This window comes from Roseibium salinum (assembly GCF_026240905.1).
In the GTDB taxonomy this organism is placed as follows: domain Bacteria; phylum Pseudomonadota; class Alphaproteobacteria; order Rhizobiales; family Stappiaceae; genus Roseibium; species Roseibium salinum.
In genome coordinates this window covers 2,004,546-2,060,613 of record NZ_JAPEVI010000003.1, presented here as the reverse complement: position 1 = coordinate 2,060,613, position 56,068 = coordinate 2,004,546, and the positions used below count along the sequence as shown (strand labels likewise).

Here is a 56,068-nt window from a genome sequence, read left to right as displayed (position 1 = left end):
AAGGTGACGGAATTTCCATCGAAGTCCGCCAGACGCAAAATCAACTGTGAGTTGGCACTTTATGTGTTCCCACCTCAGATGCCCCCTCAGACTGGTCGAGTTTCCCCAATCCTGCAGAACTCCGCGATTTTTGCCGAGGTGGGAACTCGCTTCAAGAATAGTGTTTCAGTTTCCACCTTGAAATTGCGCCCCTGTTTTCGCTTGGCTCTTTCAGAAACAGCAGAAAATCGCGAAATACCGCTCAATCCCACTTAATCCCGGAAAAGCCCTCAGTTCCAAGTGCTCTCGCGCTTCCGTATTGTTCGCGTCGTCAAGCCAACAGTCCGACGCGACACTGTTACGCAATATTGGGTAGTGGACGTGGGGTTTCAATTTCTGAGAGGGCTTTCAAAAGGTTCTTGGCATCTGCGAGACGGTTCCCAATAGCTTTTTCGGGCTTTCTACGGGCTGTTTCTGCCCAAGGGTCGTCAAATCCCTCTTTCGCGAGAAAGACGGCGGTAGCTGCGAGTTCAAGAACAATGGAATCCGACCTTGCAGCTGTGCTGGCAAATTGACGTCGGACATCAGAAGCAGGAGCGAGGTCGTGTGGTCTATCTGCTTCGAAGATTGAGTATGTTCCGCCCCACGTTGTCGGAGACTCAGTCTCCTTCAACTCGCCAAAAAGTGCTCCCAAGCTTGCTGCGCTAGCTAAGTCTTCACAGTAAGGACCGTAATGTTTGTAATAAAAAGACAATCCGTCTTCCATTCCGGTTACCGTGAGAAGATACGCGATTTTTTGCAGACGGGTCCGCCCAACAACGCGTCCACCGGCATCCGCAACAATAGCTGCAACTTTTTTGGAATCACTCAGTGACATGCTTGGACCTCCCCTTGAATAATTGCGTTGATAGTCGACAAGGCGTCAAGATCACCGGGGTCATGATACGCACGGAAAAGCTTGAATTCGTCGAGATTAGCGACAACGCGTGAACGTTGCTTCAAATCTACGAGTTTGCCTCCGTCGGTGCGTACATTAATTCGTTCAGTTGGCCCTATTGATCCGGCGCCATCCTTATACGGAGAGCGTTCGGCTTCATCGACAAGGATACGATGAATCTCCCCAGATTCACGCTGGTTCCATTCGGTTAATTTTTCGTTTACTTTTGCGCAGCAGGTTTCGATTTTTGCTTTTTTCTCAATATCGCCAGTGCTTTCAGGGTCGAATTCGTGACTAATACGAGCCCGAATATCAACACACTTGAAGAGTTTCCGGTCACGCAGTCGAAGTGCAAAGGATCTTATCAAATTGTCCTTCGCTTCTGCCATCAAGGAGAGCGCACCCCAAACAACAGAATCGTCTAGACAAAGAGCGATATCTAGATTTTCAGGGTCACGAGCAAATTGGACGAGAGGATGCTGAACTGGCAAGCCAATTTGTTCAATGCTCTCATCTCTTGTGAGGTGTACTATGCGGATCAATAGTTCTGTAAAAATTTTCTCTGCGCCACGCGTAGTTTTATGGAAATAAACCGTTGGATATAATTGAAATAGGCCAAGAACGTAGGCTTCCGCAGCGTGAATGGCTTTGGGGCCGATCACAAAAGTGTCAACAGTTCCTGTCTGTTCATCATCAACACCAGTGGGGATCGAAGCTATTTCTAAGTTAGCAATTAGCCACTCGAAGTCGATTGCCGCATGTTGGCTTCCTGACATCAAACGGTCTCGCCGCATATAGTCAAGCCGGTCAGCATCAAACTGACTCGAAACCACGGCATTGTGAACGGTAATTTTACCCTCTTTTTTGACCATATCAGCGACATCAATTGCGAAGCCGCTTCCCATCTCATTCAAGATGTCTGCAACTTCGCCGTCCCGAATAAGTAAATCGCTCACGTGTTCATGGTCAGCAAGTTTGAGGCTAAGCCTTTTTCCAACCGTTTCGAAGGCATGGCTAAAGGGGCCATGTCCTAGGTCGTGAACAAGTGCGGCTGCCAAGGCACAGTTCTCTCGGCTATCTTTTCGCGGGCCGGCGGACCTCACGACCTCCATCAATTGTCTAGCAGTATGGAATACACCGACGCTGTGCGCAAAACGGGTGTGGCTTGCCCCTGGGTACACGAGCTCAGAAAATCCAAGCTGTTTGACGCGACGTAAGCGTTGAAACGGTCGAGTTTGCAGGACGCGCCAAAGATTGTTTTCAAGTTCACTATCCGCCTTGAACTCGATCAAATTGTGTAAGGGATCACGAATGCGCTGAACTGTCATAGGAGACGAAATACGAGATTCGTTACGAGTCCACCACTTTTGATTTGCAGATTGTGAATTCAAGCAACAGTTGTCAGTGCTGAAATTGAGAGTGTGATAGCCAACATGTGCTTGAGTATGCCGGCGACATTTTATGAAGTCGGCGTTATTAGAAGATTCGGGTGGCAACAACTGTATGTCCTCATGGATGAGAACAAACATAGAACAAATTGTTCGGCTTTTCCAGTATGAGAAATTTGAAATTCTCCTGGCCTTTTCGATAGGCGGGCCATTTTACCCCAGGGGATGCGGCACTGGTTGTCCTAGCCAGAAACAACCCGTTAGAGTGTGCGCATCGGGAACGCGTATTAGTAACCCAACTCCCAGTCCATGATACCTCTAGAAGGCCGCGCACGACAAAGCAAAGGGAGACAACGGCAGTCTCTTGTCGCATATCATAAGGTGGCAGGGTCTCAGCTAAAATTGGAATTAGTTGCTAAATTGAAACTGCACGTTCTTGCGAGCTACGGGTCCGAAATGGAACGCCTGCAAAGCGGATCAACCGTTCATTCGCCAGGGGGTCGGGCCTCCATTGGTAGAATGAAACCCCATGGCGTCTCCCGTTCTACCCCTGCAATCCGAAATCCGAGCTTCGTGTAGACCGTGACGGCCCTTGTATTCGCCGGATGCGGATCGACGGCGATTACGGGAGCGCCGGCGGTAAACAATACGTGCATTCTTTGTCGAATGAAGGCTGTGCCATGGCCGCGGCCGATCATCGCCGGGTCACCGATATACTGGTCTATCCCGCGCGATCCAGGAGGAAGATGCCCGAAATGATGCTCTTCCCATCCATGAACCGAATAGTCCTGCATGTAGGCGAACGATTTGCCGTTCAGCTCTACGATCCATCTTGAAACGCGGGGATCGCGCAACTCCTCTTCGTCGAAAGGCTCGTCGCTGTTCCACCATTCCTGGACATGTGGAAGGCTTTGCCACGTCCGGAGCAGGGGCAGGTCGCTCATTGCTGCGGCTCGAAAAACATAATCTGCCAATGTCATGCTTTCACTCCGCTAACAAAGCCGACGAAAGGCGGCTTCGGGCTCATTGCCGTCAATTGATCATTTCACCGTTTTCGCCAAGGAGAGAACTCGATTCAAGTGCCGCGTTTCAGTCCCGTGCAATTGCGCAGCCGTTTCGCCTGGTCCGGCGGGAAACACCCGCGTTTCGTTAATCCATGCCGGCTGTTATCGTCGGCTCGTCAGGGAGCCGTCAACCTCATGAAACTTGCTCACATCAACCTGGTTGCCCGGGATGCAGACAAACTCGCAGCCTTTTACGTGAATGTGTTCAAATGCGAGAGCCTTGGCGAACCCTGGAGGTTGTCCGGCGAGAGGGTTTCGCGAGGCAACGGTCTTCCGAACTCTGATATCTACTCGATCTGGTTGAAGCTTCCCGGATGCGACATCCCGTTCCTGGAGATACATGAGCACAAGGTCACGCACGACATAAAGCCACCCAGGGTGAATGAACCCGGTTTCGGGCACCTCTGTTTTCAGATGGACGACCTTGATGCCGTGCTCTCGGCGGTCATTGATGCGGGCGGGGCACGGGTCGGGGAAGTGACGAACTTTGGATCGGCGGAAAAACCATTTCTGATTATCTATGCGCGCGATCCGGAGGGCAACATTCTTGAACTTGAGCAGCCCTGCAATGAGCCCGATTGAAATGCCTCTGGTCGGGCCACGGGGTTGACGGAGCGGCTCTGAGAACTGCGCGCAGGCAGTGACTGGGCAAAGGCGACATCGTCCGGGTTACACATCCGATCGCCCCGTCAAAGTGCTCCCAAATCTTCCCTGGAAAGTTTCGCCAGGCAGCGGAGTCTGGTCTCGGGGTGGCATTGGGCTATGCCGAGCAACTCGAGTTTGGTCTCGAGCAGGTAAAGCGGAAAAGCTCTTCCAAGTGCCTGAACGGACCTGTCCATTTCCAAAGCTTCGTTGCGGTTGCAGGTCCTGCAGTAGATGGCAATAGCGCAGCCTTTTTCCTGCAGATCTTCCAGGGTCGCGAAACGATCGAGCCGGGGGAGGGTGTCGCTACAGGCCATTGCTATCCGTTCCGCTCATGAGATGGGGCTGCGGGCCGGCACGAGATACAGGTGGCGCGGTTTTTCGCTCGCTGGTTGGGGTGTTGCCTTTCATCATGAAATCCTAGATTGAAGAGGCGGGAAGTTACAGTTGGGGGGAGTACGTAAGGTAAGTCTTGTGAAAAACCGTAAGGGGCTGAATTGGAGCGAATGGCAAATTCTTGTCTTCGGGCGCCGCGCCCGCGTTTTCTGCCCGCATTCAGCGATAGACCCGCGGAGGCATCATTCGCCGCGGCGGCACTGATCTGTTAGGATCATCTCATTGTCGGCGAAAGAACCACTGGCAGCCGACGACAGAGAGACTGCGATATCCCCTACAAACGGGTGTTTTCAGCGCTCCCGCCTATCGGCAGCAGGAGCATACCTATGTCCAGCATTACAGTGCGATGCCCGTCTTGCGGCGCATCCAACGTCCTGATCGTACAAGGCCTCATATCCGCGTCCGAACAGCTTGCGTGTTCTCAATGTCACGGCATCCTGGGCGAATGGAGTGACCTCCTAAGCAAGGCGTCTCGCGACTCGAGCGGAGACGACACTTCGCAAGATGATCCCCGTTCCGATCAACCGCCCACCTGACTTCACGATCTTCGCCCGTGCCCTGCAGGATCTTGCTGAAAAGCCCATGCCGCGGCTGAAGAGAGCTGTGGTTGCGGCCGAGCGCTGTTCCCCCCGGTGCGCCCTGCCAGACCCGCGCTCGCGCCACCGCCTTGCGGTTCCGGTGCTTTCAAGGATGCCACCATATGCGGCCCTCATGCGTTCAAGCGAAAGCGCGGCATCTGAACCCGGCCGCGTGCGAAACAGCGACCAGGGAGATGCTGATGGGGCAGGATGTGTTTTTTGGCGGCTGGGCCGGGCTGGGGCGGACGTTGCTCGTGGGGCCGCTCGCCTATGTGGCGCTGGTGTTCATGCTGCGGGCTTCAGGCAAGCGCACGCTGAGCAAGATGAACGCGTTCGACCTTATCGTCACGGTGGCGCTGGGCTCCACGCTCGCCACGGTTCTGCTGAACCGATCGGTGCCGCTTGCCGAAGGCGTGATGGCGCTGGGGCTGTTGATTTCGCTGCAATTCGTCATCACATGGCTCTCCGTCCGCTCGGAGCGCTTCCAGGGACTTGTGAAGGCGGAGCCGACTTTGATCATGCGGGAGGGTGCCTTCCTGGACGGGGCAATGCGGCGCCAGCGGATCACGCGTGAGGAGATCGAGGCGGCCATGCGCGAAAGCGGACTGGGCGACGTCGACGATGTGGCCTGCGCGGTGCTGGAGACCGACGGCAGCGTCAGCATCATCGGCAAGAGCTCAGATGGGTCATAATCAATGATGGTTGGTATGAGGCTCACCGGATAGCTCCGACGAGCTGCAATGATCGCCCCTACGCTTGCGGGCAGTTCTTGGTCGATGCGGCATGTGGCGTCTCTGGATCTGAAGCCGTCCGGTTTCGAAGGGCTCCAGCCCGTTTCGCGACGTTATCGCATCAGCATGAGGGCGAGGCTCCGGCCGGAGGGGCATGCGACGCGCTACGCCGACTGAGCTTGCATCACCTCACCCCCGCCGTCTCGCACCAGTCCTCCAGGGCCGTGCGTATGGCCGTTGCGGGCGAGGCGGTGCGGGTGAAGGCCCACCATATGAGGGCACCCTGCCAGACGCCGGCCATCTGCCATCCCAGCCTCTCCATGTGGTCTGGGTTGGCTGTCAGGCGGCGTCCGAGCGCGCTTGCCAGATAGTGACCCCAGGCGGCGCCGCGGGCGCGCAAGGTGGGGTTGCGGATATCCTCACGCAGGAGCAGCAGGCCGTCGGTGGTGTTGTGCTCGGCCGTTTCCTCGGGCATCAGGCGCAGGAGAAAGTCGATGGCCCCGGCTGGGGTGAGAGGCGCCTCGGCGTCGGCTGCCCGGGTCGCCTGGTCCAGGCGGTCCCAAGCGTGCAGAAGCGTCGCCTCCACCATCGTCTCCCGGCTGCCATAGCGCTGCACCAGTGTGGCCGCCGACAGGCCGACTCCGGCGGCAGCGCGCGCGAAGGTAAGGCCGTCCGGGCCGGTTTCAGAGAGTGTTTTCAGAAGCTTGTCGAGGACGAGCTCGTCCGACATCAATTTGGGTCTTGTCATCAACGAATTTATAAACATATGTTCATTTATAAATCAACTGGAGATTCACGCCATGGCACGCATCTTCGGCTATATCGCCGCAAGTCTGGATGGTTTCATCGCGGCGGAAGACGGCAGCCTGGACTGGCTGTTCAAATACGACACGATGGACCTGGGCGAGCACGACTACCGCCTGTTTCTCAAGCGCATGCGCACGATAGTCATGGGCCGCGGCACCTATGACTTCATCGCCGGCAGCCCTGATCCCTGGGCCTATGGCGATCAGCGTGTCATCGTCGTGACCTCCGGACCGATCGACAATCCGAAAGGCCCGCTCGAGACCCGGCACGATGTCGATGCGCTGATCGGCGAACTGAGGGCGCTTGACGACGGTGACGTGTGGATGCTTGGCGGCGGCCGGTTGCAGATGGCTTTCATGGAACGCGGCGCGCTGGACGAGATCGAGATCTATGTCATTCCCGAGCTGATCGGAGGAGGGCCGGTGCTTTTTCCGCCGACGGGCTTCAAGGCCAGCCCGAGGCTGATCGACGCCAGGGCGATCGACCGCGGCTGCGTTCGCCTGCATTATGCCTTCGATCGGTCGGTGGCCTGACCGGCGCGATTGAACCAGAAGGCGTTGAAGGGGCACGGCACAATGTTCCTCAACGCTGCGCCTGCGCATATTCCTTCCTTCGCTGTGCCACATAGTCCCGCAAAAGCCCCACGCGGCGGGGCCGGAAACTTTCTTCACCCCGGCTGAGCTGCTCGATCCGGTTGACGTGAAAGATCCGGAAATCCTGCCGCAGGCGGCAATGGGCCAGGAGCATCATTTTGTCCGCACCGTAGGAGAGGCCGAGCGGCCAGATCTTGCGCTCCGTGACTTGTTCGCGCAGATCGCGATAGGTGATCTGCAGGCTGAATTCCTCCCAGCAGGCCTCGCGCAGCAGGTCCATGTCGATCGTCACCGCCGGCCGGGCGTCGGGCCGGCGCCAGCTGCGCAGCACCGTGTGCATGGCCTGGCGCGCCTGGGCGTCCGGCAGGGTGGCGATGATACGGGCCATGGCGTTGCGGCCGGCCTGGGTCAGGCCGTCGTCGCCGATCTGCTCCAGGCCGCTCAGCGCCAGCATCAGGGCCTCGATCTCGATCCGGGAGAAGCTTTGCGGCGGCAGCGCCGGATCTTCGACCAGCGTGTAGCCGATGCCCGCGGCCCCGTCGATCAGCGCGCCGCCGGCGCGCAAGGTGGCGATGTCGCGATAGAGCTGGCGCAACGAGACGCCCGTCTCTTCGGAAAGCCGCGATGCGGTGACGGGCTGTGGAAGGCGCCGGAGCGTATCCATCAGGCGCATCAATCTGTCGGTGCGGGCCATTTGCTCCTGCCGTAAATTGTCAGCAGGGGGAAGCTATACCGTTCTTATTGCAACTGAAAGGAGCTTTCCATGCCCACTCTCTACCATGCCCCCAACAGCCGGTCCTCGGCCATCGTGTCACTGATTGACGAACTGGGTGCGGATGTCGACATCCGCGAAGTGACCATCCCGCGTCAGGACGGCTCCGGCGGGCCCGACGCGGCAAACCCCCATCCGGAAAAGAAGGTGCCGTTTCTCGTCGACGGCGAGGAGCAACTCCGCGAGCGCGGTGCGATCATCCTTTATCTCACCGACAAATACCCGGAAGCCGGGCTCGGGCCGATCGAAGGCCAGCCGGGGCGCGGCGCTTACCTGTCGTGGCTGTTCTACTATCAGGGCGTGATGGAGCCGGTGATCATACTCCACTGGGCCGAAATGTCCCATCCGGCCTTTCATGCGAGCCTGCGCGATTTCGACACGATGGTCGGGCGGCTTGCCGAAACCCTCGAAAAGCAGCCTTACCTCCTCGGCGACAAGTACTCCGCCGCCGACCTTCTGTGCAGCGGGCCATTCCACTGGTTCAAGGACCTCGTGCCGGACAACCAGGCAATCCGTGACTGGGTGAAACGCTGCGCCGACCGCCCCGCCGTCGCCCGCACCGCGGCGCGTGACGGCAACGGCGCCTGATCGGGTCGATGGATTTCCGACCAGAGCCCTCGGCTTCCATCCTCCTCCCGGCTTGCGCAGCGCGGGCCGGGAGGAAGATCTGTCGTCGCGGGAGGTTCAATTGCTTACGGATGCTGCAGGGGATTCATGTATATATTGAATAAAGTTTTATGAAGGCTTTAAACAACTTTGTGTCACGGCGATTTCACGCGTAGTGATAAAATTGACAATTGAAATAAACGTTTCTGTTGACGAACAGTTAACCGGGTTTGTGAAGGCGATGTTAAGTTGTGTAGGGTGAAGCTTCACAATGTCTGCGGGTTCGGTTTGAAGTGATATTTTCAAGGGGCCGGTGGCGACCCGGGCCCGCAGGTCGGCATCCGGTTGCCGACGCGGCGATACGGCGTTTTGGGGGCTAGACCAGAATATGCGGGCCGACAGTTCAAGGCTGAGGTTGGTCGCTGTTGCGTGGCCATTTGTTGCCATTATCGTCGCTCAGACCCTGCTTGCGTCCTTCAGCCTGCAGGTCGTCTCCTCGCTGAGGGCCTATGTGACCGGCGAAAGCCTCTGGTCCAAGGGGCAGCGCGAAGCGATCTATTATCTCGACCGTTATATCAACTCAGCCGATCCCGCTTTCCTTCAGCGCTATCGCCAGGCGATTGCCGTCCCCCTGGGCGACCGGGAGGCGAGGCTGGCGCTGGAAGCCGAGCCGCCGGACAGAAGTCGCGCTGTGGAAGGCTTTCTCAAGGGGGACTTCACCCGGACGACATTCCCGGGGTCATCATGCTCTTCGAGAATTTCAGGTGGTTCCCGCATATGGCGGACTCCATCGAGGCCTGGCGCAATGCCGAAGTCTACCTGCATGAACTTGAGAAGCTTGCCGGCAGCATTGGCGATCCGGCCGGGCTGACCCCGTCAAGGCGAGCGCATCTGTTGGCTACGCTGGACCGGCTCGACGTGCAGATTTCCCCGCTGGCGAGAGAATTCTCCGACAGCCTCGGCGAGGGCAGCCGGGTCGTCCAGGGGCTGCTGCTCGGGGCGAACCTGCTCCTGGCTGCGGTTTTCATCGCACTTACGATCTGGCGGCTCAACAGCTTCCTGAAACACCGTCGCTCGATCGAGGGCAAGCTCTCCTGGAGCGCCAATCACGATGCGCTCACCGGACTGCCCAATCGGCGTCTGTTCGAGCGAAGCCTGAGAGAAACGCTGAGATCCGGGGACACACAACACGCCGTGATCTTTCTCGATCTCGATCAGTTCAAGACGATCAACGATACCGGCGGCCATGCCGTGGGCGATCATCTGCTGAATGGTGTTGCCGGCGAGCTTACCGCCGCACTTCCGCCCACCGCCCTGCTTGCACGGCTCGGCGGCGATGAGTTCGGCCTGGTCCTGCCCGACTGCCCGCACGAGGAGGCTCAGGCGACCGCGCACAGGCTGCGCAAGATCGTGGAGACTTTCGATTTCTCGTGGGAGGGCCTGCGCTACGCGGTGACGGCCAGCATTGGCGTCGTGCTGCTCGGAGACCGGATTTTCTCGTTCACCGAAACGCTCCGCGCCGCCGACGTTGCCTGCTATATCGCCAAGGAAAAAGGGCGCAACCGGGTTCACGTCTATACGAGCGAGGACGCCCAGCAGTCTCATTTCGCCAACAGTCTGAGCTGGGTCCAGCGATTGCACCGGGCGCTTGAGCAGGACAGGTTCTGTCTGTTCGCCCAGGCAATCGCGCCCGCGGCGGCGCCGTCCGGGCGGTTCAGCCATTTCGAAATCCTGGTTCGCCTGAAGGAAGACGGTGCGCTGATTGCTCCGGGGGAATTCATCCCGGCCGCCGAGCGCTTCGGGCTAATGCCGCTGATCGACCGCTGGGTGGTGCGCAAGGCGCTCGAGATCATCCGGCGCAGAGATCCGCACGGCCGCGATACCTACGCGATCAATCTCAGCGGCCTGACCCTGACCGACGAGAGCTTTCTGGACTACGTGCGCCGCGAACTGACCCGCTCCGGCGTGCCGCCGTCCGCCCTGTGTTTCGAGCTTACCGAGACCAGCGCGATCGCCAATTTCGACGAGGCGATCGTCTTCATGGACACGCTGCGTGAACTCGGTTGCCGGTTTGCGCTGGACGACTTCGGCGTCGGCATGTCCTCGCTGTCCTATCTCAAGCGTCTGCCGGTCGATTTCGTCAAGATAGACGGCAGCTTCGTGCGCGGCATTCTGGACGACAAGTCCGACATGCTGACCATCGACATGATCAACAAGATCGCGCATCTGACGGGCAAGAAGACGATCGCGGAATTCGTCGAGACCTACGAACATCTCCTGGCGCTGCGCTCAATCGCGGTCGACTTTGTGCAGGGCTTCGCGATCGACCATCCGATGCCGTTCGACATCGACGTGGCGGTACAGGAGAACGCGAATGCGGAGATTCTCCCGGAGAGTGCGCTCGTCGGGTCGCGCTGAAGCTGTCCGCAGGACCGGCCGCTTCTACCGCCTCTTGCCGAATGTCGGCTTGCCGGAGCCCTCCGGCCGTGTGCGGCGCACCGGCTCACTGGGATGTGGGGCGTTTTCAGGGCGGATGCGGGCCAGGAAGGCGTCAGGGGCTTCCATGCGCTCGTTGGGGGCGTTCAGCAGGGGTTCTTCGGAGCTTTGCAGCACTTGCACGCGCTCTTTGCCGGTCGGGCGCTTTTCGCCGACAAACGCCACACCGCAGCGCAGGCCGTCTTCCCAGCGGCGCTCGCAGGTGACTTCGTAATCTTCCAGGTCGATATGCAGGTCGAATTCCTTCGGCAGCATGTAGGCCTGTTCGAATTCCAAAAGGGCGCCGCCGTCGGAAATGTTCCGGACAAGGCAGGGGATTGACCGGAGCCCGTCCTGGAAGACCATCTTTCCCTTCTTGAACACGCGTGCCCGGCGCGCGCGCTGTGCCGGGGCAGCGTCATCCGCTGTCTGGCGCTGCTCAGCGACTGGTTTGGTGTCCGGCATTGTCGTCTCGTCTCTTGCTATCGATCATAGGATGGCTGTCAAACATCCGCCGAACTTAGCAAGGAATGCCTTGCCAATCCGTGAATCCATGCCACAAGGCTGCGCCGCGTCCGGAAAAAAAGACTTGTGCTGCCAACAGACTGCCTCAACCGTTTTCATTTCCGAAGATTTCGTGGAACACCATTCCTTGAATTGACATATTTTTTTCTTTCTATTTAGCGGCATGCCCCGGAAGGGGAGCTGCAGGAAATTATTTCGAAAATTGAACGAGTTGGAGCGTTGATGACGGAAGACCAGATATCCTTTTTGAACCGGCTTGCAATTAAGGCCGGCGAGGAGATCATGAAAATTTACGCCGAACCGTTTGACGTCGAAAGCAAGGCGGACGGATCGCCTGTCACCCTGGCCGATGCCGCCGCGGAGAAAATCATCCTCGCAGGTCTGGCGGAGCTGTTTCCGGACGTGCCGGTTGTGGCGGAAGAATCCGTCGAAGCCGGGCATCTTCCGAATGTCGGCGACCGCTATTTTCTCGTCGACCCGCTCGACGGCACCAAGGAGTTCCTGAAGAAGAACGGCGAGTTCACGGTCAACATCGCCCTGATCGAAGACGGCGTCCCGGTGTTCGGCGTCGTGGCCGCGCCGGCGCTCGGCGAGATCTTCTGGGGCGGTGCCCTGGCCGGCGAGGGCGGGACGCGCCAGCAGGCCTTCAGGGGCCGGATTTCAAATGGTGACGTGGCCGACAGCGAGGCAATTGCCGTCAGGACGCCCCCGGCACAAGGGCTGAGCGTCCTTGCCAGCCGGTCCCACATGTCGGAGGAAACGGCAAACCTTATCGGCCGCCTGCAGGTGGCCGAGCAGTTGTCGGTCGGCTCGTCCCTGAAGCTTTGCTGGGTGGCTGCCGGCAAGGCGGACCTCTATCCGCGCCTTGCGCCGACCATGCAGTGGGACATCGCCGCCGGAGACGCCGTGGTGCGCGGTGCCGGCGGGTCGGTGGTCGTGGCCGGATCCTATGCGGATTTCGTCTACCGGGTGCCGGAAAATCCGCACAAGAACGATCTCCTCAACCCGCATTTCGTCGCAGTCAGCTCCAAGGCGCTGCTGCCCGATCTGGCTCCCGCTGCCTGAACGCGGATGGGCGGACGCCAGGAAACAGATCTCGGAAAGGGCCGGCAGCCGGCCGAAATGGAAAAAATGAACATGAATATTCAGTCTCATGGGATCACGCCGGAGCGCCTCAGCAATCTGAAGCGCCTTGAGGCGGAAAGCATCCACATCATCCGCGAAGTGGCGGCCGAATTCTCCAACCCGGTGATGCTCTATTCCATCGGCAAGGATTCCGGCGTCATGCTGCATCTGGCGATGAAGGCGTTCTATCCTTCAAAACCGCCGTTTCCGCTGCTGCATGTGGACACGACCTGGAAGTTCCGGGACATGATCAAGTTCCGCGACGAGACAGCCAGCCGCCTCGGGCTGGACCTGATCGTCTACACCAACCCCGAAGGGCTGGAGAAGAACATCAGTCCGTTCGAGCACGGGTCGTCCGTGCACACCCACATCATGAAGACCGAAGCGCTGAAACAGGCGCTCAACAAATACGGTTTCGACGCGGCCTTCGGCGGTGCGCGCCGCGACGAGGAGAAATCCCGTGCCAAGGAGCGCGTGTTCTCCTTCCGCAATGCCAATCACGGCTGGGACCCGAAGAACCAGCGTCCGGAACTGTGGAACCTCTTCAATGCCCGCGTGGCAAAGGGCGAGAGCATCCGCGCCTTTCCGCTGTCCAACTGGACCGAGCTCGACATCTGGCAGTACATCCTGACGGAAAACATTCCGATGGTGCCGCTGTATCTGGCCGCCAAGCGTCCGGTGGTGGAACGCGACGGCATGCTGATCATGGTCGACGACGACCGCATGAAGCTTAAGCCCGGCGAAGTGATTGAGGAAAAGATGGTTCGTTTCCGCACGCTCGGCTGCTATCCGCTCACCGGTGCGATCGAGTCGGATGCCGATACGCTGCCCTCCATTGTCCGCGAGATGCTTATAGCCCGCACGTCCGAACGTCAGGGCCGCCTGATCGACAGGGACGAAAGCGCCTCCATGGAAAAGAAAAAGCGCGAAGGATATTTCTAAGATGACGATCGCAAACGTCCAGGAAGCTGCCGAAACAGCCGTTACCGAATATATCCTTGCGCAGGAAACCAAGGACCAGCTGCGTTTTCTCACCTGTGGTTCCGTCGACGACGGCAAATCGACCCTGATCGGCCGCCTGCTCTTCGACACCAAACTGATTTTCGAGGATCAGCTGGCGGCGCTCGAGCGCGACTCCCGCAAGCATGGCACGGTCGGTGAGGACATGGACCTGGCGCTGCTCGTCGACGGTCTGGAAGCCGAGCGCGAGCAGGGCATCACCATCGATGTCGCCTATCGCTTTTTTGCGACCGACAAGCGCAAGTTCATCGTCGCCGACACGCCGGGCCACGAGCAGTATACCCGCAACATGGCCACGGGCGCTTCCACCGCCGATCTTGCCGTTCTGCTGGTCGACGCCCGCAACGGCCTGATGGTGCAGACCCGCCGTCACGCCTTCATCGCCTCGCTGCTCGGCATCCGCCACGTGGTGCTGGCGGTCAACAAGATCGACCTGGTGGACTATTCCGAAGAGCGGTTCGAACAGATCCGCACGGAGTTCGAGACCTTTGCCAACGGCTTCGACTTCGAAACCCTGCAGGCGATCCCGATGTCCGCCCGCTACGGCGACAACGTCACCGCCACCAGCGACAAGTTGACCTGGTATTCCGGCCCGACGCTCTTGGAGCATCTGGAAGGTGTCGAGGTCGGCGAACAGGAGCTCGAGGCTCCGTTCCGTTTCCCGGTGCAGTGGGTCAACCGGCCGAACCTCGATTTCCGCGGCTATTCGGGCACCGTGGCCAGCGGTCGGGTTTCGGTCGGCGAGGAGCTGGTTGTTGCCGGTCCCGCCAAGATGTCGAAGGTGAAATCCATCATCGGCACGAGCGGCGAAGTGCAGGACGCCTGCGCCGGAGAAGCGGTCACCATCACGCTGGAAGATGAGATCGACATCTCCCGCGGCGACCTCCTGTCGTCCACGGCGTCCCGTCCGGATGTTGCCGACCAGTTTGCCGCCCACGTCATCTGGATGTCCGACGAGCCGCTGCTGCCGGGCCGTCCGTATCTTCTGAAGATCGGCACCCGCACGGTCACTGCGACCGTTTCGGAGATCAAGCACAAGATCAACGTCAACACGTTCGAGCACATGGCCGGCAAGACTCTGGGCCTGAACGAAATCGCGTTCTGCAATTTTGCTCTGTCCTCCGCCGTGCCGTTCGATCCCTATGAGGCCAACCGGGCCACCGGTTCGTTCATCCTGATCGACCGCATGTCCAATGCCACCGTCGGGGCGGGCATGGTCTGGTTCGCGCTGCGCCGGGCGAGCAACATTCACTGGCAGGCGCTCGCTGTCGACAAGGCGGCGCGCTCGGAAAAGCTCGGCCAGAAGCCCGCGGTCCTCTGGTTCACCGGTCTTTCCGGCTCGGGCAAGTCGACCATTGCGTCGATCGTGGAAAAGAAGCTTCATATCGACGGTCGGCATACCTATGCGCTCGACGGCGACAACGTCCGGCATGGGCTCAACAGGGACCTCGGCTTCACCGACGCCGACCGGGTGGAGAATATCCGCCGGGTGGGCGAGGTCGCCAGGCTCTTCACGGATGCCGGCATGATCACGCTCGTGTCCTTCATCTCGCCGTTCAGGTCCGAACGCCGGCTGGCCCGGGATCTGCTGGGCGAAGGCGAGTTCATCGAGGTCTTTGTGGACACGCCGATCGAAGAATGCCGCAGGCGCGATCCCAAAGGCCTCTATGCCAAGGCCGACCGGGGCGAGATCAAGAACTTCACCGGCATCGACAGCCCCTACGAGGCACCGGAAAATCCGGAAATCCACATCCGGAACGTGGACCGGGACCCGCAGGAGATTGCCGATGAAATCATCGCCTACCTGCGCGAGCGCGGGTTCCTGGAAGGCTATTCTTCCCACGGAGAAGGCATCTGAGCCCCTTCCGGTATTGCGCAAGGCGGTGAGCTGACCGCCATGGCCTTGCAGGGCGTACGTCCCTGCAAGGCCATTTTTCTTACCGCCTCTCGAGCCGGCATGTCACCGCTGCCCGCTCGCGCCGCCGGGCGCCTGGAAAACCGCGTCGCCCGCTTCTTTGCCATTGCCCGTCCGCGCGAAGACTTCTAAGACCGTTCCTCGCAATTGAATCAGGGATTGAAAGGCTTCGGTACGTCATGAAAACCGTTCTGGTGACCGGCTCCGCAGGATTTATCGGCTACTTTCTTTGCACGCGTCTGTTGAAGGACGGGTTCCGGGTCATCGGCCTCGACGCGATGACGGACTATTACGATGTCCGCCTGAAGGAGCGCCGCCAGCAGATGCTGCTGCAGAACGAGCACTTCACGCCGGTGAACGACCGGGTGGAGGCGCCTGACCTGCTCATGTCGCTGTTCCGCTCCGAAAAGCCGGACTTCGTCATCCACTTAGCGGCGCAGGCGGGGGTGCGGTATTCGATCGAGGCGCCGCGTTCCTACCTGGAAAGCAACCTCTGCGGCACGTTCGAACTCCTGGAAGCCGCGCGCGCCTTTCCGCCGGAACACATGCTGCTTGCCTCCACGTCTTCCGCCTACGGCGCCAATACCGCCCTGCCGTACAAGGAGACGGACAAGGCCGACCATCAGATGTCCTTCTACGCCGCCACCAAGAAGGCGACGGAAACGATGGCGCATTCCTACGCCCATCTCTACGACCTGCCGGTGACCATGTTCCGCTTCTTCACCGTCTACGGACCGTGGGGACGGCCGGACATGGCGCTCTTCAAGTTCACCAAGGCGATCCTCGAAGGCCGGCCGATCGACGTCTATAATTACGGCGACATGAAGCGGGACTTCACCTATGTGGAAGACCTTGTCGAGGGCATCCGCCTGCTGATGGACGCCGTGCCGTTGCGCCCTGCCGAAGGCGAAGAAGTGCCAGATGGCGACAGCCTGTCTCCCGTTGCGCCCTGGCGGATCGTCAATATCGGTAATTCCACCTGCGTGCGGCTGACCGACTTCATCGAGGCGATCGAGACGGCGACCGGCAGGACCGCCGAACGCAACCTGATGCCCATGCAGCCGGGTGACGTGCCCGCAACCTGGGCCGATGCGGACCTGCTGCACAGCCTGACCGGCTACCGGCCAAAAACCACGGTTCAGGAAGGCGTTGCCAGGTTCGTGAAGTGGTACCGGGAGTACCATCAGGTCTGAGGCCGGACGCCGGACGCGGGAACCTTACTCCTCCTCCAGTGCGCTCAACGTGGCGAGGACCTTCGACGTGAGATCCAGGAACTGCTGACGTTCGGTTTCGTCGAGATCGGCCAGGGCCAGCTCGTTGACCGCCACGGCCTCGCCAAGCGCGATGTCGCGAAGCTGCCTGGCGCGGTCGGTTAGGTGCACATATTGCACTCGTGCGTCTCCTTCGCCGCGCCGCCGGGTTATCAGTCCGTCCCGTTCCATGCGCGAGAGCGTTGCCGCCATCGTCGGCTGTTCGATGTCGAGACGGTCCACGAGCTCCTTCTGGGTCAGGCCATCCTTTTCCCATAGATACAAGAGCGCCGGAAAGGCCCCCAGGGCGATTCCGTGCGGCTTGATCCTTCGCTCAAGCTGGCGGGCAAACAGCCGCGCCATGTGGTTTACCAGATAGCCCGCCGAAGTTTCGCGATCGAATTTCATGTCTGCACCATCGTTTCCATTCCGAACCGTTGCATAACATAGCAAGCTATGCAATATTATATAGCATACTATGTAAATGGAGGTGACATGATGCTCTCGACAATTCACAAGGTTTCCGCTGCACTTGCGACGGCGACGATCGCGACCTTCTGGCTGTCCACCGTGGTCGCCGAGGCCTTCCTGGACACCGGGGCGGTCGTCATGGTCAAGACCCTGATCCCCTATGGTTTCTGGGTGCTCATTCCAGCCCTTGCGGCAGCCGGAGGGACCGGATTTCGGATGGCAGGTGCGGTCAAGGGGGGCGCCGTCGGCGCAAAGCGCAGGCGCATGCCGGTCATCGCGGCCAACGGCATTGTGGTCCTGATACCCTCGGCGCTCTTTCTCGCCGCGAAGGCCCAGGCAGGGGAATTCGACGGCAGCTTCTATGCCGTCCAGGCCGCCGAACTGGTTGCCGGGACCGTCAACCTGTCGCTCATGGGGCTGAACATCCGTGACGGGCTGCGAATGACTGCCGGTCGCAGACGGCGCGTTCCCTCACATGCGGGCTGATTACTCGGCCTGCTGGCAGACATCCACCCACTTTGCCGCGGTGATTTGCGCCATGCGCTCCGGCGATACCTTCACCGCGGCATTGGTTGCCCCGGCCGCCGGAATGACGATGTCGAAGTCCTTCAGCGATACGTCGCAATAGACGGGAAGGGGCCGCACGAGCCCGAAGGGGCACACGCCGCCGACGGGATGTCCGGTCAGGGTTTCGACGTCGTCAAGGCCGACCATCTTCACCTTGCCGCCAAAGGCCGCCTTGGCCTTCTTGTTGTCCAGCCGCGCGTCGCCCCGGGTGACCACCAGGATCACCTGGTCCTTGATCTGAAAGGAAAGCGTCTTGGCGATCTGGCCCGGCACGACACCATGGGCCCTGGCGGCGAGGTCCACGGTGGCGGTGCTGTCTTCGGTGACGAGGACTTCCAGGTCGGGGGCTGCACTGGCGAGATGGTCACGGACGCTGTCGAGGCTCATGCCGGATTATTTTCCTCTGTCTGGCGGTGGTTGTTCAAGGAAATATGACGATGGAGAATTTGAATGACAACTTGTCATATCCCCAATTTCATCATGGGATAAATTAAGAAGGTGTTTAGGGTAAAATGTTAAACGGGTCTTAACCATTTCTGCCGTAAACGCAGCAGGTAGCGGATGTGGAACAGGGTTCCGGGAACTCCGCTGACAGTTCCACTCAAAGGATTGCCGAAATGGCAAAAGCCATTACAGCTGCTTCTGAAGCCAGCGTCCCTGAAGAGCACCGGGACGAGCGGGCTGGAAGGTCGACCCCTCGGGATGAGATGATGAACGTACCCGGCCAGATTGCGAAAAATCTACTTTTCTGGGGCTCCATCGTGCTCACCATCTATGCGCTTTATGCACTGGTTGCCGCCCTGTAACCGTTGGGAATCACGGGTTCCACCGGCGCCTGCTCTGCCTGCACACTGAAAACGGAAATATCAGCGGTCCGCGTCGAGGCGGCCGGCGCCGAAATGGTGTTCGGGCCGGAACGTTGCCGGAAGCGGGTGCGTGGCCGCGCGCCCGGTGATTTCCGCAACCAGGCAATCGGCCACCAGATGGGCAATGCCGAAGGAAATCTTGAAGCCGCCGGCTGCGGCATAGGTGGCGTCAAGGCCCGGGAGCTTGCCGACAAGCGGATCCCGCTTGTTGCACCGGGGCCGGATGCCGGCCCAGTCGGTAAGCACCTGCCGTCCCGTCAGCTTCGGGCAGAAGGCCGTGGCCCGCCGCAGCAGTTCGGCGGAGCGTGCCGGAGAAGGCGAATTGTCCGAAAAGTCCCTGTCCGAAGTGCTGCCGACGGCCACCGTGCCGTTGCCGTGCGGCACGACATAGAGCCCGTCGCAGTAGATCGCCGGCTTGTCCTCCAGGTCCGCACCCTCCAGGAGCAGTGCCTGGCCCTTTTCCCCGCGCCCGATCCGTTCGCCGGTGAACCGCTCGATCAGGTCAAAGGCCGAGAACCCGCCAGAGACCACGAGAGACCTTGCCCGGATCGGGGGCGTTTCCCCTGACACTTCCACGCTGCCGGTGGCTTCGTCGAAGCCGCTGACGGCGACGCCTTCGATAAGCGTGCCGCGGGCGCGGACGAAGGCGCCGAGAGCGGCAAGATAGGCGCGCGGCGAGACCCGGGCCGCAAGCGTCTCATAGACGATGCCGTGCGGGGCGGCGGCGGGGGCCAGCCAGTCCGCGCGGCTCCCCGCCGGTTCCACAATATAGGAAAAGCCGGTTTCCTGCGGGCGCCAGCGCAGTTTGCTCTCCTGCGCCCGCTCCAGGTGGTGGTCGAGCTTGTCGGTGGTCGTCAGCGGCAGAATGCGGCCGCAGCGGCGGTAGCCGCAGTCAAGGCCGGTCTCGGCCTCCAGTTGGCGGATATGGTCTTCGAGGCTCAGCAGGGCCTGAAACTGGTACTCCTTTTTCGGGTTCCACCGCGCCGGCATATGCGGCATCAGGGCCCCCAGCAGGCCGCCGCTCGACCCCGCACCCACACGGTCCTTCTCCAGGACGGCGACCCTCAACCCCGCCTTGATCGCCGCATGAGCGACCGAGAGGCCGAAAATTCCGGCTCCGGCAACGGCAAGGTCAAAAGGTTCGTCGGAGGGCTGCGCCATGGCGGAATCGATACCATCTGTCATTGATTGCTGTCGTGGGCTCTCTTATGAGAACGCAGCCGCGATGGCAAAGTCTTTGAGGCGCGGCGGACGCTCCGCCCGTTTGTCTCGCCAGGCGCAAAGAGCAGGGTACACGGATAACATGTCGACGAAAGCACCGGATCTGGAATGGCTCGAAGGCGACGTGCCCCGGGCGGAAGCCTTTGACGATACTTATTTTTCCAGGGCCGGAGGCCTTGAGGAAACCCGCCATGTGTTCCTGAAGGGCAATGGACTGCCCGCACGATTTTCGGGCCGGGACACTTTTACGATTGCCGAATTCGGCTTCGGCACCGGGCTCAATTTCCTGACGACTCTTGTTGCGCTGAAGGAACTGTCCCGCCCGCCTGCGCTGACATTCGTTTCCTTCGAGCTCTATCCGATGACGGCGGACCAGCTCGCACGCGCTCTGGGCGCCTTTCCGCAGCTCGGGTCTCTGGCCGCAGACCTGATCGCGGCCTGGAACCCGCATCCGGGCTGGAACCGGCTCTCGGTTTCCGGCGCGGACCTGTTGCTGGGCATCGGCGATGCCCGCGACCTGATCGGCAGGCTTCGGTTGGACGGGCGGGAGAGCGGGGAGGAGGAATGCGTCATCAGCGCCATCGACGCCTGGTACTTGGACGGTTTCAGCCCGGCCAGAAACCCGGAGCTCTGGGATGCGGATCTCATGAAGGCGGCCGCCGGCCTGACCGCACCGGGCGGCACCCTGGCGACCTATACGGCGGCCGGCTGGGTGCGCCGCAATCTCCAGTCGGCCGGCTTTACCATCGAAAAGACCGGCGGGTTCGCAGGCAAGCGCGAAATGGTCACTGGCCGAATGGCGTGAGATCGCCGTCTTCTTGGCTGACGGTCTGCCGCAGCCACAGCCGGAACTTCTGCATGGCGCTGTTTTCCTCACGGGACTTCAGCCATGTGAGCCAGTAGCTTCCCGTCAGGACGCTCGCCTCGAACGGCCGCACGAGCCGTCCCGATCGCAGGTCGTGAGGGAACATGGCAACCGGCACCAAGGCGACCCCGGCGCCCTGGGCGGCGGCTTCTACCATGGTCAGCGAACTGTCGAACATCCAGCCGCGCGCCCGCGGGGCGGGCAGGGCAACCGTCTGAAACCATCTGGCCCACTCATCCAGCCGATAGGACCTCAGGAGCGATCCCCTGAGCAGGTCTTCCGGCGTTTTCAGTCTGCCGGCCGTTTCGGGGCAGCAGAGCGGCGCAAGCGGGGCGTCCATCAGCTTCTCCGCATTGGTGCCGTGCCAGGCGCCGTCGCCGAAACGGATGAAACAGTCGAGCCCGTCGGCGAGCATATCCGCGCGGTTGTTGTTGGTCTTCAGACGCAGATCGATATGCGGGTGGACGAGCGAAAACGCAGGCAGCCGCGAGAGCAGCCAGCCTGTTGCAAAGGTGCCGACCACGCCCACGGTCAGCACCTCACGGAAATTGCCGGCCTCGAACCGGCTGAGCGCGGCACTCATCCGCCGGAAGGCATCCGTCAGCACGGGCAGCAGCGCATGCCCTTCATCGGTGAGCGCGACACCGCGCGGCAACCGCTCGAACAGAGATACGCCGAGCAGGTCTTCCAGGGCTTTCACCTGATGGCTGACGGCGGTCTGGGACACCCTGAGTTCCAGGCCGGCCCGGGTGAAGCTGCACAGCCGCGCCGAGGCCTCGAATGCCCTGAGCGCGTTCAGCGGCAATTTTGAAATGTCCATGATGCTCCTGCTTTGCTCCGGGCGGCCGAAATGGACATGCTTTAAGGCCAAGTTTCATTCATGTCTAACCCCATTATTCATCATTTGCGTAATATCTGCGGCAGCGGCAAGGTCGCTGTGTCTCGACGGGACGGTGAGGGGGGCAAACGCCGAATCGGCTGGGCGCGAACGTTGCTTCCGAGCATCCGGTGTTCCCGAAGGACCCACAGACGATGCTCTAGCCTTTGAAAACGCTTAACTTTTCAGGAGTTCATCATGAAATATTGGATCCGCCGCAGCGCCCTTGCGGTTGCCCTCGGCTTGTCTTCCGCGTTTACCCTGATGCCTGGCACAGCCGGTGCAGCCGGCTTCGACCCCGAACCGCTCGCCCGGACGGTCGCGAACCTGCAGGAGAGCCTTTCGGCCAGGATCGGCGTTGCCGTGCTCGACACGCAGACCGGCGCCACATGGACCCATCATGCCGACGAGCGCTTTCCCTTGAATAGCACTTTCAAGGCCTTTCTCTGTGCCGCGTTGCTGGACATGGGGGAGAAGGGCGAGACGGACCCGGCGCGGCGCGTCAGGATCCAGGAAGAGGATCTGGTGTCCTATTCACCGGTCACCGAAAAGAAGATCGGCACCAGCGGCATGACCCTCCTGGAGCTTTGCGCGGCGACCATCACCCTCAGCGACAACACGGCGGCCAATCTCGTGCTGGAAGACATCGGCGGCCCCGCCGCCCTCACCGGGTTTATGCGCGGCATCGGCGACACGATCACGCGGCTCGACCGCTACGAGACGAAGCTCAATTCCGGCATTCCGGGCGATGAGCGGGATACGACCACACCGGCGGCGGCCGTTGCCAGCCTGCACAAACTGGTGCTGGGCGATGCCCTGAGCGAAAAGGCGAGGGGCAACTGACCGAATGGCTGTTGGACAATCGGGTCGGCGGTTCCACCTTGCGGGCCGGGCTGCCGGCAGACTGGCGGATCGGCGACAAGACCGGTGCAGGCGACAATGGCTCGCGCAACAATATCGGCGTCATCTGGCCGACGGACCGCGAGCCGGTGGTGATCGCCGTCTACATCACGCAAACCGATGCCTCCTTCGACGCCAGGAACAAGGCAATCGCGGAGATCGGCAGCGCACTTGCCGACGTTCTGAAGCCTTGACGAGGAAGCGGGCAGGCAGAACCGCTCGCCCGGACGCGGAAACGCCCCTGCATTTGCAGGGGCGTTTCCTTCGAAGGCTGACCGGGATGGCAGGTCAGCCCGCGCGTGCTGTCGGAGGTTACGTCGACAGCAACACCGTCTGGCCACTGGGATCACACGCCATGCACGCGGGACAGGGGTCCCGGCTGTGCAACAGTTGGCGGATCGGCGACGAGCCGATCCGCCTGCAAGGCTGTCGTGAGGTGGTCCTCACTTGCAATTATCATTATCGTTTTCAGCCTTGCGGTGGATCGCCAGGCGCGGCTTTTGTGGTCGATGGGCCTGATTTCGCGCCTTGCGTGAACAACGCTCGAAGAGGCAATTGGTTTCAGGGAAATTCGTTTTTGTGAGGAGGCAGGGGCCGTCGGCCTTTGACGTCTCCCTCGAAGGTGTTCACCTCGCGCGCACTGCCGAAGCGAACATCCCTTTCAAACCGGGCACCAACCCGGGTCCGCCACCGCCAGATCGCTCACCGCATTTCGGGAACAGCCGTGACCGCCTTGCCCGTGGCAAACCAGCTCTTCAGGTTGTCGACCACCAGTTGACCCATGGCATTGCGGGTTGCCTGAGAGGCCGAGCCCACATGGGGCAGAAGCGTGACGCGGGGAAGCTGCATCAGCTTTTCCGGCACGTTCGGTTCGTCTTCGAACACATCCAGCCCGGCACCGTAGATCGTGCCGTTCTCCAGCGCCGCGATCAGCGCGGTTTCATCCACCACCGTGCCCCGGCCGATATTGATCACGATGCCCTCGGGTCCAAGCGCCTCCAGAACCTCCGCATTCACCGCGTGTTCGGTTTCCGGCCCGCCGGGTGCCACGACCATCAGCGTGTCGCAGGCCGCCGCGAGTTCCTTGAGCGTGGCGTGATAGGGATAGTCGACACCTTTCTGCTGGTGGCGGCCGTGGTAATGGATTTTCAGGCCAAAGGCCTCGGCACGCCGCGCAATTTCCTTGCCGATCCGGCCAAGCCCGAAAACTCCGAGCGTGCGGCCCTGGAGCGTCGCCCCGGTCAGCGGATAAGGGCCGTCCTTGACCCACTTGCCGTCCCGCAGCCATCGCTCGGCCTGTCCGAATTCACGAACCGTCATCAGCAAGAGGCCCATTGCTGTATCGGCGACCTCGTCGGTCAGCACATCCGGCGTATGGGTCACCATCACATTTGAGGCAAGGCAGTCCACGGTGTTGATCTGGTCGTAGCCGACGCCGAAGCTGGCGATGATCTCCGCATTGGGGATCTTCGACAGCAACTGCGCATTGACCTGCCCACCCGCCAGCGCCACGCCGCGGATCTTCGGCCCGATTTCCGCAAGCCGGCCATCCGGGTCGTCCGCCTCGAACAGCTTGTGAACGTTAAAGGCGGCATCCAGCTGCTCCTGAACGATCGGCAGCATCGGGCGGGGCATGAGAATGTCGACGGTTTTCATGGCGTGATCCGCTGGGATTGGGGATTGATGTCTCTAAGACCTGAACCTTACGGGGAACCACGCGCGGAAAAAAGGGCTGATTGGGCTGCAGTAGTACGGCGGCCCTTTTCGAGGCTCGGTCCATGGATGGGATGGGGCGCCTCCTGACCGGAAATCCTTATCTTCGGTCAGTCGGTTCATGCCATATGTCAATTCCCCCTCTGGCTTTCCTGTAGCCAGTTGTAGATCAGCTGCGATCCTGGCTACGCGTTTTCTCCAAAGCTGCACTTTCCTTCTTGAGGGGGCGTGAAACAGGACAGATCTCCTGCACATAGCCGTTCAGCGTGTTGGCGAGATTTGCCTGCACGATAGAATAGTGGATGTACTGACCTTTCTTCTCCTTGCGAACCAGGCCAGCGCCTTCAAGGATGCCGAGGTGCTGCGAGATCGAAGGCTTCGACATGTCGAAACGATCCGCGATTTCGCCGGCCGTCAGTGAACTGTTAGAGAGATAGGCCAGTATCTTTCTGCGTGGTGCTGAGGCCAGCGCTTCGAAAATCTTCTGAATGCTCCCGGCGTTGGCGGCGGACAGGGCGTCTTGCTGGTCGTTCATCGCGGCCTCGTACTGGACTTCCAGGATATACAGTTTCATCAATTAGGTAATTGCCTAATTATATAATCGATGGTAGTTAGCTTATTGCCTAATTAGTGGACGTCCCCTCGCAAGGCAAGTCCCTGCCGGTTGCGGCAGGAAAGTATTCAACATGCGAATTGAGCTCCCGGCACGGTCGTCCGGGACGCGAGATCGCTCGCCTTTTTTGAGGGAGTGAGCCAATGCGCTCGAATTCCGATACCTGTCTGAAAGCAGTCTCCACTGAAAGGGTCCGGTCCGAGGACGGCGCCAATCCGGTAGAGGGTACCGTGGTTCTCAAGCCGTTGAAGGCCGCCTGGATCGCCGCGATGACCTCCGTCGCTCTGGTCGCGGGTCCTCTTACTTTTTCTTTTCAGTCACTGGCGGTCTTTGTGGTTCTGACGGCAATCACGATCTGCGGCGGCCATTCGGTCGGTATGCACCGTTTGCTCATCCACCGCTCATTCGAGACGGTTCCCTGGATCGAAAGAACACTGGTGTACCTGGGCGTCCTCGTCGGCATGGCCGGTCCGCTCGGTATGATACGCCTGCACGACTTTCGCGACTGGGGACAGCGGCAATCCGATTGCCACGATTTCTTCGCCCATCGGTCCGGCTTCTGGAAAGACGCCTACTGGCAGCTCTGCTGCGGCATTGAGCTTGCAAATGAACCCGATTTTGTCGTTGAAGAGAGTGTCGCGCAGGACCTGTTCTATCGGGTCGTCGAAAGGACCTGGATCCTCCAGCAGGCAGTCGTAGCCGTGCCGCTGTATCTTGCAGGAGGTTTGTCTTTCGTGGTCTGGGGCATTTGCTGCAGGGTATCAGTGTCCCTGATCGGTCACTGGCTGGTCGGTTATTACGCGCACCAGCCGAAAGAGCACCTGCTTTACGTCGAAGGCGCCTGCGTACAGGGCTACAACCTGCCAGGGCTTGGCGCGATTACCTTCGGCGAAGCCTTTCACGAAAACCATCATGCCTTTCCGAAATCGGCCCGGCTGGGTTTCATGCCCGGCCAGGTGGACCCCGGCTGGTGGCTGGTGAAGATCCTGGAACGCTTCGGTCTGGCGTGGGGCATCAACACGCCCGAGACACTGGAACCACGGCCTGGTCTGGCGGTGAACGGGGCAAACCGCGACAAGCCGCAGACCGTTCCGGACTGGCTTTGCGCGCTGCCGAACGGCTAGGTGGTGCGCTGTACGGCCAGGGTCGTCCCCGCCCGCGAACACTCCCCCATTGCCCCGGCCGTCACTTTCCCCTAAAAGACCCCGCAGAATTCCTGAAATCCCATCAGTCTTTTCAAGTGGAGAAGCGGAGCCCCATGGCGCGCCAGTTCATCTATCACATGCATGGCCTCTCCAAGGCCTATAACGACAAGAAAGTCCTGGACAACATCAACCTCAGCTTCTACCCGGACGCCAAGATCGGCATCCTGGGTCCGAACGGGGCCGGCAAGTCGACGCTGCTGAAGATCATGGCCGGCATCGACAAGGAATATACCGGCGAAGCCTGGGCGGCCGAAGGCGCGAAGATCGGCTATCTGCCGCAGGAGCCTCAGCTCGACAATTCCAAGGACGTGATGGGCAACATCATGGAAGGTGTTGCCCACAAGCAGGCCAAGCTCGACCGTTACAACGAACTGATGATGGACTATTCGGACGAGACCGCCGACGAAGCCGCCCACCTTCAGGACGAGATCGACGCGCAGGACCTGTGGAACCTGGAAAGCCAGGTGGAAATGGCGATGGAAGCCCTGCGCTGCCCGCCGTCCGACGCCGACGTCGACAATCTCTCCGGTGGTGAGCGCCGCCGCGTGGCGCTGTGCAAGCTGCTCCTGTCCGAGCCGGACCTGCTGCTGCTCGACGAACCGACCAACCATCTGGACGCCGAAACCGTGCACTGGCTGGAACGCCACCTGCGCGAGTTCAAGGGCTCCGTCCTGATCATCACCCACGACCGCTACTTCCTCGACCACGTCACGGGCTGGATTCTCGAGCTCGACCGCGGCCAGGGCATTCCCTACGAAGGCAACTACTCCGTCTATCTGGAGAAGAAGGCCAAGCGCATGCAGCAGGAAGGCCGCGAGAACATGGCCCGCTCCAAGGCGATCTCCCGCGAGCGCGAGTGGATGGGCATGAGCCCCAAGGGCCGCCAGACCAAGTCGAAAGCCCGTATCCGCGCCTATGAAGACCTGGTCGCGATGCAGGAAGAGCGCCATCCGAGCATCGAGCAGATCCTCATTCCGGTGGGCGAGCGTCTCGGGGCCAATGTCATCGAGCTCAAGAAAGTTTCCAAGGGCTTCGAGGACCGCCTGCTGATCGACGATCTCACCTTCAAGCTGCCGCGCGGCGGCATTGTCGGCGTCATCGGCCCGAACGGCGCCGGCAAGTCCACGCTGTTCAAGATGCTGACCGGCCAGGAAAAGCCGGACAGCGGCGAGATCGTCATCGGCGACACCGTTCATCTCGGCTATGTCGACCAGTCCCGCGACGCGCTCAACCCGAACAATACCGTGTGGGAAGAGATTTCCGGCGGCGCCGAGGTGATCTATCTCGACGACAAGGAAATCAACTCCCGTGCCTACTGCTCGTCCTTCAACTTCAAGGGCCCGGCCCAGCAGGCGAAGGTGGGCGATCTTTCCGGCGGTCAGCGTAACCGCGTGCACCTGGCAAAGGTGCTGAAGAAGGGCTCCAACGTCCTGCTGCTCGATGAGCCGACCAACGATCTCGACACAGAGACCCTGGCCGCGCTTGAAGACGCGCTGGAAAACTACGCCGGTTGCGCCGTGGTCATCAGCCACGACCGCATGTTCCTCGACCGTCTGGCAACGCACATGCTGGCCTTCGAAGGCGACAGCCATGTGGAATGGTTCGAAGGCAACTTCGAGGACTACGAGAAAGACAAGGTCCGCCGCCTCGGCGCCCACGCCGCCGACCCGCGCCGGATCAAGTACAAGCCGCTGACCCGCTGAGCGGCGGGCACGGTCTGAAACAACCGAAAGGGCGGTCTGGCTGGCCGCCCTTTTTCGTTGTCTTCGACCGCAGGGTCCGGCGATTTCGGGGGCTGGCCGGCGGAGTGATCCATCGATAAAAACGATGGCGGATATAAAAGAGTTTCGCTGGTTTCGATGGGCCTTCCCGCATAGTGTTCGCCCGAATTCTTGACGGGAGATCTCAATGACGGATCAGCTTGCGCTATTGCCTGACGACTTGCGGGTGACGCCGAAATTCAAGGTGAGCGGCAGGGTGGACGGGCTGTTTGCGACGCTTTCGCCCGAAGACTTTCAGACCACGGCCCGCCAGGTGCTCGAACTGGGCCTTGAAGGCATCCCCGGCGACCGTCACGGAGGCTTCACGCGGAAGTCCGGTGGGCGGGAACCCTGGTACCCGCGTGGCACGGAAATGTGCAATGAAAGGCAGATTTCCCTTCTTTCGCCGCAGGAACTCTCCCTGGTCGCGGAGCGTATGGGGATTGCCGGGATCCGGCCCGAGTGGATCGGCGGCAATTTCCTGATCTCCGGGATTGCGAACCTGTCGAAGGTTCCGCCGCGCACCAGGCTGGTGTTCGAGGGCGGTGCCGTCATTCGCGTGGACGGTGACAACGTCCCCTGCCGCATTGCCGGCGCCTCGATCGCCGCGCACTATCCGGACCGTGACGGACTGGACCTCATGTTTCCCAAAGTGGCTCGAGGCGTGCGCGGTCTGGTCGGGTTTGTCGAAAAGCCGGGAACCGTCGAGATAGGTGAGACGATGACGGCGCACATTCCCGAACAGTGGATTTACGAACGCGCGTGAGCGGATACTCTGGGTCATCTTACAGACCACGGAGGTTCGCATGCTGCCCATCCATCACATGGTCGATCAGGCACCACAGCCGGTCGCACCGTTCTCACATGCCGCCGAAGCCGACGGCTGGGTATTCGTCACAGGACAGATGCCCACCGATCCCGACGCCCCGGACGCGCCCCTGCCGGACGGTATCCAAGCGCAGACCGTGCGCGTGATGGAAAACCTGAAACTCGTCCTGAGCGGACTGGGGCTCGGCCTGGAAAACGTAACCTTCGCAAGGGTCTATCTCACGGAGTTCAAGCGGGACTATCAGGCGATGAACGAGACCTACCGCCAATTCTTCCCGCCCGGAAAACTGCCGGGCCGGACCTGCATCGGCGTCTCCGGCCTTGCCGTCGACGCCCTGGTCGAGATCGACCTGATCGCGCGGCGGCCCTAGCCGTAGCCCTAGCCCTAGCTCTCTTCGTCCGGATCGAGCCGCTTCTGGGAGCCCCAGTCCTCGAGCACGGCGTTCATGTCGTCAAGGACGAAGAACCGCGCCGCATCACGTTCGTAGCCGTCCTCCAGCAGGACGTCGTAGTCGGTCAGTTCATGACGGATGTAGCTGGATGTGGCCTGCCACAGCGCAATGGACGGCGGCAAGTGGCGCAGGTGGCCGGCAAGCGCGGCGGCAAGGATTGCTTCCGCATGAACCATCGGCACGCGGGGCAGCAGGACTCTGAGAGCCTTGCGCATGTCTTTCTGCCGTTTGGTTCCACCGGTCATGCCTCTGCCTATCATCGGCGCGCGCGGATGTGGAGTGGCAATAGGCGCCGGACGGTTGCGCGAGGGGTGCCGACAATAAGGAAAGATAACTATTTTTTTATAAACGAATTGCATTATATCGGATGCATGGCTGATCGTACGCGAACCCGACTTCTGAATGCTCTTAAATCCTCCGGCCCGCAAACTGCGGCGGATCTGGCCGAACGATTGAACGTGACCTCGGTGGCGGTCCGGCAGCACCTGGACGGACTGCGCCAGGACGACCTGGTCGCCTTCGACGATATCAAGGGCTCGGTCGGACGGCCCAAGCGGATCTGGGACCTGACGGCGAGCGGCCACCGGCAATTCCCCGACAATCACGCAAATCTGGTCGTGGGCCTGCTGGGCGGCCTCAGCGACATCTATGGCCCGGAAGGCGTGGAAAAGCTGATTGCCCATCGCGAGGCCCAGAGCAGGCGCGCCTATTCCGATGCCTTGAACGGCGCGTCGGATCTTGCCGACAAGGTCCGGATCCTGGCGGATTTGCGCAGCCGGGAAGGCTATATGGCCGAGGTGGTGGAAGACGGGAAGGGATACTTCTTGATCGAGAACCACTGTTCCATCTGCGCGGCGGCCACCGCCTGCCAGGCGTTCTGCCAGTCGGAATTGAGCCTCTTCAAGGACGTCCTCGGACCTGATGCCGAGGTGAGGCGCACCGAGCACCAGCTTTCCGGCGACCGCCGTTGCGCCTACAGGATTGATCCCCAGATTCAGGCTATCGACTTCAGAAGTCCGAGCACAAAAGATCATTGAGGAGTTTTGGTGCGTGTCAGTCGCAAAGCCGGTTCTCGCACGCTTGATTGAAGGCTATTTCCGGCCCTTTGAAGTGCATTTGAAGCCGCTCGACCTGCCGGTCACGCCTTTGCCGGACAAGGGGCCGCTGCATCTCGTCTGGCATTTCGCCAAGATGTTCCGCAGCCAGCTCGTCATCGTCTCGGTGCTCGCGATGATATCCGCCGGGCTGGGCCTGGCGGGCATCTGGGCAATCGCCTATATCGTCGACGGCGTCACGGCCGAGGGCGTTCAGGCGTTCCTGCAGGCGAACGTACCTTTTCTGGCCGCCATCTTCGTGCTCTTCGTCATTCTCGACCCCCTTGCATTTCTCCTGCGGCAGACCTTTGCCTTCCAGACAGTACGCATCCTGTTGCCCGCCGCCATGCGCTGGCAGGCCCACAAGGCGGTGGAAGCGCAGGACATGGCCTTCTTCGAGGACACGTTCGCCGGGCAGGTCGCGACGCGCATTGCCCAGGTCACCATGTCGGTCCACCGCCAGATGATGCTGGCGATCGAAACCATTCCCTATCTCGTCATCCAATTCGGCGGCTCCTTCGTACTGCTTCTGGCGCTGGCCTGGCCGCTGGCGATCCCGGTCGTCGTCTGGATCGGCGCCAATATCCTGGTCGCCTGGGCCGCGATTCCGGCCTATCTGCAGCGTTCCGCTAAGGTGGCGGCGGCCAACAGCCGCGCGACCGGCGCGATGACGGATGTCTATTCCAACATTGCCATGGTGAAACTGTTTGCGGCCGAGGACACGGAAGCCGGCGCCATCCGCAAGGTGATCGGCGAGACCATCGACACGCGCCACAGCGAAAACCGCTCCTACATCCTGACGGACAGCAGCGTCTATTTCCTCAACGTGCTTATGATCCTGGCGGTCATTTCGATCGGCTTCTGGGGCATGGCCGGCGGCTGGGTCACCATCGGCGACTTTGTCGCCGGCATAACTGTCACCCGCTCCCTGGCACATGCTTCGGCGAGCTTCATCAATGTCGGCCAGTCGATCACAAGCACGCTTGGAACGATCACGGACGCCATGCCCATCATGACCAGCCGGCCGGAAATCACCGACCGGGCGAATGCGTCGGAGCTGAAAGTGACGTCGGGCGCTATCCGTTTTGAGAATGTCTCCTTCGCCTACCAGAAGGACCGCAAGCCCGTTCTGGAGAACTTCAGTCTGACCATCGAGCCGGGCGAGCGGGTCGGGCTGGTGGGGCTTTCGGGAGCGGGAAAATCGACCGTCATCTCGCTGCTCATGCGCCTGCGCGACGTTTCCGGCGGCCGCATCACCATCGACGGGCAGGATATCCGTGACGTCACCCAGGGATCGCTGCGCAGCCGGATCGGCGTGGTGACCCAGGACATTTCGCTTCTCAACCGGTCCATTCGCGACAACATCCGCTACGGCAAGCCGGACGCGAGCGATGAGGAAATCCACGAGATCGCCAGGGCGGCCCAGGCGCTGGATTTCATCGGGGAGCAGCGGGACAGCAAGGGCCGGACGGGCCTTGATGCCCATGTGGGCGACCGCGGGGTGAAACTCTCCGGCGGACAGCGCCAGCGCATCACCATCGCAAGGGTGCTGCTCAAGGATGCGCCGATCCTCATCCTCGACGAAGCAACCTCGGCGCTCGACAGCGAGGCGGAACTTGCGATCCAGCAGAATCTCGCCCGCATCATGGAAGGCCGGACGACCTTGGCGGTCGCCCACAGACTGTCGACCATCGCGGCCATGGACCGGCTCGTGGTGATGGATGGCGGCAGGATCGTCGAAGAAGGCACCCACCAGGAGCTGCTTGACGGCGGCGGGCTCTATGCAGCGCTCTGGGAACGGCAGTCGGGCGGCTTCCTGGCGCTGAACGCGGCCGAATGAAGCCATCCGCGATGACGCGGCCGGACAGCCGATCCGGCACGCCTCCTGTTGATTTTCCAAAACTCAGCTGACAATACTCCCGCATGGACAAGAGAGACCGCGCCGAACTGTTCCGTGAACGCCTTTCCGATGCCTTGCGCAGCCGGGAGATGAACCGCAGTGACCTGGCGCGCGGCGCCGGGCTGGACCGCTCGACGGTCTCGCAGCTCCTGTCGGAGGATGCGCCCCGCCTGCCGAACGGGCAGGCGCTTGCCGCGATTGCGACGGCCTTGAGCGTTTCGTCCGACTGGCTGCTGGGGCTTTCCACGCACAGGGCGCGGCTGCCGAGATTCTCGATCAGGCGGTGCGGGTGGCCGAAACCGATCGCCATCCGGTCGATGAGCACCTGCTGGCGTGGTACAGGGATGCGGCGGGGTCGAAGATCCGCCATGTCCCCGCCAACCTGCCGGACGTGCTCAAGACTGAAGCCGTGCTCGCCCACGAATATGCCGGCGAGACTTTGCGGACCGCCGATCAGGCGATTACCGGCACCCGCGACCAGCGGGCGCTCCTCAGCCGCGCGGAATCGGATACCGAAATCGCGCTGTCGAAGGAGGCGCTGGAGGGGTTTGCAAGCGGCGAGGGCATGTGGGCCACTCTGCCGGCGGCGACCCGGCGCGAGCAATTGCAGGTCATGGGCCGCACCCTGGACGAACTCTATCCGTCCCTGCGTCTCCATCTCTACGGCGCAAACGACCGGTTTTCAGCACCCTTCACCGTTTTCGGCCAGAAATGGGCCGCGCTCTATCTCGGCCAGCGTTATCTGGCTTTCTCCAACACCCGCCACGTCCAGCTCTTCGCCAGCCATTTCGACGACCTCGTCCGCCACGCGGTCATCCGCTCCCACGAGGTCGGAGAGTTCGCGACGGGCCTGGCGAGAGGTCTGGACTGACCGGCTCCACAGCCTTCAACAAGAGATCTGTCTAACTCAAGCCGCCGTTCAGGACTGACCGGCGTCAGCTGGCCGTGAACCAGCGCTCACTCGACATCAAGGGAAAACAGTTTGGAGCTCCAGGGGCTTAGGGGCTGTGCTCAACCAGTTGAGCGCACCAGAGGGTTCAATCCTCAGGTGCGGAGTATTGACAAATCCAGACGTTTGAATACATATGTAGACATATTGATACAGGTGTTGACGATCAGGTGTGTCCATGGCCAAAAGCATTCCGATCAGCGTCAGGCTCAGCGACGATGATTTTGAATTTCTGGCGAGCTACGAGGTTCAGGGCGCGCGCACGCCAAGCGACAAGATGCGCGAGATCCTGAGAATTGCGCGGGAGCGCGAGGAAGGCACACAGGATGTCGCCGCTTGCGAGGATATGCTCAGGTCGATGACGCGGCCCGCCGAGCGGGGGCTGAGGCAATTGCAAAGAGAGACCGGGATGCGGTCCGACTTTGTCATCAAGCTGTATGAACGCCTGCCGGAAATGGTCGCAGAACTCGTTGCCGCCGCGCCGGGGCCGGACATGGGGCAAGAAGAACTGAAACAGTTCGAGGCCTCTTTGTCGGCGGAAGTTTTTGCACTGATTGAGGAAATTTTTGATCTCGGGCTGACGTCCCAGAGCCGGACCTATGATCCGGAGCTGATGGACCGGGGCTTGGAACCAATCCTGGAAATTGCCCGCCTGCTGGTGGAGCGCAAGCGCCAGGCCGGCGCTTGAAGGGATTTCCGTGCGTTGCGGATAGGACTGCGGACTGCTCAAAGCACGAAGTTAGGCAAGAATTGGGCAGAATTCAGTGGCCGTCGGCGGCGGATCGTATTTAATGATTTGATGACCAGCATAGAAAGGTTGGAAAGATGGCAGAGGGTCTTGTTGCACGCGTAAAGCGTCTTGTTTCCGGCGGTTTCAATCAAGTAGTGGATTCCATCGAAAGCGCCTCGCCGGAAACCGTGATGGCAGAGGCAATCCGCGAGGTCGACCGTGCTACCGACCAGGTGCGCGACGAACTGGCCGGCGTTCTGGCCAACAAGCACCTGGCGAACACGCGTCTCGGCACAACGACGACACGTCACGAAGAGCTTCAGGAGCAGATTGTCCTGGCCGTCAAGCAAGGCCGGGACGATCTTGCCGAGGCGGCCATCGCCCGCCAGCTGGATCTCGAAGTCCAGATCCCGGTTCTGGAATCGGCCGTCGCCGACGCCGGCCGCGATGAAAAGGAGCTGGAAGGCTACATCAGTGCGCTTCAGGCCCGCAAGCGCGAGATGGAAGCTGAACTCGATAATTTCCGCCGCGCGCAGCAGCAGACCTCGGCCGACAGCGCCGCGGCCGGTCCGGCCGCAAAAAGCGACAGTGCCGAGGGCAAGACCCGCAAGGCGGAAGACGCCTTCGATCGCGTCCTGAAAAACACTACCGGTCTTCCGGGGGAGTGGCCACAGACAAGGCCAGTGCCACCAAGCTGGCCGAATTGGAGGACTTGGCGCTCAAGAACCGTGTCTCCGAACGCCTTGCTGCCCTGAAGGCAGCCACGAAAGACACTTGATCATGTTCGGCTTCATACTGGCGGATCAGAACACACCTTTTGCGGTCTCGCTCGGACTGATGATTGCGATCGCGGCGGCCGAGGGTGTCGGCACTCTGATGGGGCTCGGTCTGTCGGGCCTGATCGACAGCCTGCTGCCGGATTTCGATGTACCGGATGTTGACCTTCCGGACACGGACGCAGCCGCCTTCGATGCCTCCGTCTCCGGTGGGATCCTGCACGGCGATTTCGAGGTCGCCGGTACGGGAGCTGATGCGTCGGCGGCAGGGCAGGGGGTGTTCAGCCAGATCCTCGGCTGGCTCTGTTTCGGCCGAGTTCCGGCGCTCGTCATCCTGGTGATCTTCCTGACAGGCTTCGGGCTGGCGGGTTATGTGCTCCAGAGCCTGGTGCAGGCGGTTACCGGCTGGCTTCTGCCTGGGGTCGTCGCTTCCGCAGGCGCCTTTGCCGGTGCCTTGCCCTTTACAAGGGTGACGGCGCTCGGGCTGTCGAAGATCATGCCCAAGGACGAAAGCGACGCCGTCTCGCGGCAAACCTTCGTCGGCAAGCCGGCCCGGATCACTCAAGGAACGGCGAAGAGGGGACTACCCGCTCAGGCACGCCTGCGCGACCCGTCCGGGCAAAGCCACTATTTGCTGGTGGAACCGGATATCGACGACGAGGAACTGGAACTGGGGGCGGACATCATCATCGTCCGTCAGGCCGGTTCCCGGTTCACAGCTATCAGAAATACCAATGCAACATTGACCGGCGCCGGCGACTGAGGGTCGGCCCCAGCTTCAGATATTTCATCGATAATCGAAAGGGAGTAGACGATTATGGACCAGTTCTTTGGCATTCTCATTTTGGTCGGCATCGGCTTCGTTGCCCTGCTTGCCGTCGGCTTGATCGTTTCTCGCCTTTATCGCCGCTCGTCGAAGGAAGTGTCCTTCGTTCGGACCGGTTTTGGCGGTCAGCGCGTCATCATGAACGGTGGTACGCTCGTTCTGCCAGTCCTGCATGACATGATTCCCGTCAACATGAACACGCTGCGGCTCGAAGTCAGGCGTTCGAACGAGCAGGCACTGATCACCAGAGACCGTATGCGCGTCGATGTGTTGGCGGAATTTTACGTCCGCGTTCAGCCCACCATCGAATCCATCGCCAACGCCGCCCAGACCCTCGGTCAGCGCACCATGAAACCAGAAGCACTGCGCGAGCTGGTGGAAGGCAAGTTCGTCGACGCCTTGCGTGCGGTGGCGGCCGAAATGGCCATGGAGGAACTGCACGAACAGCGCGTGAACTTCGTCCAGAAGGTGCAGGCTGCCGTTTCCGAAGACATCCTGAAAAACGGCCTGGAACTGGAATCGGTCTCGCTGACCGGCCTCGACCAGACCAACCGGGAATATTTCAACCCGGAAAACGCCTTTGACGCCGAGGGTCTGACAAAGCTCACCCAGGCGATCGAGGAGCGCCGCAAGAAGCGCAACGACATCGAGCAGGACACCGAAGTCCAGATTCGGCGCAAGAACCTGGAAGCGCAGCAGGAAAGCCTGCAGATCAGCCGGGATGAGGAATTCGCCAAGCTCGAACAGCAACGCGAAATCGAGATTCGCCGTGCCGAACAGTCCTCTTTGATCGCCAAACAGCAGGCCGAGCGCGAGCGCGAAGCCGAGGAAGCCAAGATCCTGGCAACCCAGAAGGTCAAGGAAAAGGACATTGAATCCAACCAGGTGGTCACCGAGCGCCAGATCGCAATGGACCAGCAGGTACGCGAGCGTGAGATTGCCAAGGAGCGCAGCGTCGAGGCGGCCGGTGTTGAGAAAAAGAAACTGATCGAACTGGCCCAGCAGGACAGCGACATCGCCGTTGCCGCCAAGTCGCGCGAGAAGTCGGAAGCCGAGGCTCTGGCCGACGAAGCCCGCGCGCTTGCAGCTAGGGCCTCCGAACAGGTGGCAACCGCCCGTGAGACGGAAATTGCCGAACGCGACAAGCAGATCGAGCTGATCGAGGCGCGCAAGGCCGCCGAAATGGACGCCGTTGCCATTACTGTCGGCGCGGAAGCTCAGATGAAGGCCGCTACGGACCAGGCCGAAGCGGTCCGGATCGGTGCCGAGGCGGAAGCCGCCAAGTTGCGCATCGAGGCCGAAGGCTCCGCCGCCGCCGACAAGTTGCGCGCCGAGGCGCAGAAAGCCCTCTACGAGGTGGAAGCAGCCGGCAAGCGCGCGATCAACGAGGCGGCAAACCTCCTGTCGACCGACCAGATAGCGATGCAGGTCCGTATCAGGCTGCTGGAGCAGTTGCCGCAGATCATTGCCGAAAGCGTTCGCCCGTTGGAACAGATAGACGGGATCAAGATCATTCAGGTGGACGGCATGACCGGTGCGTCCGGCGGGGCCGCGAACGGGACCGGCAGCAACGGCGCAGGCGGCAACCTTGCCGACCAGATGGTGTCCTCGGCGCTGAGGTACCGCTCCCAGGCACCGCTCCTGGATGCGATGATGAAGGAAGTGGGCCTCGACGGGTCCGGCCTTTCCGGCCTGACGGCCGGGCTCGCCGAAGCACCGATGCCTCCAGTGAAGGACGCCAGCGCGGAAGCGCCGTCGGTGGAAACCGCAGCCCCGCTAAAGCCCGAGGCCGCCGCGCCGGAGATCGTCAAAGCGTCTTCATCCGACAAGACAGGTGATGGCCCCTTCGCTTCCTGAGCGGTTGGACCAGAAAAATCTCCCCGGCGGGCCGACTGCCGGGGAGCCGGAACGCCTCTGAAGTCGGGCTAATTCGATGTCGGTTCGGAAAGCCTCACGCAGACAGGTGAGGCTTCCGCGCTTTTTCCTTCATCGCCGCCGAGCCCGGCCGAGGGAATTTGACCGGCAAGTGCAACTAGTGATGCTGCACGGCCTTCGCGACCTCGAGGGATCGTGCCGCGTGAAAGCTCTCGGCGACGGCCATTTCCCAATAGGTGGAATAGCCCGGGACATTGTGCGTCTTGTCGAGCAGGGCGCCCTTTTTCAGCCAGGAGAGAGCAACGCTTGCCGGCAGGACCTCCCGGGTCCCTTCGCGCAGGTAGAAATGTTCGGGCTTGAAGTCGCGCGGATGGTCGAGCCCGGCTGCGGCGGTAAAGGCCATCAGCGCCTTCAGCGTATTGCGATGGAAATTGGCCACTCTCACCGCCTTGTCCGGCACCACCAGCGCCTTTTGGCGATTGGGGTCCTGCGTGGCAACGCCCGTGGGGCAGCGGTTGGTGTGGCAGCTCTGGGACTGGATGCAGCCGACCGCAAACATGAAGCCGCGGGCCGAATTGATCCAGTCGGCCCCCAGGCAAAGGGTGCCGGCAATGTCGAAGGCGCTGATCAGCTTGCCGCTGGCACCGATCTTGATGTCGTCGCGCAAGCCGGTGCCGACCAGGCAGTTGTGCACGAAGGACAGGCCCTGGCGCAGCGGCGTGCCGAGCCGGTTGGCGAATTCCACCGGAGCGGCGCCGGTGCCGCCCTCGGCGCCGTCAACGACGATGAAATCCGGCTTGATGCCGGTCTGCAGCATGGCCTTGACGATCGCCATGAACTCCCAGCGGTGTCCGATGCACAGCTTGAAGCCGATGGGTTTGCCGCCGGAAAGCTCTCTCAGGGTGCGGATGAATTCCAGAAGTTCGATCGGCGTGGAAAAGGCAGAGTGGGAGGCGGGCGAGATACAGTCCATGCCGATGGGGATGCCGCGCGCCTCGGCGATTTCCTCCGACACCTTGGGGCCGGGCAGCACGCCGCCATGGCCGGGCTTCGCCCCCTGGCTCATCTTGATTTCAATCATCTTGATCTGCGGATCGGCCGCCTGCGCTCGGAATTTTTCCGGATCGAACGTGCCGTTTTCGGCCCGGCAGCCGAAATAGCCGCTGCCCAGTTCCCAGACGAGATCGCCGCCGCCCTGCCGGTGATAGCGCGAGACGCTGCCCTCGCCGGTGTCGTGGTAGAAATTGCCCGCCTTCGCGCCCTTGTTCAGGGCGAGGATGGCATTGCCGGAGAGCGAGCCGAAGCTCATCGCGGAAATGTTGAACAGGGAAGCCGAATAGGGCTGCTTGCAGTCCGGGCCGCCGACCGTGACCCGAAGATCGTCGTGGCCCTCCGGCTTCGGGCAAATGGAATGGTTCACCCAGCTGTAGGAGCCCTCATAGACATCGAGCTCGGATCCGAAGGGCAGGACGTCCTCAATGTCTTTCGCCCGGTCGTAAACCATCGACCGGCGCTCGCGCGAGAACGGCCGGCCATCCTGGTTGCTCTCGAAGAAATACTGCCGGAGCTCCGGGCGGACCGATTCAAACAGGTACCGGAAGTGCCCGGTTACAGGATAATTGCGCAGGATCGAGTGCTTCGTCTGGCGCATGTCCGCAATGCCGATGAGCGAAAGAACGGCAAAGGCAAGAAACGGCCAGAAGAAATAGCCCGTCCAGGCAACCGTCAAAACAAGACTGACAAAGGTGGAAACAAGACACAGGATGAAGACGTTATAGCGGGCTGGGAACACTGACGGGCGACTCCTCTTGCAGCTTGCAATGGTAGTTGTGTCAGGCTGCGCAGGAAAAGGAAAGAGCGCCGGAGGTGGGATCGCATCAAGAGGAGGACACAACCGGCTTTTGCCGTGCCGGTTTGGAACCTTGCCGTCCCGCCAAGAGCTGCATCAACCGTTCTGCCGTTCCCTTTGCGCTTGGTTCGCGCGTCATGATCTCTGCCGCACGCTGTGCTTTCGCCCTGTAGGACGGATCTTCGAGTGTCCGGAGGGCCTGGGCGAGCTTGTCGGCCGTCAGGCTCTTCTGCCGGATCGGCTTCGGACCGGCTCCGATCTCGTGCACCCGGGCGCCCCAGAACGGCTGATCGCCGAAAACCGGGCAGACGAGGGACGGTTTGCCCCAGCGGATTGCCTCGTGGGTGGTGCCGGCGCCGCCATGGTGGACGATGGCCGTGCAGCGCGGGAAGAGCCAGCTATGCGGTGCTTTCTCCAGCAGGAATATGCGGTCCACCACATCGTCCGGCAGCGCATCTTTCACGAGCCCGCCCCAGCCGGTGGCGATAATCGCCCGCTGGCCGGTGGTTTTGAGGGCCGTCAGCACGGTGTCCGTAAGCTTCCGCGGATCGGCGCTCGGCATGGAGCCGAAGCCGATATAGATGGGGGCAGGTCCCGTTTCCAGAAAGGCGGCAAGATCCGCAGGAGGAAGATAGTCCTGGTTCGGCTCCGTCAGCCAATAGCCGCACTGCCAGTTTTCATCCGTCCAGTCGTTCGGCGTCGGCACCAGGGCGCGGGAAAACGCCTGCAGGCTGAGCGCCTTTTCCCCATCCGGCTCGTGGCCGTCGACGATCGAACCCGGAATGGCAAGGTCCGCGGCCGCTTCGGCTCTGATAGGCTTCAACATCGGCGCGAGCCCGGCCCCGATCAAGCGACGGCCGGCCGCGTAGCTCTTGCGGTTGAAATAGGCCCCCATGTCCGGAAGGCCAAAGAGGGGGATTGGAAATTCGCCGGTTGCGGCGGTCACCGGTTGGAGAGCGGTGGGAATCGCGGGCACATTCAGGCGGCGCGCGACGAGTGTCATGACCGCGGCTTTCAGATTGAACAGGATCAGGTCAGGCTTTTCCTCAAGGCCGATATCCCAGAGCGCCCGGGTCACCTTCTTCTGCAGCTGGAAGTTTTTCTGCGCCGCCTTGACCGCGCCCGCAGCCGAAAAGAGCGCTGCCTTTATCTCGGGGGTCTGGAGAAGCGCCTGATAGTCGATGGGAAGCGATCTGACCCTTGCTCCGGTGGCCTCGATCATCCCTTCGAACCCTTCCCCGACGACCAGAACCACTGTCGCTCCGGCCAAGGTCAGTTCCCTGGCGAGCGCGGCATAGGGCTGGAAGTCTCCGCGTGTGCCCAGCGAGGCGATCAGGATTTTCGGGGCTGAATCTGGCATCGCGTGCCTTTGAAGCGGGGGCCGGACGGGAGGCGGCAAAAGAGAACGCCATTGATCAAATGGCAGGCATCTTGCGTGTTTGCAACCTGCGGGCGGATCGCCTATGCCATTTCAGGCGTTTTCAGTCGACGACTTTGAAGGGCCTTCATGCAGACCACATTCTCACTGCGCACAAGCGGCCAAGGACTTTACGAGTTTACCGGGCCTGTCGCCGGATGGCTTGAAGGAGAAGGCGCCGCCGACGGTCTCCTGACCCTGTTCGTCCGCCACACCTCCTGTTCGCTGGTGATCCAGGAAAACGCGGATCCGGATGTGGAGGTGGACCTGAAGGCCTTTTTCGAGCGGCTGGTGCCGCCGTCCGACCATCCCTCGATGAGTTATCTCGTTCACACTTACGAAGGCCCGGACGACATGCCGGCGCACATCAAGGCGGCCCTTCTGCCGGTTTCCCTGTCGATCCCGGTTTCCAACGGTCGGATGGTCCTTGGAACGTGGCAGGGGATCTATCTGTTCGAGCACCGCACACGGCCGCACCAGCGCCAGGTTGCCGCGCATTTTCTCGCCGATCGCTAGGTTTCCGCCACGGGGAGCATTGGCAGACAACGGCAATTTCGGAAAACTGTGATAATCGTCACACCTGCTTCCGGGCCTTGAGGGAATGCGGGAATGCCGGCTAGGTCCGCAACGCCGGCAGGCCGACACCCGTGCTCTCGAAGCCGCCGTCGGCAGCAATGATCTGCCCGGTGACGTAGCTCGCCTGCTCAGTGCACAAGAAAGCAATGAGCTCGGCAATCTCGCTTTCGCTGCCGTATCTGTTGAGCGGAATCGCATCGTGATAGGCGTCGATGATCTCCTGGCTGTGCACGGCCATCGCCAGCTTGGTGCGCACCGGGCCGGGGCAGACGCAGTTTGCGCGGATGCCGTATTCGCCGAGCTCGACCGCCTGTTGCTTCGTGAGCTGAATGACGGCGGCCTTCGACGTGCCGTAGGCGACCCTCAATGTCGAGGCGCGAAGTCCCGAGATGGAGGCGATGTTCACCAGCGCGCCGCGGGTCTCCTTCAGCGCCGGGATCGCGGCCTGGGAAACGAGGAAGACGCCGTCCAGATTGGTCGCCATCACGCGGCGCCAGGTGTCGAAGCCGGTCTTCTCGATCGGCCCGAATTCGGCGACGCCTGCGTTGTTCACCACCGCATCGAGCCGGCCGAAGGCGGCGAGAACGGCGGAAAGGGTTTCATGCACCTGATCGGCAACCGAGACATCGCAGGCGAAGGGCCGGGCGCCGTCCAGCTCTCCGGCGGCTGCCAACAGCTCTTCCTCGTCCCGGTCCACCATGGCAATCTGCCATCCCCGGCCGAGCATGAGTTTTGCCGTGGCAAGGCCGATCCCTCGGGCCGCACCGGTGATAAGGGCAACTTTTCCGGTCATATCCCCATCCGACGAATAGAACGATGTCAATTGAAAGCCGTTTGATTTAGCAGCCCGGTCTCTGTGGTGCAACGAAAGCCGGCTGCTTCGTCAGCGCACTGTAACGCACACTCTGATTGCACCTGCATTGTTCCAAAGTGACACATCCTTGTCGTTGATGCGGAAGGCGTAGACACCGGCCGGGTCGCCGCTATTGACCGCAAGCGCGGCGAATTCCGCGAAGGGCACGATCATTCCGGCCTGGTCGCGCACCAGCAATTCGCCGAATGCATAGGACTGGTCGAACTTGTATCCATAGAGCGGGCCGAGTGCGGCGGCATCCTCACCCGAATAGCCGCGCGGGCCGACAGGCTTGTACTGGCCCGCGATGACGCTCCAGGCCCCTGAATAGCCGACCCGCTGGATCTTTCCGTTCGGTATTGGCAATTGCTGCCATCCTTTGGTGGACTGGACATCAATACAGTAATCGGCCGCCAGCGAGGTAGTGGGTGCCAGGCACAAGAGCAAAACTGCAGGACCGATAAATCTCATGTCTGGATCCGTTCCGTGATTTTTCGAAGAAGAACGTGATCGGGCGTCAGGGTCAAGCAGGGATGGCCGGGGCGGCATGGCAATAGGGTGAAATCCGTTCCGCTAACCGGCTCACGCCGCGTTCACACACACTTTGGCTTGCAAATCCGGCCGGGAATTCCCACATCGTAATTGAACGATGAGGGTCGTTCCTCCCCAAGACTGGCGCCGGACTTCACTGAAGTTACGGCGCCTTTTTTTGCGCCGCGATCCTTATCGACGAGACGTCGCGCGCAGAACGAAGACGGTTGATTTCGCCGCGAAACTGGAGAAGGCTTGAGAGGCGGAGGGGTAGTGGCCCGCGCCGTCGGACGGGGACGGCGCGGGCGCTAACACCGGTCTGAAAAGGAGGGGCTCAGGACCCGGTGTTTTCCGCAGCTGCCAGGAGGGCAGCGATCTGGTCTTTGAGGTGAAGGCGTTTCTTTTTCAGCTCTTCAAGAGCTTCGTCCGAAGAAGGAGCTACGTTGGTTTCAATGCGGTGCACCTCACGGTTGACCGTGTGATACTCTTCCGCCAGCCGTGCAAAATGCGCGTCGCCGGTCTTCAGCGCGTGCAGTGCATCTGCAGAACCGGGAAATTCTTCATGCAGTTCATGTGGAACGTGGCTCATTCATCTCTCCTTTGATGCCCTACAAACTGCCGTGAACCGGATCGGCCTACCTTGAGGAAGATCAATCGTGACTGCTTTTGTCCCGTTGGAAGTCCGCAAAAGGACGTCGACGTGGCCGGAAGCGCCGTCCGTTCGGCGCCGCTCCTGCCACGGAAATCGATGCGTATGACAAAACAAAGCCGATTTTTGGCGCTATTCCATCGTGTTACGATTGCACGCCCGGGATTTCTCCTGACAGAATGCTGTCAGGAGAGGGTTGGTATGGTCCTGTGTGTAACAACGCCACAGGAGACATTCGATGACCTTCACTCCCGACCATTTCAGCGTCTGGATCGAGATACCCGTGACCGACCTGGACAGGGCAGTCAGCTTCTACAATGACGTTTTCACCACGGAGCTCACACGTGTCTCGGACAGCGGCCCAAATGAATTTGCGATGTTTCCGGTCAAGAACGGTGGCTGCGCGGGGCATATTTACCCCGGAACTCCGCCGGCAAGGGGGACCGGGCCCACTGTCCATCTTGCCTGCCCGGACACCCTGGAGGGCACCATGGAGCGGTTCGCGAAGGCGGGTGGAGACGTTATTTCCGACCCGATCGCCATCCCGGGAGGGCGATTCGCCTACGGGATCGACCCCGACGGCAACTCCATCGGAATGTTCGCGTCCCAATAGGGCGCGAATGTCTTCCGGGGAACCTTCAGCATGAGACGCGCCGACCGCCTTTTCCAGATCGTGCAGCATCTGCGCGGCGGCCGGCTAGTTCGTGCCCGCCAGCTGTCCGAGTGGCTGGAGGTGTCGGAACGGACCGTCTACCGTGATGTTGCCGACCTGCAGGCCTCGGGCGTTCCCATCGAGGGGGCGGCCGGGGTCGGCTACATCATGCGCGACGGCTACGACCTGCCGCCCCTCATGTTCACCCGCGACGAAACCGTCGCCCTTTTGGCCGGCGCACGCCTGATCCGCGCCTGGGGCGGCGCAGCGATGGCCCGGGCCGCCGAAGAGGCGATGATCAAGATTGACGCGGTTTTGCCCGACAAGATGCGCGTCCGGCAAAACGACGTGGAAATCCACGCTTTTGCGCCGGGGATGACCGAGCAGGTCAGAGCCCATATCGACTTTCTGGAAGCGGCCGCCGATAGCCGCAAACGCCTTTCCATCGCCTATTGCGACCTCAAGGGCGATGCATCGAACCGGGTGATCCGGCCATTGGGGCTGTGGTTTTGGGGCAAGGTCTGGACGCTTGTGGCCTGGTGCGAACTCCGGGACGACTTCCGTATGTTCCGCGTCGACCGGATCTCGGAAATCCGGGAAGTGGGCGACAGGTTCAGCAACGAGGCGGGAAAGACGCTGAAGGATTTCTATCGCGCCATGGAGGACGAGAACTGCGGCCATCCGCGGGGCTGACGTCAGGTCTGGCTCGGCGGACGGCCCCTACGGCGCCGGTGCCAGGGCGGCATAGCCGCTGCCGAAGATCTCGCGCACCAGCTTTCGCTTCATTGCGCTGGCATAATCCTTGTAGGAGGCTGCAATCTCCAGGAAGGCGCCCGGTCCCTTGATGACATTGTTCCTGTAGTAGTCGATCAGTGCCGGGTCCGCGCCGGCAATGGCCAGCCCGTTGACCGTCACGCCTTCGAAATCGAATGCGCGATAGGCGCTGTCCGGTCCAAAGCCGTCATTATTGACGCCGTCGCCGGCAACGTCGATGACTTTGCGCGCGCAAGCTCGCGGGGCTTTTTTCATCTCGACGGCAGCGTGGCCGAGCGCATAACCGAGGGCGGTCGGAAATTCGCTGAAGCCTCTCGGCGAGCGGCGCAGGACAGACGCGGCCCGTTCTGCGCTTGCGGCGTCCGACAGGTACTGCCACTCCAGTTGCAGCAGTTGCTGGTAGCGGCCGCTCCACTCGAAGCTGGTGACCCAGATCCCGCCGACGGCCTCGATTGCCTGGACGACCTCCGGGTCCTGCAATGCATCTGCCAGACCATTGAGCTGAATGCTGTGCTCGCGCGCGTCGACGCTTGCCGACCCGTCCATGGCAAGGACCAGCGAGAGGGAACACGCATGGCCCGGTGCGGCCGGCAGGCTGAAGGCGACGGCCAGCAAAGCGGCCAGCAACCGTATCACGCGGCGGGACCTCGGGAGCAGGCCTAGGCACATGACGGCAGTCGTTGATACGCGCGGGCGATGAAACATCTCCGTACCATAGGGTATTGCTCCATAAAATTGAATGCACTGGTCTCTCTGGAGAAACGTCCGGGTGATGCGGCGAATTCCAGGCTTTTGATGTCCGTGCCATTTCGGTCAATTTGTGGGCGTATGAACCGGCATGCGACGCACGAGCTGGGGAAGAAACAGGTCAGGTGTTTTGTAGAGGATTTTTTTATGCAAGACTTGAACGGATCAGAACAACTGGGGCAGGCTTAAGGCATGTATGCATCCCACGGATTCCTAAGATCTGACATCGGCGACGTCGATGTCGTCTATCACGACGGACTGTTTCATCTCTTTCACTTGGTCCTTCCCAATCACGATTTCATAGCGCACGCCGTCAGCACCGACGGCATGACCTGGCGCAGGGTCAAGAACGCGCTTTTCGTGGGGGAGCCGGGCGAGTGGGACGATGACATGCTCTGGACCATGCATGTCACTCCCGATCCGGACCGGCCGGGCGAGTGGCGCATGTTCTATACCGGACTTGCGCGCTCGGAATTCGGCCGGGTTCAAAGGGTCGGGCTGGCGCGCTCCAAGGACCTTTACCGGTGGGAGCGCTGCAACGGCGGCGCCTATCCGCTGGAAATCACATCACCCCTTTATGAAAGCTCCACGGACGAGGGCCGGCACTGGGTCAGCTTCCGGGATCCGTTCTTCTACGTCGACCCGCAGAGCGGCGAACGGCTGTTGCTGTGCTCCGCGCGCGTCAAGGACGGGCCGGTCATCCGGCGCGGCTGCGTCGGTGTGGCGCGGGAAACAAGTCCGGACTGTTTCAGTTTCGAGGCGCCGCTGCACCGGCCGGGGCTCTACGACGATGTCGAGGTGCCGAACCTCCTTCAACTCGACGGGCGCTACTATCTGCTGGGGTCCATTCGCGAGGATACCAAGATCCATTACTGGTATTCGAATACGCTGGAGGGCCCTTACGAGAATTTCTTCGACAACGTGATCCTGCCGACGGGCAACTATGCAGGCCGGATCTGCAGGAGCGAAGAGCGGGTGCTTCTGTTCAACTTCTTTTCCAAGACGGAAGTCCTTTACGGGCGCGAAGTGGTCAAGAAACTTCTGCCGCCGCCCAAGGAGCTTGTCACGGACCAGGCCGGCCGGCTGAAGCTGAAGTCCAACCGGGGTTTCGACAAACTGGTCACGCACAGCGAAAGCATCACCGCCTCTCACCAGTGCAAGTTTCTGTACGGCAATCCCCATGGGTCCTCGGTAGACCGGCCGGACGGCCTGCACCTGTCGTGCAAGAGCGGCTATGAGGCTTTCATCCTGCCGGGCCGGCACGAGGACTTCCGGCTGAGGGCACGTTTGATGCTGGAAGGTTCGGGAAAGGCCGGACTGGTGCTGCGCGTCAATGAGGAGGGGGATGGCTACTATCTTGCCCTCGACCTGATCAACGGCATCGCGCAGATACGCGCCTGGGGAGCCAATCCCACTCCCGAATTCGAATACGCCTTCCGCTACGAACCGTTGCAGGAAGCGCATTTCCGCGGGAACCACCAGGGACCGTGGCAGATCGAACTGATCGCCCACGGCATGTATATCGAGTTCTCCATCGACGGCTATGTCATCCTCAGCCTGGTCGACGACATCTTTGCCGAAGGAGGCGTCGGCTTCTACACGGAAAGCGCGGCGGTCTGCCTCAATGATCTTGAAATCGAAACGCTGAGACGACCGGTAACAGAGGATACCGCGGACCAGGTCTACACCACCACCTATGTCGCGCCGGAAGAGGAGCTGGAGGCACGGTGAATGAGGAGACGCTCATCCCCGAGCCCTGGCTTCTGGTCAGCGATATCGACGACACGCTGACCGGAAGCCGCGAGGACCTGCACCGGCTCTGGATCAGGCTCAAGGACCTCCGGGCCAGGGTGAAGCTGGTTTTGAACTCCAGCCGCACCGCCGAAAGTGTCGATGAGACCCTGGCAAACTATTTCCCTGCCGACTTTGAACCCGATGCGATCATCACGGGACTGGGAACGGAAATCCGGCTCGGACGTTCCTGGCTGGAAGATTGGCAGCGGCAGTTCCTCGACTGGCCGGACGAGGTTGTCCGGAAACTGGTTGCGGAACTGGGGTATATTGCCCATGCGGACATTTTCCAGACGAAGGGAAAGGCCAGTTTCGCGGTTCCGGGCAGGCAGGAGGCGGAGCGTGTTGTCGAACGGCTCACAAGCGAAGGTATTCCGTTCAAGTATATTTATTCCGGTGCAAGCGACCTCGACATACTCGCGCCCGGAGCGGGGAAGGGCGAAGCCATGCATTACCTCGCTGCCCATCTTGGGATCAGCCTGGAGCGAACCGTCGCAGCAGGCGACTCAGGCAACGATGTCGAGCTCTTCGAAATGGCCGGCAAGGCGATTGCGGTCGGCAATGCCCGTGAGGAGCTTCTTGCAGTCCTGCCGAGGGAAAAGACCTATTGCGCGACGGCTTCACATGCCGCCGGCGTTCTGGAAGGATTGGTGGAATTCGGGATACTTCCAGGTGGGGAGACCTGAAAGCTTGCGATGTGACATCTTGGAGCATCTGAAGTCACCTGGATAGGGATTGCTCCGGCCCGGGAATAGCCAAATCGGATTGCGTGGGGGGCGTAAAACAAACACAAAGGGTTGGTGCCTCATGAACAATCAACATGGTTCTTTGCTGATGATCTCGCTCCACGGTTATGTGGCGGGATCGCCGGAGCTTGGAAAACCGGACACGGGCGGGCAGGTGGTGTTCGTACTGGAGCTCGCCAAACGGTTCGCCCAACTCGGCTACAGGGTTGATGTCATGACCCGGCAGTTCGAGGATCAGCCGGCCGAGGACATCATCAACGAAAACCTCCGCATCCTGCGGGTCCCCTTCGGCGGACGGGAATTCATCCGCAAGGAGGACATGCACGACTGGTATGGCGACTTCGTCACCAATGCGCTCGCCATGATCCACTACCACAACATCCACTACGATGTGATCAACACCCACTATTGGGATGCCGGCGTTTCCGGCCAGCTGATCGCAGAGGAACTGCAGATCCCGCATGTCCATACGCCCCATTCCCTCGGCTGGTGGAAGCAGCACGAGATGGAAGGCGCCAGCGACGAGGAGATGGCCGGCTACCGGTTCGAGGAGCGCATCCAGAAGGAATTCGTGCTTTACCGCAATTGCGATCACCTGATCGCCACGACCGAGCAGCAGGTCGAATTGATCGTCGAACAATACCAGCTGCCGAAGGAGCATATCTCGATGATCCCGCCCGGCATCGACGAGAGCCGGTTCACGCCCGCGACACCAGACAAGGTGGCGGCTGCCCGGCAAAAGCATGAAATGCGCGAGACCGACATTTACGTCGTCGGCCGCGCGGCGGAAAACAAGGGTTACGATCTGATCATCGAAGCCCTGCCAAGCCTGTTGAAACTGCAGCCCGACGCCCGCCTCGTGCTGGCGGCCGGGGCTAATTCCGACAGCGATATCGCTCTTTTGAACCAGTGGAAGCAGATTGCCGCCGACCTGGGCGTGGCCGATGCGATCAGCTGGCGCGGCTACGTGGCCGATGAGGACCTGGCGGACCACTACCGTGCCCCGGGGATTTTCGCCCTGCCGTCCCGATACGAACCCTTCGGCATGACCGCGGTGGAGGCCATGGCATGCGCGACGCCGACGGTGGTTACCATTCACGGCGGCCTGTTCGAGCAGATCGAATTCGGCCGCCATGCCCTGGTGGCCGACCCGAAGCGGCCCGAGGAATTCGCCGCCATGCTCAACATGCCGATGCAGTATCCCTGGATGCGCGAAACGCTGGCGGTGGAAGGCGCCCGGTTTGCACGCCGGGTCTTCGGCTGGACCGGCATCGCCCGACGGACCCTGCAGGTGTTCGAGCACTTCAAGGGACGCTATGACGACTTGCATACTGACGAATTGGCGAGTTGAGTGTCTTTTGCGGGCGGAAAGGAGAAAGTTAAACGGCCGGTTCAGCTTGCGTTCATGTGGAAACGACTACACCTTGCGCATCATTCGTGAGGCAGAACCGGAACCGGACACGTGAAACAGATTTTCGCCGTTATTATCCTGACCCTGGCCGCAGTCGCTCCGGCGCAGGCCGCCTGCTTGTCGCAGGCCGAGGCCCGTGAGGCCGTTGCGAGCGGCAGGGCGGTTCCGCTCGGATCCGTCGCCGGAAGCGCCGGCGGGGAAATCGTCAAGGCACAGCTCTGCCAGCAGGGCGGTGGCTATGTCTATGTCTTGTCGGTCTTGAAGGACGGAAAGGTGACGACGGTCACAGTCAATGCCAGCCGGTGACTGCTAGATCGGCCCGCATCCATGTGGGGGCATAGGTCGAGTGCTTTCAGGATGCTCCGGATCCCTTATACTCACCTCCGTGTCGAAGCGGACGGCAGATTTCCAAAGTTAAAGTAGGTTTCATGCGCATTCTTGTTGTTGAAGATGATAGTGACCTGAACCGTCAACTGGTGGGTGCGCTGCAAGAGGCCGGCTACGTGGTCGACAGTGCCGCCGACGGCGAGGACGGACATTTCCTCGGCGACACGGAGCCCTATGATGCCGTGGTGCTGGATCTCGGACTGCCGAAGCTCGACGGGCTTTCCGTCCTTGAGAACTGGCGGCGCGACGGGCGGACGATGCCGGTGCTGATCCTGACTGCCCGCGACCGCTGGTCGGACAAGGTGGCCGGCATCGACGCGGGCGCGGACGACTATGTTGCCAAACCCTTTCACATGGAAGAAGTGCTGGCGAGGGTGCGCGCGCTCGTGCGCCGCGCCGCGGGCCATGCCTCCAACGAACTGACCTGCGGCCCGGTCCGGCTCGACCTGCGCGCCGGGCGTGTCACGGTGGACGGCAATCCGGTCAAGCTGACCTCCCACGAATTCCGCCTCCTGTCCTATCTCCTCCATCATCGGGGTAAGGTGATTTCCCGCACCGAGCTGACGGAACATCTCTACGATCAGGATTTCGACCGCGACTCCAATACGGTCGAAGTGTTCGTCGGCCGCCTGCGCAAGAAGATCGGCTCCGACCTGATCGAAACCATCCGGGGTCTCGGCTACCGCCTTGGAGCGGCCAGTGACGAGTGAGACTGGCGAAGGGGCGGACCTCCAGCCGTCCCGCAATCCGCAAAGATCGCTGGCCGCGCGCCTTGTCTTCGTTGCCGCCCTCTGGTCCACGCTTGCGCTTGCCCTTGCCGGCGTGTTTCTCGTGAGCCTTTATCAGCGGGCCAGCGAACGCGCCTTCGATGCGCAACTCGAGATCCACATTAAGGCGCTGGTGGCGCAGATGCTCGAGACCGGCCCCGGTGCCGACGGCACCGTCTCGGTGCTCACCGCTCCGGCCTATCGCGGCGACCCGCGCTTCTCGCTGCCTCTGTCGGGCTGGTATTGGACCGTCCGGCGCGCCGGCAGCCAGGATATTCTCTATTCGTCGGAATCCCTGCTCGGTGATCCCCTGGACGCTCCCCCGATCGGTGACGCGGATATCAGCGCCGGCTTCGTTGCCGGTCCGACAGGGGACGAGGTGCGGATCCTGCAGCGGCAGATCTCGGTCGAGGATACGCCATATGTTATTGCGGTTGCGGCCGCGACCGCAGGCTTCTGGGCCGATATCGCCGAATTTGCCCGTCTGGTTGCCCTGACGCTGTGTATCGTCGGCCTTGGCCTGATCCTGGCCATCTTTCTGCAGGTCCGGGTCGGCCTCCGGCCGCTCTCGCGCCTGAGGGCCTCGCTGTCGGCCGTCCGGCGGGGGAGGCGGAGCGAATCGACGAGGCCCTGCCGCGGGAAATCGCGCCCCTGGCGGTGGAACTCAACGCTCTCATCCTCTCCAACAGGGAGATTGTCGAGCGGGCACGGACCCATGTCGGCAACCTGGCACACGGCCTGAAGACGCCGCTTTCGGTGATTTCCAACGAGGCCCGTTCCGCCGGCGGCCCGCTGGCGGAAAAAGTGTCCGAACAGGCAGCCATCATGTCGACCCAGATCCAGCACCATCTGGAGCGCGCGCGCATGGCAGCTCAGCGTCGTGTCATCGGTGTCTCCTGCGAAACGGAGCCCGTTCTTGCCCGGCTGATACGCGCGATGGGGAAAATCTACCATGACAAGGGCGTGTCCGTAGGCTTCGATCAAGCCGCGCCGATTCGGTTCAGGGGGAGAGCCAGGATCTGGAGGAAATGAGCGGCAACCTGATAGACAATGCCTGCAAATGGGCGGCGTCGAAGGTCGCCGTTGCGGTGGCGCCGTTCAACGACCCGGCAACGAACCGGGAGATGTTCACGATCACCGTCGAAGACGACGGGCCCGGACTGACCCCGGAACAGCGGGCCGAAGCCGTCAAACGCGGCAAACGGCTGGATGAAACCGTGCCGGGAACCGGCCTCGGGCTGTCGATCGTGGCCGATCTGGCCGCGCTTTACGGCGGCTCGCTGGAATTGGACCGGTCGGCCATGGGCGGGCTGAAGGCCAGGTTGATTCTGCCTTCCCTCGGCCGGGAATAGAGGATATCCGGTTGCGCCTGCGAATGGCTGTAAGGTGTTGTGATAGAATGTGAAGGAAATTGTTTTTTTAAAGTCTGGACGGTGGCCAAGTTCGGCCACAAATTGAAAATATCAATGATTCAGCCATCGGTTCATACCGGTTTTCTTGCCAATCGGGAGCTTTCGAGTGCGTTTGCGCAGTGCCACATGTTTTGCTCTGGTCGCGGTTCTGACCGGTTGTTCCATGACGTCCGGATCAACGGGATCGGCCGGATGGGGCTCGTTCTTTGGCGATCCGGGCACCAACGTGACAGATTCCGAGGCCAACACCGCCATCTCCGTGCTGGTGAACAATGAATTCGGCGATGCGCTTCGACCGTCCGACCGGCGCGCGGCGGAGGATGCCCAGGAACGTGCCTTGCGGGCGCGGGGCGTCGGCGTGGCCGTTGCCTGGCAGAACGAACGCACTGGCCGCAGCGGCCAGGTGCGCCCGGGTCCGGTCTACTACGTCAATGAAACCGGCTGCCGCGAGTTTACCCACGAAATGGTTCTGCAGGGACGGGTCCTTCAGGCCAGGGGAACCGCCTGCGAAAACGACGACGGTGGCTGGCAGGTGATCGGGTAGCCGGATCATGCAATGCGCGGCCCGAACTGCTTCAAATACCTACAGTTACTCTCAACACTTGTTTAAGCCTTATGCCGGATGATCAACGGGATTCCGATCAACGTTGACGACGTGAATGACATATTCGGACCATCTGGAAACCAAAATCAGGACCTATCTGAGCAGTCTCAGCCCGCAAGCCGTTGAGGCTTTGGTCCGGAATCTGGAAAGGGCCAAAGTGCGGAAGGATGCCGACCCGAGTATTCATCTCGTCCTCGCCGCTGCCCTCACGCTGTTGCGCGAACCGCATCCATCGGTCCCCGGCGCCATTGACGGCGTCCACCGGCAGGGGCAGATCCGGCGTATGTTCTTCTCGCCGCTGGAAGAATTCCTGATCAACGAGCATTTGCCGAACCGCCAGGAGGGGCGCATCGATCGCGCCGCTCTCGAACGGGTCTGGAAGTGGCTCGGCCGCGATGTCATGCCGGCCGATGTCCGGGCCGTTCTGGAGCAGGCTGGCAATACCGCTGTCAGCTTCGAGCGTGTCGAAGCGCTCGTCCAGTCTCTGCGCACCCGCTCGGTCGACGCGGTGGGCGAAGTCCTTCGCCGCAGCGAAACCTCCGAAAAGGAACGGCGCAGGATCGGCGTCGAACTCGGCGGCGAGCGCGGGATCGCCGAACTCAAGGACATTCAGAAGATCTTTGCCGCCGAGCGCTGGCTGATACCCTTCCTGCAGAACATTCCCGAGCGCATCAACGAGCACAGGCTGAAGCAGGACACCGATGTTCTGCGCCTGGTCGACAAATGCTCGGCCCGGTTTCCGGACCATGTTGCGGTGATCGCCGCGGCGCTGGTAGAACGCGCCGATGCCCCTGCCGCCCTTTGCACATTTGCGGGCCGGCTTGCTGGCGACCTTGATCCGAAGGCAATTGCAAACTCCCAGTTCGCTCCCTTCGTCGATGTGGTGATGAGTGAAGCCGAACGCCTTCAGATCCTGGCCCTGGAACACCGAAACCACAATCCGGATCCGGTTGCCTTTTCCCAGGCGCTTGGCGAATATCACTCGCTCGTCCGCGGCATCGAACGCGATATGGACCTTTCGGTCACAGGTGCATGGCACAAGCGTCTGGCGGAGACCAAGCGCAGCATCTCCAGCGTGGTGACGCGAGAGCTCAACAGTGCCCATGGCGCTGTCCGCCGCGCGCTTCAGGTGCCCAAATTCGACAAGAACGGCACGCTGCACATTGACCAGTCGGCCATCAACGACGCCGTGCGGGCGCTGCGGGTCGTCGCCATGGTCCGCAACACGTCCGAAATATTCGCCGTCAACGATGTGGGCAAACGGACCCGCCAGGCGGTTGAGCAGACACTGGAAATCGTTACACGCTCCCTGATCACCGATCTTGGAAAGTCGCGGGGACAACAACTGGACGCCCAACTGGCGGCCGCCGACGTGGCGATCCAGCTCTCGGAAATCTATTTCGGCCCGGACTATGCCGCCCAGCTCCGGCGCAGCCGCCAGTCCGCGGTTGCAAAAGCCCAGAAAAACGACGTCGCGGCGGAACCAGGACCGGAGCGCAAGCTCGTGGCGAGTGCGCTGGGCGCGCGTTAGCCCCCGCATTTCTCTTGGCTCCGTGCGGTCCGTCGCCGGGATCCGGAAAAGGCCGCAGGTATTTGCACCTATTTACATCGGGCCCGGTTGCCTCCATGTGGGGTACCGCGACCGCCGGTCACAGCTAAGCATCTTGCTTTTGTCGGTCTTGGGCGGTCTATAGTGCGGCCATGATTTTTTGGATACTGATAGCTGTCATGACAGGGGCTGCCGCCCTGTCGGTGCTCGTTCCCCTGGTGCGGGCAAGGCGCCGGCCGGACGGGGCGAACCTGACTGCGGACGAAGCGGTCTACCGTGAGCAATTGGACGCGATCGAGAGCGAACTGAACCGCGGATTGATCGATCCCGAGGCTGCGCAAGCTGCACGCACGGAAGTCGCCCGCCGCCTGCTTGCTGCCCATGAAAGACACGAACAGGAACCGTCAGGCAGAGTGCGCGGCTCACGGTTGAAGATCGTCCAGGCATTGGCGCTGTTCGTGCTGCCGCTTGCCGCTGTCGGGCTCTATCTCGGGCTCGGCTCTCCGGACCAGCCGGATCTGCCGCTTGCCGCGCGGCTCGATACGCCTGCGGAAGAACAATCCGTCGGTGTGCTGGTGGCCCGTGTCGAGCGTCACCTGGCCCAGAACCCGGAAGATGGACAGGGCTGGGCGGTCATCGCCCCGGTCTACCTGTCTCTTGGTCAGCCGGAAGCGTCCGCACGCGCCTACGCGAATGCGATCCGGATCCTCGGACCGCGGCCCGAGTGGCTGACCGACATGGGCGAAGCCCTGACCATCGCCAACCAGGGGCTCGTCGTCGCTGATGCGCGGCGCGCATTCGAGCAGGCGGTTGAAATGGATGCCACGGCCGTCAAGCCGCGCTTCTTTCTGGCGATTGCCCTCGGGCAGGAAGGCCGGAAAGACGAAGCGATCGCAGCCTGGAATGAGCTGCTCGAGGCGGCGGAGGGAACCGAAGCCTGGGCTGGCGCGGCACGCCGGGAACTCGCTCTTCTTGAAGGTACGGACATTGAGGGCGCGCAGGCGCAATCCCCGGGCCCGCGCGGGCCGTCTCAGGAGGACATCGCCGCCTCGGGCGACATGAATGCCGAGGACCGCCAGGCCATGATCCGGGATATGGTTTCCGGCCTTGCCGAACGGCTTGCCTCCGAAGGTGGCTCGGCCGCGGAATGGAACCAGCTGATGCGGGCCTATATCGTGCTGGGGGAAAAGCAGAAGGCCGAAGACGCCCTTGCCTCGGCCCAAGATGCTTACGCAGGCAAGCCGGAAGACTTGTCCCTGATCAAGGACACGGCCAGGCAACTTGGCCTAACAGGGTCGTGACCCTAAGTTATCCGCGTCGCCAATGGACAATCATGCGCGGATCGTTGAGATTGCGGACGGAACATATATGACACGCAAACAAAGAAGGTTGACCCTTATCGGATCGGCTGGTGCCGTTCTTGCCCTTGCGCTCGGTCTGATCCTGTATGCGCTGAAGGGCGAGATCGTCTACTTCCAGAGCCCGACGGATATCACCAGGAACACCATCGCCGCCGGACAGCGGATCCGTCTGGGCGGACTTGTCGAGGAAGGCTCCATCGTCAGGTCCGACAACGCACAGGTCGCATTCCGGGTGACTGACATGGAAAATGTCGTTTCGGTGACCTACAAGGGTATTCTGCCGGATCTGTTCCGCGAGGGGCAGGGCGTCGTCACCGAGGGCGTCGTCGGCCCGGACGGGGTCTTTGTCGCCGACAGCGTGCTGGCAAAACACGACGAAAACTATATGCCCAAGGAAGTAGCGGAAGCACTGAAGGATCAGGGCCACTGGCAGGGCGGCGAGGAGCCTGCCGACTGATCCGGCAGACTGATTGAAACAGGACGCGGACGGACACAAATGATCGTCGAATTCGGACACTACGCGCTGGTGCTGGCCTTTGCCCTGTCGCTTCTGCAATGCACGATCCCGCTCTGGGGTGCGCTTTCCGGCGACAACCGCCTCATGGCCGTGGCCCCGCCGGTCTCTGTGACGATGTTCCTCCTTGTGCTGGTGTCCTTTCTGATCCTAACCGCCGGCTATCTGAATTCGGACTTCTCGATCC

General features: G+C 61.2%; 58 protein-coding genes and 2 pseudogenes (1 of these 60 running past the window's edge). 41 read left to right on the top strand and 19 right to left on the bottom strand.

What is annotated here, in order from left to right:
- Positions 1-337 precede the first annotated feature (337 nt).
- From ON753_RS14115 to ON753_RS14105, 3 genes are all read right to left on the bottom strand, one after another.
- Positions 338-856 (bottom strand): hypothetical protein, encoded by a 519-nt coding sequence (locus ON753_RS14115; RefSeq protein ID WP_265963270.1) that lies wholly within the window; start codon positions 854-856, stop codon positions 338-340.
- Positions 847-2,445: an HD domain-containing protein gene (locus ON753_RS14110; protein WP_265963269.1), complete on the bottom strand. Its 1,599-nt coding sequence runs from the start codon at positions 2,443-2,445 to the stop codon at positions 847-849. The genes ON753_RS14115 and ON753_RS14110 overlap by 10 nt, the downstream gene beginning before the upstream one ends.
- A 344-nt stretch (positions 2,446-2,789) precedes the next feature.
- On the bottom strand, positions 2,790-3,284 hold the full coding sequence (locus tag ON753_RS14105; RefSeq protein ID WP_265963268.1) for a GNAT family N-acetyltransferase: 495 nt from the start codon (positions 3,282-3,284) through the stop codon (positions 2,790-2,792).
- A 99-nt stretch (positions 3,285-3,383) separates the two neighbouring features.
- Here ON753_RS14105 and ON753_RS14100 point away from each other — a divergent pair, with 99 nt between their 5' ends.
- Both ON753_RS14100 and ON753_RS14095 read left to right on the top strand, forming a co-directional pair.
- The gene (locus ON753_RS14100; RefSeq protein ID WP_265963267.1) at positions 3,384-3,950 is read left to right on the top strand and encodes a VOC family protein; all 567 of its coding nucleotides are present in this window, start codon (positions 3,384-3,386) and stop codon (positions 3,948-3,950) included.
- Positions 3,951-5,184: 1,234 nt separating this feature from the next.
- Positions 5,185-5,676, top strand: a complete 492-nt coding sequence (locus ON753_RS14095; protein ID WP_265963266.1) for a DUF421 domain-containing protein — start codon at positions 5,185-5,187, stop codon at positions 5,674-5,676.
- A 223-nt stretch (positions 5,677-5,899) separates the two neighbouring features.
- Here the strand turns inward: ON753_RS14095 and ON753_RS14090 are convergent, their stop codons facing one another.
- Positions 5,900-6,463, bottom strand: coding sequence for a TetR/AcrR family transcriptional regulator (locus ON753_RS14090; RefSeq protein ID WP_265963265.1), 564 nt, complete (start codon positions 6,461-6,463; stop codon positions 5,900-5,902).
- A gap of 52 nt (positions 6,464-6,515) precedes the next feature.
- Between ON753_RS14090 and ON753_RS14085 the strand changes: the two genes are divergently transcribed.
- Positions 6,516-7,055, top strand: a complete 540-nt coding sequence (locus tag ON753_RS14085) for a dihydrofolate reductase family protein (RefSeq protein WP_265963264.1) — start codon at positions 6,516-6,518, stop codon at positions 7,053-7,055.
- Positions 7,056-7,104: 49 nt separating this feature from the next.
- Here the strand turns inward: ON753_RS14085 and ON753_RS14080 are convergent, their stop codons facing one another.
- Positions 7,105-7,809: a helix-turn-helix transcriptional regulator gene (locus ON753_RS14080; RefSeq protein ID WP_265963263.1), complete on the bottom strand. Its 705-nt coding sequence runs from the start codon at positions 7,807-7,809 to the stop codon at positions 7,105-7,107.
- Between the two features lie 69 nt (positions 7,810-7,878).
- Here ON753_RS14080 and ON753_RS14075 point away from each other — a divergent pair, with 69 nt between their 5' ends.
- Both ON753_RS14075 and ON753_RS14070 read left to right on the top strand, forming a co-directional pair.
- The gene (locus ON753_RS14075; RefSeq protein WP_265963262.1) at positions 7,879-8,475 is read left to right on the top strand and encodes a glutathione S-transferase family protein; all 597 of its coding nucleotides are present in this window, start codon (positions 7,879-7,881) and stop codon (positions 8,473-8,475) included.
- 762 nt (positions 8,476-9,237) lie between these two features.
- Positions 9,238-10,911, top strand: a complete 1,674-nt coding sequence (locus ON753_RS14070) for a putative bifunctional diguanylate cyclase/phosphodiesterase (protein WP_265963261.1) — start codon at positions 9,238-9,240, stop codon at positions 10,909-10,911.
- A 24-nt stretch (positions 10,912-10,935) separates the two neighbouring features.
- Here ON753_RS14070 and ON753_RS14065 read toward each other — a convergent pair whose 3' ends face one another.
- A complete protein-coding gene (locus tag ON753_RS14065) occupies positions 10,936-11,433 on the bottom strand; it encodes a PilZ domain-containing protein (protein ID WP_265963260.1) in 498 nt (165 codons plus the stop codon).
- Positions 11,434-11,715: 282 nt separating this feature from the next.
- Between ON753_RS14065 and cysQ the strand changes: the two genes are divergently transcribed.
- The 4 genes from cysQ to ON753_RS14045 all read left to right on the top strand — a co-directional run bounded on the left by cysQ (position 11,716) and on the right by ON753_RS14045 (position 16,746).
- Positions 11,716-12,558, top strand: coding sequence for a 3'(2'),5'-bisphosphate nucleotidase CysQ (gene cysQ, locus ON753_RS14060; RefSeq protein WP_265963259.1), 843 nt, complete (start codon positions 11,716-11,718; stop codon positions 12,556-12,558).
- 72 nt (positions 12,559-12,630) lie between these two features.
- A complete protein-coding gene (gene cysD, locus ON753_RS14055; protein ID WP_265963258.1) occupies positions 12,631-13,560 on the top strand; it encodes a sulfate adenylyltransferase subunit CysD in 930 nt (309 codons plus the stop codon).
- 1 nt (position 13,561) lies between these two features.
- Entirely contained in the window at positions 13,562-15,496 is a 1,935-nt protein-coding gene (gene cysN / locus ON753_RS14050; protein ID WP_265963257.1) for a sulfate adenylyltransferase subunit CysN, read from the top strand.
- Positions 15,497-15,732: 236 nt separating this feature from the next.
- Complete coding sequence (locus tag ON753_RS14045) at positions 15,733-16,746, top strand: NAD-dependent epimerase/dehydratase family protein (protein ID WP_265963256.1); 1,014 nt, start codon at positions 15,733-15,735, stop codon at positions 16,744-16,746.
- A 24-nt stretch (positions 16,747-16,770) separates the two neighbouring features.
- On the opposite strand, the gene ON753_RS14040 is transcribed toward ON753_RS14045, so the two are convergent.
- Positions 16,771-17,211 carry a MarR family winged helix-turn-helix transcriptional regulator gene (locus ON753_RS14040; RefSeq protein ID WP_265963255.1) on the bottom strand — a complete coding sequence of 147 codons (441 nt, stop codon included), beginning with the start codon at positions 17,209-17,211 and terminating at the stop codon, positions 16,771-16,773.
- Between the two features lie 87 nt (positions 17,212-17,298).
- Between ON753_RS14040 and ON753_RS14035 the strand changes: the two genes are divergently transcribed.
- Complete coding sequence (locus ON753_RS14035; RefSeq protein ID WP_323054734.1) at positions 17,299-17,760, top strand: hypothetical protein; 462 nt, start codon at positions 17,299-17,301, stop codon at positions 17,758-17,760.
- Here the strand turns inward: ON753_RS14035 and ON753_RS14030 are convergent, their stop codons facing one another.
- On the bottom strand, positions 17,761-18,228 hold the full coding sequence (locus ON753_RS14030) for a YbaK/EbsC family protein (RefSeq protein WP_265963254.1): 468 nt from the start codon (positions 18,226-18,228) through the stop codon (positions 17,761-17,763). It abuts the gene before it with no gap.
- Between the two features lie 230 nt (positions 18,229-18,458).
- Between ON753_RS14030 and ON753_RS14025 the strand changes: the two genes are divergently transcribed.
- A complete protein-coding gene (locus tag ON753_RS14025) occupies positions 18,459-18,647 on the top strand; it encodes a hypothetical protein (protein ID WP_265963253.1) in 189 nt (62 codons plus the stop codon).
- A gap of 60 nt (positions 18,648-18,707) precedes the next feature.
- Here ON753_RS14025 and ON753_RS14020 read toward each other — a convergent pair whose 3' ends face one another.
- Positions 18,708-19,892, bottom strand: a complete 1,185-nt coding sequence (locus ON753_RS14020) for an NAD(P)/FAD-dependent oxidoreductase (protein WP_265963252.1) — start codon at positions 19,890-19,892, stop codon at positions 18,708-18,710.
- Positions 19,893-20,010: 118 nt separating this feature from the next.
- Between ON753_RS14020 and mnmC2 the strand changes: the two genes are divergently transcribed.
- On the top strand, positions 20,011-20,733 hold the full coding sequence (mnmC2, locus tag ON753_RS14015) for a tRNA (5-methylaminomethyl-2-thiouridine)(34)-methyltransferase MnmC2 (RefSeq protein ID WP_265963251.1): 723 nt from the start codon (positions 20,011-20,013) through the stop codon (positions 20,731-20,733).
- Here mnmC2 and ON753_RS14010 read toward each other — a convergent pair.
- Positions 20,714-21,613 carry a LysR family transcriptional regulator gene (locus ON753_RS14010; protein ID WP_265963250.1) on the bottom strand — a complete coding sequence of 300 codons (900 nt, stop codon included), beginning with the start codon at positions 21,611-21,613 and terminating at the stop codon, positions 20,714-20,716. The genes mnmC2 and ON753_RS14010 overlap by 20 nt on opposite strands.
- A gap of 255 nt (positions 21,614-21,868) precedes the next feature.
- Here ON753_RS14010 and bla point away from each other — a divergent pair.
- Positions 21,869-22,764 (top strand): annotated as a pseudogene (gene bla / locus ON753_RS14005) (class A beta-lactamase).
- A gap of 508 nt (positions 22,765-23,272) precedes the next feature.
- On the opposite strand, the gene ON753_RS13995 reads toward bla, so the two are convergent.
- Both ON753_RS13995 and ON753_RS13990 read right to left on the bottom strand, forming a co-directional pair.
- Positions 23,273-24,226 carry a 2-hydroxyacid dehydrogenase gene (locus tag ON753_RS13995; protein ID WP_265963247.1) on the bottom strand — a complete coding sequence of 318 codons (954 nt, stop codon included), beginning with the start codon at positions 24,224-24,226 and terminating at the stop codon, positions 23,273-23,275.
- A 226-nt stretch (positions 24,227-24,452) separates the two neighbouring features.
- Positions 24,453-24,818 (bottom strand): metalloregulator ArsR/SmtB family transcription factor, encoded by a 366-nt coding sequence (locus tag ON753_RS13990; protein ID WP_265967159.1) that lies wholly within the window; start codon positions 24,816-24,818, stop codon positions 24,453-24,455.
- Positions 24,819-25,039: 221 nt separating this feature from the next.
- Between ON753_RS13990 and ON753_RS13985 the strand changes: the two genes are divergently transcribed.
- The 4 genes from ON753_RS13985 (at position 25,040) to ON753_RS13970 (ending at position 29,060) form a co-directional block, all read left to right on the top strand.
- A complete protein-coding gene (locus tag ON753_RS13985; RefSeq protein ID WP_265963246.1) occupies positions 25,040-26,020 on the top strand; it encodes an acyl-CoA desaturase in 981 nt (326 codons plus the stop codon).
- A 134-nt stretch (positions 26,021-26,154) separates the two neighbouring features.
- The gene (gene ettA / locus ON753_RS13980) at positions 26,155-27,804 is read left to right on the top strand and encodes an energy-dependent translational throttle protein EttA (RefSeq protein WP_265963245.1); all 1,650 of its coding nucleotides are present in this window, start codon (positions 26,155-26,157) and stop codon (positions 27,802-27,804) included.
- 205 nt (positions 27,805-28,009) lie between these two features.
- Positions 28,010-28,627 (top strand): MOSC domain-containing protein, encoded by a 618-nt coding sequence (locus tag ON753_RS13975; protein WP_265963244.1) that lies wholly within the window; start codon positions 28,010-28,012, stop codon positions 28,625-28,627.
- Between the two features lie 40 nt (positions 28,628-28,667).
- The gene (locus tag ON753_RS13970; protein WP_265963243.1) at positions 28,668-29,060 is read left to right on the top strand and encodes a RidA family protein; all 393 of its coding nucleotides are present in this window, start codon (positions 28,668-28,670) and stop codon (positions 29,058-29,060) included.
- Positions 29,061-29,074: 14 nt separating this feature from the next.
- Here the strand turns inward: ON753_RS13970 and ON753_RS13965 are convergent, their stop codons facing one another.
- Positions 29,075-29,386: a DUF2293 domain-containing protein gene (locus ON753_RS13965; protein ID WP_265963242.1), complete on the bottom strand. Its 312-nt coding sequence runs from the start codon at positions 29,384-29,386 to the stop codon at positions 29,075-29,077.
- 126 nt (positions 29,387-29,512) lie between these two features.
- Here ON753_RS13965 and ON753_RS13960 point away from each other — a divergent pair, with 126 nt between their 5' ends.
- The 8 genes and pseudogenes from ON753_RS13960 to ON753_RS13925 all read left to right on the top strand — a co-directional run bounded on the left by ON753_RS13960 (position 29,513) and on the right by ON753_RS13925 (position 37,273).
- Entirely contained in the window at positions 29,513-30,178 is a 666-nt protein-coding gene (locus tag ON753_RS13960; RefSeq protein ID WP_265963241.1) for a helix-turn-helix transcriptional regulator, read from the top strand.
- Between the two features lie 13 nt (positions 30,179-30,191).
- Entirely contained in the window at positions 30,192-32,075 is a 1,884-nt protein-coding gene (locus ON753_RS13955) for an ABC transporter ATP-binding protein (protein WP_265963240.1), read from the top strand.
- Positions 32,076-32,158: 83 nt separating this feature from the next.
- Positions 32,159-32,308 (top strand): annotated as a pseudogene (locus ON753_RS26730) (helix-turn-helix domain-containing protein); the annotation flags it as partial.
- Between the two features lie 116 nt (positions 32,309-32,424).
- Entirely contained in the window at positions 32,425-33,006 is a 582-nt protein-coding gene (locus tag ON753_RS13945; protein WP_265963239.1) for a transcriptional regulator, read from the top strand.
- A gap of 256 nt (positions 33,007-33,262) precedes the next feature.
- Positions 33,263-33,772: a hypothetical protein gene (locus tag ON753_RS13940; RefSeq protein ID WP_265963238.1), complete on the top strand. Its 510-nt coding sequence runs from the start codon at positions 33,263-33,265 to the stop codon at positions 33,770-33,772.
- 137 nt (positions 33,773-33,909) lie between these two features.
- A complete protein-coding gene (locus ON753_RS13935) occupies positions 33,910-34,569 on the top strand; it encodes a PspA/IM30 family protein (protein ID WP_265963237.1) in 660 nt (219 codons plus the stop codon).
- A 25-nt stretch (positions 34,570-34,594) separates the two neighbouring features.
- Positions 34,595-35,353: a YqiJ family protein gene (locus ON753_RS13930; protein ID WP_265963236.1), complete on the top strand. Its 759-nt coding sequence runs from the start codon at positions 34,595-34,597 to the stop codon at positions 35,351-35,353.
- A 54-nt stretch (positions 35,354-35,407) separates the two neighbouring features.
- Positions 35,408-37,273, top strand: a complete 1,866-nt coding sequence (locus tag ON753_RS13925) for a flotillin family protein (protein ID WP_265963235.1) — start codon at positions 35,408-35,410, stop codon at positions 37,271-37,273.
- A gap of 175 nt (positions 37,274-37,448) precedes the next feature.
- Here the strand turns inward: ON753_RS13925 and ON753_RS13920 are convergent, their stop codons facing one another.
- On the bottom strand, positions 37,449-39,083 hold the full coding sequence (locus ON753_RS13920) for an FMN-binding glutamate synthase family protein (protein WP_265963234.1): 1,635 nt from the start codon (positions 39,081-39,083) through the stop codon (positions 37,449-37,451).
- 85 nt (positions 39,084-39,168) lie between these two features.
- Positions 39,169-40,500 carry a glycosyltransferase gene (locus ON753_RS13915; RefSeq protein WP_265963233.1) on the bottom strand — a complete coding sequence of 444 codons (1,332 nt, stop codon included), beginning with the start codon at positions 40,498-40,500 and terminating at the stop codon, positions 39,169-39,171.
- Between the two features lie 147 nt (positions 40,501-40,647).
- On the opposite strand from ON753_RS13915, the gene ON753_RS13910 reads away from it, so the two are divergent.
- Positions 40,648-41,073 carry a secondary thiamine-phosphate synthase enzyme YjbQ gene (locus ON753_RS13910; protein ID WP_265963232.1) on the top strand — a complete coding sequence of 142 codons (426 nt, stop codon included), beginning with the start codon at positions 40,648-40,650 and terminating at the stop codon, positions 41,071-41,073.
- 100 nt (positions 41,074-41,173) lie between these two features.
- Here ON753_RS13910 and ON753_RS13905 read toward each other — a convergent pair whose 3' ends face one another.
- The 3 genes from ON753_RS13905 to ON753_RS13895 form a co-directional block, all read right to left on the bottom strand.
- A complete protein-coding gene (locus ON753_RS13905) occupies positions 41,174-41,926 on the bottom strand; it encodes an SDR family NAD(P)-dependent oxidoreductase (protein WP_265963231.1) in 753 nt (250 codons plus the stop codon).
- Between the two features lie 90 nt (positions 41,927-42,016).
- A complete protein-coding gene (locus ON753_RS13900; RefSeq protein ID WP_265963230.1) occupies positions 42,017-42,352 on the bottom strand; it encodes a hypothetical protein in 336 nt (111 codons plus the stop codon).
- A 499-nt stretch (positions 42,353-42,851) separates the two neighbouring features.
- Complete coding sequence (locus ON753_RS13895; RefSeq protein WP_265963229.1) at positions 42,852-43,106, bottom strand: YdcH family protein; 255 nt, start codon at positions 43,104-43,106, stop codon at positions 42,852-42,854.
- Positions 43,107-43,404: 298 nt separating this feature from the next.
- Here ON753_RS13895 and ON753_RS13890 point away from each other — a divergent pair, with 298 nt between their 5' ends.
- Positions 43,405-43,779, top strand: a complete 375-nt coding sequence (locus ON753_RS13890; RefSeq protein ID WP_265963228.1) for a VOC family protein — start codon at positions 43,405-43,407, stop codon at positions 43,777-43,779.
- Between the two features lie 30 nt (positions 43,780-43,809).
- Complete coding sequence (locus tag ON753_RS13885; protein WP_265963227.1) at positions 43,810-44,511, top strand: helix-turn-helix transcriptional regulator; 702 nt, start codon at positions 43,810-43,812, stop codon at positions 44,509-44,511.
- Between the two features lie 27 nt (positions 44,512-44,538).
- On the opposite strand, the gene ON753_RS13880 is transcribed toward ON753_RS13885, so the two are convergent.
- A complete protein-coding gene (locus ON753_RS13880) occupies positions 44,539-45,228 on the bottom strand; it encodes a DUF1194 domain-containing protein (protein ID WP_265963226.1) in 690 nt (229 codons plus the stop codon).
- Positions 45,229-45,531: 303 nt separating this feature from the next.
- Here ON753_RS13880 and ON753_RS13875 point away from each other — a divergent pair, with 303 nt between their 5' ends.
- The 13 genes from ON753_RS13875 to ON753_RS13815 all read left to right on the top strand — a co-directional run.
- Complete coding sequence (locus ON753_RS13875) at positions 45,532-47,070, top strand: glycoside hydrolase family protein (RefSeq protein WP_265963225.1); 1,539 nt, start codon at positions 45,532-45,534, stop codon at positions 47,068-47,070.
- Entirely contained in the window at positions 47,067-47,816 is a 750-nt protein-coding gene (locus tag ON753_RS13870; protein WP_265963224.1) for an HAD-IIB family hydrolase, read from the top strand. The genes ON753_RS13875 and ON753_RS13870 overlap by 4 nt, the downstream gene beginning before the upstream one ends.
- Positions 47,817-47,937: 121 nt before the next feature.
- Positions 47,938-49,227, top strand: coding sequence for a glycosyltransferase (locus tag ON753_RS13865; RefSeq protein WP_265963223.1), 1,290 nt, complete (start codon positions 47,938-47,940; stop codon positions 49,225-49,227).
- Between the two features lie 111 nt (positions 49,228-49,338).
- Entirely contained in the window at positions 49,339-49,593 is a 255-nt protein-coding gene (locus tag ON753_RS13860; protein ID WP_265963222.1) for a PepSY domain-containing protein, read from the top strand.
- Positions 49,594-49,715: 122 nt separating this feature from the next.
- On the top strand, positions 49,716-50,384 hold the full coding sequence (locus tag ON753_RS13855) for a response regulator transcription factor (RefSeq protein WP_265963221.1): 669 nt from the start codon (positions 49,716-49,718) through the stop codon (positions 50,382-50,384).
- On the top strand, positions 50,374-51,183 hold the full coding sequence (locus ON753_RS13850) for a hypothetical protein (protein ID WP_265963220.1): 810 nt from the start codon (positions 50,374-50,376) through the stop codon (positions 51,181-51,183). Before ON753_RS13855 ends, ON753_RS13850 begins: the two co-directional genes overlap by 11 nt.
- Positions 51,099-51,473, top strand: a complete 375-nt coding sequence (locus ON753_RS13845; protein WP_265963219.1) for a sensor histidine kinase — start codon at positions 51,099-51,101, stop codon at positions 51,471-51,473. The genes ON753_RS13850 and ON753_RS13845 overlap by 85 nt, the downstream gene beginning before the upstream one ends.
- Complete coding sequence (locus ON753_RS13840) at positions 51,470-51,793, top strand: ATP-binding protein (RefSeq protein ID WP_265963218.1); 324 nt, start codon at positions 51,470-51,472, stop codon at positions 51,791-51,793. The genes ON753_RS13845 and ON753_RS13840 overlap by 4 nt, the downstream gene beginning before the upstream one ends.
- Positions 51,794-51,959: 166 nt before the next feature.
- Positions 51,960-52,397, top strand: a complete 438-nt coding sequence (locus tag ON753_RS13835; RefSeq protein WP_265963217.1) for an RT0821/Lpp0805 family surface protein — start codon at positions 51,960-51,962, stop codon at positions 52,395-52,397.
- Between the two features lie 115 nt (positions 52,398-52,512).
- Entirely contained in the window at positions 52,513-53,988 is a 1,476-nt protein-coding gene (locus tag ON753_RS13830) for a hypothetical protein (protein ID WP_265963216.1), read from the top strand.
- A gap of 170 nt (positions 53,989-54,158) precedes the next feature.
- The gene (gene ccmI, locus ON753_RS13825; protein WP_265963215.1) at positions 54,159-55,307 is read left to right on the top strand and encodes a c-type cytochrome biogenesis protein CcmI; all 1,149 of its coding nucleotides are present in this window, start codon (positions 54,159-54,161) and stop codon (positions 55,305-55,307) included.
- 67 nt (positions 55,308-55,374) lie between these two features.
- Entirely contained in the window at positions 55,375-55,824 is a 450-nt protein-coding gene (ccmE, locus tag ON753_RS13820; RefSeq protein WP_265963214.1) for a cytochrome c maturation protein CcmE, read from the top strand.
- 39 nt (positions 55,825-55,863) lie between these two features.
- Positions 55,864-56,068: the start of a heme lyase CcmF/NrfE family subunit gene (locus ON753_RS13815; RefSeq protein ID WP_265963213.1), read on the top strand. It continues 1,784 nt past the right edge of the window; the window shows 205 of its 1,989 coding nt (coding positions 1-205); the start codon lies at positions 55,864-55,866; the stop codon falls past the right edge of the window.

Coding starts and splice junctions, on each gene's coding strand:
- ON753_RS14115 (WP_265963270.1), bottom strand. CDS start 856: ATGTCACTGAGTGATTCCAAAAAAGTTGCAGCTATTGTTGCGGATGCC.
- ON753_RS13925 (WP_265963235.1), top strand. CDS start 35,408: ATGGACCAGTTCTTTGGCATTCTCATTTTGGTCGGCATCGGCTTCGTT.
- ON753_RS13840 (WP_265963218.1), top strand. CDS start 51,470: ATGAGCGGCAACCTGATAGACAATGCCTGCAAATGGGCGGCGTCGAAG.
- ON753_RS14085 (WP_265963264.1), top strand. CDS start 6,516: ATGGCACGCATCTTCGGCTATATCGCCGCAAGTCTGGATGGTTTCATC.
- ON753_RS13935 (WP_265963237.1), top strand. CDS start 33,910: ATGGCAGAGGGTCTTGTTGCACGCGTAAAGCGTCTTGTTTCCGGCGGT.
- ON753_RS13865 (WP_265963223.1), top strand. CDS start 47,938: ATGAACAATCAACATGGTTCTTTGCTGATGATCTCGCTCCACGGTTAT.
- ON753_RS14090 (WP_265963265.1), bottom strand. CDS start 6,463: ATGACAAGACCCAAATTGATGTCGGACGAGCTCGTCCTCGACAAGCTT.
- ON753_RS14075 (WP_265963262.1), top strand. CDS start 7,879: ATGCCCACTCTCTACCATGCCCCCAACAGCCGGTCCTCGGCCATCGTG.
- ON753_RS13905 (WP_265963231.1), bottom strand. CDS start 41,926: ATGACCGGAAAAGTTGCCCTTATCACCGGTGCGGCCCGAGGGATCGGC.
- ON753_RS13985 (WP_265963246.1), top strand. CDS start 25,040: ATGCGCTCGAATTCCGATACCTGTCTGAAAGCAGTCTCCACTGAAAGG.
- ON753_RS13975 (WP_265963244.1), top strand. CDS start 28,010: ATGACGGATCAGCTTGCGCTATTGCCTGACGACTTGCGGGTGACGCCG.
- ON753_RS14080 (WP_265963263.1), bottom strand. CDS start 7,809: ATGGCCCGCACCGACAGATTGATGCGCCTGATGGATACGCTCCGGCGC.
- ON753_RS14035 (WP_323054734.1), top strand. CDS start 17,299: ATGATGCTCTCGACAATTCACAAGGTTTCCGCTGCACTTGCGACGGCG.
- cysN (WP_265963257.1), top strand. CDS start 13,562: ATGACGATCGCAAACGTCCAGGAAGCTGCCGAAACAGCCGTTACCGAA.
- cysD (WP_265963258.1), top strand. CDS start 12,631: ATGAATATTCAGTCTCATGGGATCACGCCGGAGCGCCTCAGCAATCTG.
- cysQ (WP_265963259.1), top strand. CDS start 11,716: ATGACGGAAGACCAGATATCCTTTTTGAACCGGCTTGCAATTAAGGCC.
- ON753_RS13915 (WP_265963233.1), bottom strand. CDS start 40,500: ATGCCAGATTCAGCCCCGAAAATCCTGATCGCCTCGCTGGGCACACGC.
- ettA (WP_265963245.1), top strand. CDS start 26,155: ATGGCGCGCCAGTTCATCTATCACATGCATGGCCTCTCCAAGGCCTAT.
- ON753_RS14095 (WP_265963266.1), top strand. CDS start 5,185: ATGGGGCAGGATGTGTTTTTTGGCGGCTGGGCCGGGCTGGGGCGGACG.
- ON753_RS14065 (WP_265963260.1), bottom strand. CDS start 11,433: ATGCCGGACACCAAACCAGTCGCTGAGCAGCGCCAGACAGCGGATGAC.
- ON753_RS14025 (WP_265963253.1), top strand. CDS start 18,459: ATGGCAAAAGCCATTACAGCTGCTTCTGAAGCCAGCGTCCCTGAAGAG.
- ON753_RS13885 (WP_265963227.1), top strand. CDS start 43,810: ATGAGACGCGCCGACCGCCTTTTCCAGATCGTGCAGCATCTGCGCGGC.
- ON753_RS13890 (WP_265963228.1), top strand. CDS start 43,405: ATGACCTTCACTCCCGACCATTTCAGCGTCTGGATCGAGATACCCGTG.
- ON753_RS14040 (WP_265963255.1), bottom strand. CDS start 17,211: ATGAAATTCGATCGCGAAACTTCGGCGGGCTATCTGGTAAACCACATG.
- ON753_RS13960 (WP_265963241.1), top strand. CDS start 29,513: ATGGCTGATCGTACGCGAACCCGACTTCTGAATGCTCTTAAATCCTCC.
- ON753_RS13990 (WP_265967159.1), bottom strand. CDS start 24,818: ATGAACGACCAGCAAGACGCCCTGTCCGCCGCCAACGCCGGGAGCATT.
- ON753_RS14110 (WP_265963269.1), bottom strand. CDS start 2,445: ATGTTTGTTCTCATCCATGAGGACATACAGTTGTTGCCACCCGAATCT.
- ON753_RS13970 (WP_265963243.1), top strand. CDS start 28,668: ATGCTGCCCATCCATCACATGGTCGATCAGGCACCACAGCCGGTCGCA.
- ON753_RS14105 (WP_265963268.1), bottom strand. CDS start 3,284: ATGACATTGGCAGATTATGTTTTTCGAGCCGCAGCAATGAGCGACCTG.
- mnmC2 (WP_265963251.1), top strand. CDS start 20,011: ATGTCGACGAAAGCACCGGATCTGGAATGGCTCGAAGGCGACGTGCCC.
- ON753_RS13875 (WP_265963225.1), top strand. CDS start 45,532: ATGTATGCATCCCACGGATTCCTAAGATCTGACATCGGCGACGTCGAT.
- ON753_RS14045 (WP_265963256.1), top strand. CDS start 15,733: ATGAAAACCGTTCTGGTGACCGGCTCCGCAGGATTTATCGGCTACTTT.
- ON753_RS14020 (WP_265963252.1), bottom strand. CDS start 19,892: ATGACAGATGGTATCGATTCCGCCATGGCGCAGCCCTCCGACGAACCT.
- ccmE (WP_265963214.1), top strand. CDS start 55,375: ATGACACGCAAACAAAGAAGGTTGACCCTTATCGGATCGGCTGGTGCC.
- ccmI (WP_265963215.1), top strand. CDS start 54,159: ATGATTTTTTGGATACTGATAGCTGTCATGACAGGGGCTGCCGCCCTG.
- ON753_RS14070 (WP_265963261.1), top strand. CDS start 9,238: ATGCTCTTCGAGAATTTCAGGTGGTTCCCGCATATGGCGGACTCCATC.
- ON753_RS13855 (WP_265963221.1), top strand. CDS start 49,716: ATGCGCATTCTTGTTGTTGAAGATGATAGTGACCTGAACCGTCAACTG.
- ON753_RS13930 (WP_265963236.1), top strand. CDS start 34,595: ATGTTCGGCTTCATACTGGCGGATCAGAACACACCTTTTGCGGTCTCG.
- ON753_RS13965 (WP_265963242.1), bottom strand. CDS start 29,386: ATGACCGGTGGAACCAAACGGCAGAAAGACATGCGCAAGGCTCTCAGA.
- ON753_RS14030 (WP_265963254.1), bottom strand. CDS start 18,228: ATGAGCCTCGACAGCGTCCGTGACCATCTCGCCAGTGCAGCCCCCGAC.
- ON753_RS13910 (WP_265963232.1), top strand. CDS start 40,648: ATGCAGACCACATTCTCACTGCGCACAAGCGGCCAAGGACTTTACGAG.
- ON753_RS13830 (WP_265963216.1), top strand. CDS start 52,513: ATGACATATTCGGACCATCTGGAAACCAAAATCAGGACCTATCTGAGC.
- ON753_RS13995 (WP_265963247.1), bottom strand. CDS start 24,226: ATGAAAACCGTCGACATTCTCATGCCCCGCCCGATGCTGCCGATCGTT.
- ON753_RS13895 (WP_265963229.1), bottom strand. CDS start 43,106: ATGAGCCACGTTCCACATGAACTGCATGAAGAATTTCCCGGTTCTGCA.
- ON753_RS13940 (WP_265963238.1), top strand. CDS start 33,263: ATGGCCAAAAGCATTCCGATCAGCGTCAGGCTCAGCGACGATGATTTT.
- ON753_RS14010 (WP_265963250.1), bottom strand. CDS start 21,613: ATGGACATTTCAAAATTGCCGCTGAACGCGCTCAGGGCATTCGAGGCC.